At 63.4% G+C, this 57,671-nt stretch carries 49 protein-coding genes (2 of these 49 only partly in view); 19 read left to right on the forward strand and 30 right to left on the reverse strand.

Going from position 1 to position 57,671, the window contains the following annotated elements; translation table 11 throughout:
• From HU770_RS05700 to HU770_RS05740, 9 genes are all read left to right on the forward strand, one after another.
• On the forward strand, positions 1-1,034 hold the 3' portion of the coding sequence (locus HU770_RS05700; protein ID WP_033699217.1) for a microcin C ABC transporter permease YejB. 40 nt of this gene lie to the left of the window's left edge; only the last 1,034 of its 1,074 coding nucleotides appear in the window; the start codon falls outside the window, past its left edge; its stop codon occupies positions 1,032-1,034.
• Between the two features lies 1 nt (position 1,035).
• Positions 1,036-2,055, forward strand: a complete 1,020-nt coding sequence (locus HU770_RS05705) for an ABC transporter permease (protein ID WP_033699218.1) — start codon at positions 1,036-1,038, stop codon at positions 2,053-2,055.
• Between the two features lies 1 nt (position 2,056).
• Entirely contained in the window at positions 2,057-3,667 is a 1,611-nt protein-coding gene (locus tag HU770_RS05710; RefSeq protein WP_047581242.1) for an ABC transporter ATP-binding protein, read from the forward strand.
• 12 nt (positions 3,668-3,679) lie between these two features.
• Positions 3,680-3,808 carry a di-heme oxidoredictase family protein gene (locus HU770_RS05715; RefSeq protein WP_186663240.1) on the forward strand — a complete coding sequence of 43 codons (129 nt, stop codon included), beginning with the start codon at positions 3,680-3,682 and terminating at the stop codon, positions 3,806-3,808.
• A 117-nt stretch (positions 3,809-3,925) separates the two neighbouring features.
• Positions 3,926-4,441: a sigma-70 family RNA polymerase sigma factor gene (locus tag HU770_RS05720; protein WP_156310922.1), complete on the forward strand. Its 516-nt coding sequence runs from the start codon at positions 3,926-3,928 to the stop codon at positions 4,439-4,441.
• Positions 4,438-5,403, forward strand: a complete 966-nt coding sequence (locus tag HU770_RS05725; RefSeq protein WP_186663248.1) for a FecR domain-containing protein — start codon at positions 4,438-4,440, stop codon at positions 5,401-5,403. Before HU770_RS05720 ends, HU770_RS05725 begins: the two co-directional genes overlap by 4 nt.
• Before the next feature lie 96 nt (positions 5,404-5,499).
• On the forward strand, positions 5,500-7,977 hold the full coding sequence (locus HU770_RS05730; RefSeq protein WP_186663250.1) for a TonB-dependent siderophore receptor: 2,478 nt from the start codon (positions 5,500-5,502) through the stop codon (positions 7,975-7,977).
• A gap of 398 nt (positions 7,978-8,375) precedes the next feature.
• A complete protein-coding gene (locus HU770_RS05735) occupies positions 8,376-11,300 on the forward strand; it encodes an aminotransferase (RefSeq protein WP_186663252.1) in 2,925 nt (974 codons plus the stop codon).
• A 22-nt stretch (positions 11,301-11,322) separates the two neighbouring features.
• Positions 11,323-12,228, forward strand: coding sequence for a LysR family transcriptional regulator (locus HU770_RS05740; protein WP_033699229.1), 906 nt, complete (start codon positions 11,323-11,325; stop codon positions 12,226-12,228).
• 15 nt (positions 12,229-12,243) lie between these two features.
• On the opposite strand, the gene HU770_RS05745 is transcribed toward HU770_RS05740, so the two are convergent.
• The 6 genes from HU770_RS05745 to kdpF are packed head-to-tail and all read right to left on the reverse strand — an operon-like array spanning position 12,244 to position 20,065.
• Positions 12,244-12,939, reverse strand: coding sequence for a response regulator (locus tag HU770_RS05745; RefSeq protein ID WP_186657329.1), 696 nt, complete (start codon positions 12,937-12,939; stop codon positions 12,244-12,246).
• On the reverse strand, positions 12,936-15,590 hold the full coding sequence (locus HU770_RS05750; protein WP_186663254.1) for a sensor histidine kinase KdpD: 2,655 nt from the start codon (positions 15,588-15,590) through the stop codon (positions 12,936-12,938). Before HU770_RS05750 ends, HU770_RS05745 begins: the two co-directional genes overlap by 4 nt.
• Before the next feature lie 54 nt (positions 15,591-15,644).
• Positions 15,645-16,196, reverse strand: coding sequence for a potassium-transporting ATPase subunit KdpC (gene kdpC, locus HU770_RS05755; RefSeq protein ID WP_186657323.1), 552 nt, complete (start codon positions 16,194-16,196; stop codon positions 15,645-15,647).
• 10 nt (positions 16,197-16,206) lie between these two features.
• Positions 16,207-18,261 (reverse strand): potassium-transporting ATPase subunit KdpB, encoded by a 2,055-nt coding sequence (gene kdpB / locus HU770_RS05760; protein WP_033699236.1) that lies wholly within the window; start codon positions 18,259-18,261, stop codon positions 16,207-16,209.
• 10 nt (positions 18,262-18,271) lie between these two features.
• The gene (gene kdpA, locus HU770_RS05765; RefSeq protein ID WP_186657321.1) at positions 18,272-19,966 is read right to left on the reverse strand and encodes a potassium-transporting ATPase subunit KdpA; all 1,695 of its coding nucleotides are present in this window, start codon (positions 19,964-19,966) and stop codon (positions 18,272-18,274) included.
• A 9-nt stretch (positions 19,967-19,975) separates the two neighbouring features.
• Positions 19,976-20,065 (reverse strand): K(+)-transporting ATPase subunit F, encoded by a 90-nt coding sequence (kdpF, locus tag HU770_RS05770; protein ID WP_186663256.1) that lies wholly within the window; start codon positions 20,063-20,065, stop codon positions 19,976-19,978.
• A gap of 201 nt (positions 20,066-20,266) precedes the next feature.
• Here kdpF and HU770_RS05775 point away from each other — a divergent pair, with 201 nt between their 5' ends.
• The 3 genes from HU770_RS05775 (at position 20,267) to HU770_RS05785 (ending at position 24,239) form a co-directional block, all read left to right on the forward strand.
• The gene (locus HU770_RS05775; RefSeq protein ID WP_186657309.1) at positions 20,267-20,764 is read left to right on the forward strand and encodes an RNA polymerase sigma factor; all 498 of its coding nucleotides are present in this window, start codon (positions 20,267-20,269) and stop codon (positions 20,762-20,764) included.
• 11 nt (positions 20,765-20,775) lie between these two features.
• Entirely contained in the window at positions 20,776-21,723 is a 948-nt protein-coding gene (locus HU770_RS05780; protein WP_186663258.1) for a FecR domain-containing protein, read from the forward strand.
• A gap of 95 nt (positions 21,724-21,818) precedes the next feature.
• Positions 21,819-24,239 (forward strand): TonB-dependent receptor, encoded by a 2,421-nt coding sequence (locus HU770_RS05785; RefSeq protein ID WP_186663260.1) that lies wholly within the window; start codon positions 21,819-21,821, stop codon positions 24,237-24,239.
• 36 nt (positions 24,240-24,275) lie between these two features.
• Here HU770_RS05785 and HU770_RS05790 read toward each other — a convergent pair whose 3' ends face one another.
• From HU770_RS05790 to HU770_RS05825, 8 genes are all read right to left on the reverse strand, one after another.
• Positions 24,276-25,322 (reverse strand): AI-2E family transporter, encoded by a 1,047-nt coding sequence (locus HU770_RS05790; protein WP_186663262.1) that lies wholly within the window; start codon positions 25,320-25,322, stop codon positions 24,276-24,278.
• Positions 25,323-25,334: 12 nt separating this feature from the next.
• Positions 25,335-26,129, reverse strand: a complete 795-nt coding sequence (locus tag HU770_RS05795; protein ID WP_186663264.1) for a DUF4892 domain-containing protein — start codon at positions 26,127-26,129, stop codon at positions 25,335-25,337.
• A gap of 109 nt (positions 26,130-26,238) precedes the next feature.
• Positions 26,239-27,093, reverse strand: a complete 855-nt coding sequence (locus tag HU770_RS05800) for an alpha/beta hydrolase (RefSeq protein WP_186663266.1) — start codon at positions 27,091-27,093, stop codon at positions 26,239-26,241.
• Positions 27,090-27,878 (reverse strand): alpha/beta hydrolase, encoded by a 789-nt coding sequence (locus HU770_RS05805; protein WP_186657273.1) that lies wholly within the window; start codon positions 27,876-27,878, stop codon positions 27,090-27,092. Before HU770_RS05805 ends, HU770_RS05800 begins: the two co-directional genes overlap by 4 nt.
• Before the next feature lie 93 nt (positions 27,879-27,971).
• Complete coding sequence (locus HU770_RS05810; RefSeq protein ID WP_186657494.1) at positions 27,972-28,346, reverse strand: hypothetical protein; 375 nt, start codon at positions 28,344-28,346, stop codon at positions 27,972-27,974.
• 105 nt (positions 28,347-28,451) lie between these two features.
• On the reverse strand, positions 28,452-28,910 hold the full coding sequence (gene sixA / locus HU770_RS05815) for a phosphohistidine phosphatase SixA (protein ID WP_033699251.1): 459 nt from the start codon (positions 28,908-28,910) through the stop codon (positions 28,452-28,454).
• Positions 28,907-29,254 carry a DUF4389 domain-containing protein gene (locus HU770_RS05820; protein WP_027592856.1) on the reverse strand — a complete coding sequence of 116 codons (348 nt, stop codon included), beginning with the start codon at positions 29,252-29,254 and terminating at the stop codon, positions 28,907-28,909. Before HU770_RS05820 ends, sixA begins: the two co-directional genes overlap by 4 nt.
• A 35-nt stretch (positions 29,255-29,289) precedes the next feature.
• Positions 29,290-30,315, reverse strand: a complete 1,026-nt coding sequence (locus HU770_RS05825; RefSeq protein WP_186663268.1) for an NAD(P)H-dependent glycerol-3-phosphate dehydrogenase — start codon at positions 30,313-30,315, stop codon at positions 29,290-29,292.
• Between the two features lie 147 nt (positions 30,316-30,462).
• Here HU770_RS05825 and HU770_RS05830 point away from each other — a divergent pair, with 147 nt between their 5' ends.
• From HU770_RS05830 to fabB, 5 genes are all read left to right on the forward strand, one after another.
• Positions 30,463-32,610 (forward strand): TonB-dependent receptor, encoded by a 2,148-nt coding sequence (locus tag HU770_RS05830; protein WP_186663270.1) that lies wholly within the window; start codon positions 30,463-30,465, stop codon positions 32,608-32,610.
• Positions 32,610-33,500 (forward strand): ABC transporter substrate-binding protein, encoded by an 891-nt coding sequence (locus tag HU770_RS05835; protein ID WP_095063688.1) that lies wholly within the window; start codon positions 32,610-32,612, stop codon positions 33,498-33,500. Before HU770_RS05830 ends, HU770_RS05835 begins: the two co-directional genes overlap by 1 nt.
• Positions 33,497-35,428 (forward strand): response regulator, encoded by a 1,932-nt coding sequence (locus HU770_RS05840; protein ID WP_186663272.1) that lies wholly within the window; start codon positions 33,497-33,499, stop codon positions 35,426-35,428. The genes HU770_RS05835 and HU770_RS05840 overlap by 4 nt, the downstream gene beginning before the upstream one ends.
• A gap of 207 nt (positions 35,429-35,635) precedes the next feature.
• Complete coding sequence (gene fabA / locus HU770_RS05845; protein WP_033699257.1) at positions 35,636-36,151, forward strand: 3-hydroxyacyl-[acyl-carrier-protein] dehydratase FabA; 516 nt, start codon at positions 35,636-35,638, stop codon at positions 36,149-36,151.
• Between the two features lie 11 nt (positions 36,152-36,162).
• Positions 36,163-37,383, forward strand: coding sequence for a beta-ketoacyl-ACP synthase I (fabB, locus tag HU770_RS05850; RefSeq protein ID WP_033699258.1), 1,221 nt, complete (start codon positions 36,163-36,165; stop codon positions 37,381-37,383).
• Between the two features lie 71 nt (positions 37,384-37,454).
• Here fabB and HU770_RS05855 read toward each other — a convergent pair whose 3' ends face one another.
• Positions 37,455-38,459: an amidohydrolase family protein gene (locus HU770_RS05855; RefSeq protein WP_186663274.1), complete on the reverse strand. Its 1,005-nt coding sequence runs from the start codon at positions 38,457-38,459 to the stop codon at positions 37,455-37,457.
• Positions 38,460-38,574: 115 nt separating this feature from the next.
• Here HU770_RS05855 and HU770_RS05860 point away from each other — a divergent pair, with 115 nt between their 5' ends.
• Positions 38,575-39,438 (forward strand): pirin family protein, encoded by an 864-nt coding sequence (locus tag HU770_RS05860; RefSeq protein WP_186663276.1) that lies wholly within the window; start codon positions 38,575-38,577, stop codon positions 39,436-39,438.
• Between the two features lie 31 nt (positions 39,439-39,469).
• Here HU770_RS05860 and HU770_RS05865 read toward each other — a convergent pair whose 3' ends face one another.
• From HU770_RS05865 to HU770_RS05880, 4 genes are all read right to left on the reverse strand, one after another.
• Positions 39,470-40,195 carry a dienelactone hydrolase family protein gene (locus HU770_RS05865; RefSeq protein WP_186663278.1) on the reverse strand — a complete coding sequence of 242 codons (726 nt, stop codon included), beginning with the start codon at positions 40,193-40,195 and terminating at the stop codon, positions 39,470-39,472.
• Positions 40,196-40,257: 62 nt separating this feature from the next.
• Entirely contained in the window at positions 40,258-42,162 is a 1,905-nt protein-coding gene (gene htpG / locus HU770_RS05870; RefSeq protein ID WP_033699263.1) for a molecular chaperone HtpG, read from the reverse strand.
• A gap of 69 nt (positions 42,163-42,231) precedes the next feature.
• Positions 42,232-42,714, reverse strand: a complete 483-nt coding sequence (locus HU770_RS05875) for a PaaI family thioesterase (RefSeq protein ID WP_186663280.1) — start codon at positions 42,712-42,714, stop codon at positions 42,232-42,234.
• Complete coding sequence (locus HU770_RS05880) at positions 42,711-43,187, reverse strand: PaaI family thioesterase (protein WP_033699266.1); 477 nt, start codon at positions 43,185-43,187, stop codon at positions 42,711-42,713. Before HU770_RS05880 ends, HU770_RS05875 begins: the two co-directional genes overlap by 4 nt.
• Before the next feature lie 154 nt (positions 43,188-43,341).
• On the opposite strand from HU770_RS05880, the gene HU770_RS05885 reads away from it, so the two are divergent.
• Complete coding sequence (locus tag HU770_RS05885; protein ID WP_047581273.1) at positions 43,342-43,653, forward strand: hypothetical protein; 312 nt, start codon at positions 43,342-43,344, stop codon at positions 43,651-43,653.
• 67 nt (positions 43,654-43,720) lie between these two features.
• Here HU770_RS05885 and HU770_RS05890 read toward each other — a convergent pair whose 3' ends face one another.
• From HU770_RS05890 to sdhC, 11 genes are all read right to left on the reverse strand, one after another.
• Positions 43,721-44,470 carry a DUF599 family protein gene (locus tag HU770_RS05890; protein WP_186663282.1) on the reverse strand — a complete coding sequence of 250 codons (750 nt, stop codon included), beginning with the start codon at positions 44,468-44,470 and terminating at the stop codon, positions 43,721-43,723.
• A 232-nt stretch (positions 44,471-44,702) separates the two neighbouring features.
• Positions 44,703-46,016: a branched-chain amino acid transport system II carrier protein gene (gene brnQ, locus HU770_RS05895; RefSeq protein ID WP_186657255.1), complete on the reverse strand. Its 1,314-nt coding sequence runs from the start codon at positions 46,014-46,016 to the stop codon at positions 44,703-44,705.
• Between the two features lie 396 nt (positions 46,017-46,412).
• On the reverse strand, positions 46,413-47,297 hold the full coding sequence (sucD, locus tag HU770_RS05900) for a succinate--CoA ligase subunit alpha (protein WP_003254203.1): 885 nt from the start codon (positions 47,295-47,297) through the stop codon (positions 46,413-46,415).
• The gene (gene sucC / locus HU770_RS05905) at positions 47,297-48,463 is read right to left on the reverse strand and encodes an ADP-forming succinate--CoA ligase subunit beta (RefSeq protein ID WP_008091914.1); all 1,167 of its coding nucleotides are present in this window, start codon (positions 48,461-48,463) and stop codon (positions 47,297-47,299) included. The genes sucD and sucC overlap by 1 nt, the downstream gene beginning before the upstream one ends.
• Before the next feature lie 172 nt (positions 48,464-48,635).
• Entirely contained in the window at positions 48,636-50,072 is a 1,437-nt protein-coding gene (lpdA, locus tag HU770_RS05910) for a dihydrolipoyl dehydrogenase (protein ID WP_033699271.1), read from the reverse strand.
• 96 nt (positions 50,073-50,168) lie between these two features.
• Complete coding sequence (gene odhB, locus HU770_RS05915) at positions 50,169-51,383, reverse strand: 2-oxoglutarate dehydrogenase complex dihydrolipoyllysine-residue succinyltransferase (RefSeq protein WP_033699273.1); 1,215 nt, start codon at positions 51,381-51,383, stop codon at positions 50,169-50,171.
• 42 nt (positions 51,384-51,425) lie between these two features.
• Entirely contained in the window at positions 51,426-54,257 is a 2,832-nt protein-coding gene (locus tag HU770_RS05920) for a 2-oxoglutarate dehydrogenase E1 component (protein ID WP_033699274.1), read from the reverse strand.
• Positions 54,258-54,502: 245 nt separating this feature from the next.
• Entirely contained in the window at positions 54,503-55,207 is a 705-nt protein-coding gene (locus HU770_RS05925; RefSeq protein WP_033699275.1) for a succinate dehydrogenase iron-sulfur subunit, read from the reverse strand.
• A gap of 11 nt (positions 55,208-55,218) precedes the next feature.
• The gene (sdhA, locus tag HU770_RS05930; RefSeq protein ID WP_027592875.1) at positions 55,219-56,991 is read right to left on the reverse strand and encodes a succinate dehydrogenase flavoprotein subunit; all 1,773 of its coding nucleotides are present in this window, start codon (positions 56,989-56,991) and stop codon (positions 55,219-55,221) included.
• 3 nt (positions 56,992-56,994) lie between these two features.
• Complete coding sequence (sdhD, locus tag HU770_RS05935) at positions 56,995-57,363, reverse strand: succinate dehydrogenase, hydrophobic membrane anchor protein (RefSeq protein WP_027592876.1); 369 nt, start codon at positions 57,361-57,363, stop codon at positions 56,995-56,997.
• Positions 57,357-57,671, reverse strand: partial view of a succinate dehydrogenase, cytochrome b556 subunit gene (gene sdhC, locus HU770_RS05940; RefSeq protein ID WP_077068487.1) — the 3' portion only. It continues 72 nt past the right edge of the window; the window shows 315 of its 387 coding nt (coding positions 73-387); its start codon lies off the right edge, out of view — the gene reads right to left on this strand; its stop codon occupies positions 57,357-57,359. Before sdhC ends, sdhD begins: the two co-directional genes overlap by 7 nt.

Genomic DNA, 57,671 nt, shown 5'->3' on the forward strand with positions numbered 1-57,671 from the left:
CGACCCTGTTCGGCATCCTGGTCATCAACTTCATCATCGTCCAGGCCGCGCCTGGCGGCCCGGTCGAGCAGATGATCGCCAAGCTCGAAGGCTTCGAAGGCGCCACCAGCCGCATCGCCGGTGGCGGTGCCGAGGTCTCCGTGGCCGGCTCCAGCTACCGCGGCGCCCAGGGCCTGGACCCGGCATTGGTGGCCGAGATCGAGCGCATGTACGGCTTCGACAAATCGCCGCCCGAACGCCTGTGGATCATGGTCAAGAACTACGCCCAGCTGGACTTCGGCGACAGCTTCTTCCGCGATGCCAAGGTCATCGACCTGATCATCGAGAAGATGCCGGTGTCGATCTCGCTGGGGTTGTGGAGCACGCTGATCATGTACCTGGTGTCTATCCCCCTAGGCATCGCCAAAGCCGTGCGCCACGGCAGCCACTTCGATGTCTGGACCAGCTCGGCGATCATCGTCGGCTATGCCATCCCGGCGTTCCTGTTCGCCATCCTGCTGATCGTGCTGTTCGCCGGCGGCAGTTACTTCGATTGGTTCCCGCTGCGCGGACTGACCTCGAACAACTTCGACGAGCTGTCCACCACCGGCAAGGTGCTGGACTACTTCTGGCACCTGGTACTGCCCATCACCGCGCTGGTCATCGGCAACTTCGCCACCATGACCCTGCTGACCAAAAACAGCTTCCTCGACGAGATCAACAAGCAGTACGTGGTCACCGCCAAGGCCAAGGGCCTGAGCCGCTCCCGGGTGCTGTACGGGCATGTGTTCCGTAACGCCATGCTGCTGGTGATCGCCGGCTTCCCTTCGGCCTTCATCGGTATCTTCTTCACAGGCTCGCTGCTGATCGAGGTGATCTTCTCGCTCGACGGCCTGGGCCTGATGAGCTTCGAGGCGGCGATCAACCGCGACTACCCGGTGGTCTTCGGCACCCTGTTCATCTTCACCCTGCTCGGGCTGGTGGTGAAACTGATCGGCGACCTGACCTACACCCTGGTCGATCCACGTATCGACTTCGCCAGCCGGGAGCACTGACATGGCCTTGTCCCCTCTCAACCGCCGGCGCTTCGAGCGCTTCAAGGCCAACCGCCGAGGTTGGTGGTCGTTGTGGCTGTTCCTCATCCTGTTCGGCCTGAGCCTGGGTGCCGAGCTGATCGCCAACGACAAACCGATTGCCGTGCGCTACGACGGCGAGTGGTACTTCCCCGCCTTCAAGCGCTACCCAGAGACGACCTTCGGCGGCGAATTCCCGCTGGAAGCCAACTACAAAAGCCCGTACATCCGCGAGCTGCTGGCCAACAAGGACAGCTTCGTGCTGTGGGCGCCGATCCCGTTCAGCTACCAGAGCATCAACTACGACCTCAAGGTGCCGGCGCCGGCCCCACCTTCGGCGGACAACTGGCTGGGCACCGACGACCAGGGCCGCGACGTGATGGCGCGGGTGATCTACGGCTTCCGCGTTTCAGTGCTGTTCGCCCTGACGCTGACCATCCTCAGCTCCATCATCGGCGTCATCGCCGGCGCCCTGCAGGGGTTCTACGGGGGCTGGGTGGACCTTGCCGGCCAGCGCTTCCTGGAAATCTGGTCGGGGTTGCCGGTGCTGTACCTGCTGATCATCCTCGCCAGTTTCGTGCAGCCCAACTTCTGGTGGCTGCTGGGGATCATGCTGCTGTTCTCGTGGATGAGCCTGGTGGACGTGGTGCGCGCCGAGTTCCTGCGTGGCCGCAACCTCGAATACGTGCGCGCCGCCCGCGCCCTGGGCATGCGCAACGGCGCGATCATGTACCGGCACATCCTGCCCAACGCGATGATCTCGACCATGACCTTCATGCCGTTCATCCTCACGGGCGCCATCGGCACGCTGACCGCCCTGGACTTCCTCGGCTTCGGCCTGCCCGCCGGCTCGCCGTCGCTGGGCGAGCTGGTCGCCCAGGGCAAATCCAACCTGCAGGCGCCGTGGCTTGGCATCAGTGCTTTCGCCGTGCTGGCGGTGATGCTGAGCTTGCTGGTGTTCATCGGTGAATCCGCCCGCGATGCCTTCGACCCGAGGAAATGACATGAGCGAACACAACCTGATCGAAGTGCGTGATCTTGCGGTGGAGTTCGTCACCGGCGAGCAGGTCAACCGCGTGGTCGACGGCATCAGCTTCGACATCCGCAAGGGCGAGACCCTGGCCCTGGTCGGCGAGAGCGGCTCGGGCAAGTCGGTGACCGCCCACTCGATCCTGCGCCTGCTGCCCTACCCCCTCGCCCGCCACCCCAGCGGCAGCATCCACTACGAGGGCAAGGACCTGCTGCAGCAGAGCGAGAAGGCCCTGCGGCATATTCGTGGCAACCGCATTGCGATGATCTTCCAGGAGCCGATGACCTCGCTGAACCCCTTGCACTGCATCGAGAAGCAGATCAACGAGATCCTCTTGCTGCACAAGGGCCTGACCGGCAAGCAAGCCACCGCACGAACCCTGGAACTGCTCGAGCTGGTGGGTATTCCCGACCCCCACAAACGCCTCAAGGCACTGCCCCATGAACTGTCGGGCGGCCAGCGCCAGCGGGTGATGATCGCCATGGCGCTGGCCAACGAGCCGGAGCTGCTGATTGCCGATGAACCGACCACGGCACTGGATGTGACCGTGCAGTTGAAGATTCTCGACCTGCTCAAGGAACTGCAGGCGCGGCTGGGGATGGCGCTGCTGTTGATCAGCCATGACCTCAACCTGGTGCGGCGGATCGCCCACCGCGTGTGCGTGATGCAACGTGGGCAGATTGTCGAGCAGGCCGATTGCGCGACGCTGTTCAGTGCGCCGCAGCATCACTACACGCAGATGCTGATCAATGCCGAACCAAGCGGCCAGCCTGCCCACAACCCGGTCGGTGCGCCGTTGCTTGAAGTGGATGACCTCAAGGTCTGGTTCCCGATCAAGAAAGGCTTCTTGCGGCGCACGGTCGACCATGTGAAGGCGGTGGACGGCATCAACTTCAGCTTGCCCCAGGGGCAGACGCTGGGGATTGTCGGTGAGAGTGGCTCGGGCAAGTCGACACTCGGGCTGGCCATCTTGCGGTTGATTTCAAGCCAGGGCGGCATTCGCTTTCATGGCCAGCACCTCGAAGGGTTGAACCAGAAGGACGTGCGCCCGCTGCGGCGGCAGATGCAGGTGGTGTTCCAGGACCCGTTCGGCAGCCTGAGCCCACGTATGTGCGTGGCGGACATCGTGGGCGAAGGGCTACGGATTCACCGCATCGGTACGGCTGAAGAGCAAGAGGCGGCGATCATTGCGGCGCTGGAGGAAGTGGGGCTGGACCCGCGCACCCGGCACCGTTACCCGCACGAGTTCTCCGGCGGCCAGCGCCAGCGCATTGCGATTGCACGGGCGCTGGTGCTGAAGCCGGCGTTGATTCTGCTGGATGAACCGACGTCGGCGCTGGACCGGACGGTGCAGCGGCAGGTGGTGGAGTTGCTGCGCAGCCTGCAGCAGAAGTACAACCTGACCTACCTGTTCATCAGCCACGACCTGGCAGTGGTCAAGGCGTTGAGCCATCAGCTGATGGTGATCAAGCAGGGGCAGGTGGTGGAGCAAGGGGATGCGCAGGCCATCTTCCATGCGCCGCAGCATGCGTATACGCGGCAATTGCTGGAAGCGGCGTTTTTGGAAGTTGATACATCAGGCTGAGGTTTCGAGGCGGTGCTGTTCAAGCCTTTGGAGGAGGCCATTGTCTGGCATGGCGGTGAGGCCGAAATAGCCCGGCAACGCTACGTAGCGCTCGGTGCCCAGGCGCGCCAGGCGATTCGTGCGTTTCTTCAATCGCTGTAGGGCAGCGACCCGTTCGTGGAGGGCAAAGACACATTCGTCAGCGGCGCGGCGCTTGCAAAGCAACCACAGGCCGCACGACAATAAGATTCATTACCACTCGCGAACTATTCCATCACCATGTCCGCCAACGATCTATCCCTGCATAGCGCCGTCAACGACCTGTACTGCGAGCACCACGGCTGGCTCAATGGCTGGCTGCGCAAGCGCCTGGGCAATGCGTTCGATGCCGCCGACCTGACGCAAGACACCTTCGTGCGGGTGATCAAGGCACGCAGCGCGCTGGACATTCGCGAGCCGCGCCCCTACCTGTCGAGAATCGCCAAAGGCCTGTTGATCGATCTGATCCGCCGGCGTTCACTGGAGCAAGCCTACCTGGAGGCCTTGGCTACCCTGCCCGAAGCGCTGCAGCCTTCGCTGGAGGAACAGGCAATTTTGTTGCAGGCACTGGTGGAAATCGACCGCCTGCTGCAAGGGCTTGGCACCAAGGTCAAGCAAGTGTTCATGCTGTCGCAGTTCGATGGCCTGACCTACCCGCAGATTGCCGAGCAACTGAACATCAGCGTACGCAGCGTCAACAACTACATGGCCAAGGCCATGGAGCATTGCTGCTTGATGCAGTTGCAACAGGCATGAGCCTTTCGCCTGCCGAGTTGCAAGCCATCAGCGTCGCCGCCCGCTGGTACGCAAGGCTTCATTCGGGCATCGCAACCGATGCCGACCGCCGCGCCTGGAACGACTGGCTGGTTGCCGACCCGGTTCACCGCCAATCCTGGCAACGCATGGCCGCCGTGGGCGAGCAGATGACAAGCGTGCCCGGCGCCCTGGCGGCACCTGCCCTGCGCGGTGCCGAGCGCTCTCGGCGCCAGTTGCTGCGCAGTGTGGTCGTGCTAGTGCCGGCGACGTCGCTGGGCTGGCTGGGTTGGCGCAGCGACACTGCCCAGCAACAGTTTGCCGACTACCGCACCGCCGTCGGTGAACGCCGTACATTTCGCCTGGCCGATGGCAGCTCGCTGCTGCTCAACACCGACACATCGGTGAACCTCAAGTACGACGGCCAGCAACGGGTGCTGGAACTGCTGCGCGGTGAGATTCTGGTCACCACTGCTGTGGACCCCGCGCAACGGCCGTTCACGGTGCGCACCCGGCATGGCCAGGTACGCGCGCTGGGCACGCGCTTTATCGTGCGCGCCCAAGCGCTGGGCGGTGAAGTGGCGGTCCTCGAAAAAGCGGTGGAAGTCAGGGCGGCCAGCGGTGCTCTGGCCGTGCGTGTGGAGGCTGGGCAATCCATTGCCTTTTCTGACCGCTCGGTGGGGGCACTACGGCGCAACGACGCGTCTGTGGGGGCTTGGCAGCAAGGCAGCATCATTGCCCTCGATCGCCCCTTGGCCGAACTGCTTGCCGACCTGTCGCGCTATCGCACCGGGGTGCTGCGCTGCGACCCGCGCATTGCGCAATTGAAGGTCTCGGGCGCATTCCCCATCGATGACACCGACCGAGCGCTGGCGGCGCTGGAAAGCGGCTTTGCGCTGCGCGTCACGCGCTTCAGCCGTTTTTGGGTCAACGTGTCACCCCCTGACAGCCCACTGGCGCTGTGAGTTGAAAAAACTTCCGGCGCTTTTGCACTTTTTGTTCGCATCGTTCGGCTCATCCCCCAATGGGATTCATTGATCGTTTTCTGGGGGAGGATTGGCATGTCTGGAGTGTTCAAGCGTGGTCGTCTGGCGACGGCGGTAAAAATCGGGCTGTTGGCGGCAACCACTGCGGGTGCCTGGCCCATGATGACGTTCGCGGCACAGGTGCCGGTGCAGCAGAACGGCGTCAGGACGTTCGACATTGCCGGGGGCAGCCTGACCGAAGTGCTCAGCCGCTATGCCAGTGCAGCGGGGGCTGCGCTGTCGTTCGATGCCAAGCAGACCGACGGCTTGCACAGCGCAGGGCTCAAAGGGGCATTCGGTGTCAGCGAAGGCTTCACCCAGATTCTGGCAGGCAGCGGCATGCAGGCCGAGCCGCAGTCAAACGGTACCTATGTGCTGCGGGCCGTGCCGTCTTCGGGTTCGGCGATGGAGCTGGGGGCCACCAACATCACCAGCCAGGTGCTGGGCGCGACCACTGAAAACAGCGGCTCGTACACCACCGGCGCGGTGACCATCGGCAAGGGCGAGCACTCGCTGAAAGAGACGCCGCAATCGGTCACGGTGATGACGCGCAAGATGATGGACGACCAGAACCTGTACACCATCGACCAGGTCATGGAGAAGACGCCGGGCATTACCGTGTACGACTCGACCATGGGCGGCAAATACTTCTACTCGCGCGGGTTCCGCATGTCGGGCCAGTACCAGTACGACGGCGTGCCGTTGGACATGGGCAACCTGTATGTCCAGGCCGACAGCTTCAGCAGTGACATGGCGTATTACGACCGGGTCGAAGTGCTGCGCGGCGCTGCAGGCATGATGAAGGGCTCGGGCGGCACCGCAGGCGGGGTGAACTTCGTGCGCAAGCGTGGCCTTGCCGACGCGCATACCGACATCACCTTGTCCGGTGGCAGCTGGGACAACTACCGCGGGCAGATCGACACCGGCGGCCCGCTGAACGCGGCCGGCACCCTGCGTGGCCGGGCGGTGGTGGCCGAGCAGAGCCGGCACTATTTTGTAGACGACGCCAACCGCAAGGACCAGGTGTATTACGGCGCGCTCGACTTCGACCTGAGCCCCGACACGACCCTGGGGCTGGGCATTGCCTATGAAGATGTCGACGCCAACCCGTGCTGGGGTGGCCTGCCGCGCTACAAGGACCGCAGCGACCTCAACCTCAGCCGCTCGACCTGCCTCGACCCCTCGTGGAACACCTGGCGCAGCAAGCGCACGACCGTGTTCAGCGACCTCACCCACCAGGTCAATGAAGACTGGAAGCTCAAAGTTGCCAGTGTTTATACAAAGAACACCCAGGACATCAAGTACGCGTTCGCTTCGGGCGCGGTAACGCCCGGCATCGACACCACCGGCATGCTGGGCAGCATGTATGACTACGACCAGGTCGACTACGGCCTGGACGCCTACCTGGATGGCAAGTTCGACGCGTTCGGCCAGCAACATGAACTGGTGCTGGGCATGAACGCCAGCCGCTCGAACAAGGACGACTTTTACTCGGTGGCGTTTCTGCCGCAGCGCCAGAATGTGTTCAACCCCGACAAGTTCATCCCCGAGCCCGATGACAGTTACTTCATCGAAAACTCGTCGCGCGGCGGGCCGGTCAAGAGCAAGACCACGCAAAAGGGCCTCTACTCGACCCTGCGCTTGAAACTGGCCGACCCGTTGACCGTGGTGGTCGGTGGCCGGGTGAGCTGGTACGACTCCAAGACGGATTCCGTCTTCATCAGAAGCGGTGAATCGCAGCCCTCCAACACCCGTGAGACCGGGCAGGTCACACCATTTGCCGGCGTGCTGCTGGACCTGAACGAGAACCTGACGGCCTACGCCAGCTACTCGGACATCTTCACCCCGCAAGGCAACTACCGGGCAGAAGACGGCTCCACCCTCAAACCACTGGTGGGCCAGAGCTATGAGCTGGGGATCAAGGGTGCCTGGTACGACGGCCGTTTGAACGGCGCCTTCAACCTGTTCCGCACCATTCAGAAAGACCAGGCGCAAACCGACTTCAACTCGTCTTGCCCGTCATCCGATGGTTATTGCTACGTGAACGCCGGCCGGGTGCGTGCCCAAGGGTTCGAGGCCGAGCTCAGCGGTGAAGTGATCGAGCGGCTGCAGTTGCTGGCGGGGTACACCTATACCCAGACCAAGACGCTGGATGATATCGACAGCAGTTTGAATGGCGCAGCGTTCAACAGCTATGTGCCTCGCCATGTGTTGCGCTTGTGGGGTGAGTACACCTTGGGGGGGGCATTGGAGCGGGTCAGCATTGGCGCCGGGGTGAATGCGCAAAGTGACAACTTCCGGCTTTCGCCGGCCAGTGGCGAGAAGATCAGCCAGGCGGGCTATGCGGTGTGGAATGGGCGGATCGGGTACCGGATCGATGAGACCTGGTCGGTGGCGCTTAACGGCAACAACCTGTTCGACAAGCGCTATTACGCCAGCATCGGGACAGAGACCTTTGGCAACTACTATGGGGAACCGCGTAATTTCATGGTGTCGGTGAAGGCCAGCTTTTGAGGTGAGGTGAAGGCTACAAGGGCATGTCGTTAGATTAGCAGCGCCTATGAGATCGAGCGCCGCCCGCGCGGCGCTTCGCGGGGCCAGCCCGCTCCCACATCTGTTTCGGGCCAATGAGTCCTGTTAAATAGGCGCGCGACCCCTTGTTTGTACGACGCGATATCGAGGCGAGCACCAAAGGCGCCGCGCGCCAATGCTTCAGGCATAACTGGCCCGAAACAGATGGGGGAGCGGGCTGGCCCCGCGAAGCGCCGCGCGGGCGGCGCTCGATCTCATAGGCGCTGCAAATTTTTCGACATGCACCTCATCATCAAAAATTCTGACAACAATCGTCTTCCATCATCAACCAAAACGGGCATAAATTCCCTACCGCCTCCCAGCACCAACGGTAGCCCCCAATGCCCAGCCAAAACCCAGCCGCCCCTGCCCTGGCCACCCTGATCCAGCGCTCCGCCATGCCCAGCCCCTCGCTAAGCGAAGCCCAGGCGCACGCCTTGCTGCAGACCCATTACAACCTGGCTGGCAACCTGACGTCGCTGGGCAGCCAGCAGGACCTGAACTTCCGCCTGGATTCCCCCCAAGGCCGTTTCGTACTCAAGGCCTGCCACGGCAGCTACGCCCAGGTCGAACTGGAAGCCCAGCACGCCGCCTTGGCCTACCTGCGTGAACAGGGCTTGCCCGTACCCGCAGTACGCCCCGCACAAACCGGCCAAGCGCTGCTGGCACTGGACATCGCCGGCCAACCACTGCGCGTACGCCTGCTCGACTACATCGACGGCCAGCCGCTGACCCGCCTCAAACACATGCCACCACGCCTGATGGCTGAACTGGGCGGGCTCTGCGCACGGCTGGACAACGCCCTGGCCGACTTTGACCACCCAGGCCTGAGCCGCACCCTGCAGTGGGATCCGCAGCACGCCCAGGCACTCATCCAGCACCTGCTGCCCGTGCTACAGGACGCAGGCCAACGCGTCCGGGTCGAGCAAGCCACCCAACTGGCCGCTGCGCACCTGGCACCGCTGGCCGACCAACTGCCCTGCCAGGCCGTGCATCTGGACGTGACCGACGACAACGCCGTGTGGGCCCGCGATGGCGAGCGCCAGTGGCAATTGCAGGGCGTGATCGACTTCGGCGACCTGCTGCGCACCTGGCGCATCGCCGACCTGTCGGTGACCTGCGCTGCGCTGCTGCACCATGCCGAAGGCGACCCGCTGCGCATTCTGCCGGCGGTGCGTGCCTACCAGGCGCTCAACCCGCTTAGCGAGGCCGAACTGCGGGCCCTGTGGCCGTTGGTACTCAACCGCGCCGCGGTACTGGTGCTGAGCAGCGAGCAACAGCTCGCCGTAGCGCCGGGCAACCAGTACATCCGCAACAACATCGCGCATGAATGGGAAATTTTCGACACCGCTACCGCCGTGCCTTTCGCGTTGATGGAGGCGGCTATCCTGCAAGCGGCCAATCTTCAACCCGGCAAGCCCGAGCTGGCCGGTTGTGCACCCCTGTTGCCCGAACTGGTCGGCCAGCCGGTCGCACGCCTCGACCTGGGCGTGCTCAGCCCGCACTGCGAAGCGGGCAACTGGGAGCAGCCAGGTTTCGATCAGCACCTGCTGGCCGCACAACCGACCCCGGCGAGCACGCTGCATGGCCAGTATCGCCTGTCACAAACCCATATCGACCGCCCCGAAGAACCTGCCACCTGCGCGCTGGGTGTGGAGTTGCAGGTGCCGAACGGCACCCTGCTGCAGGCACCCGAGGCCGGCACTTGGCAGCGTCATGGCGATGGCCGCGGCTGCCTGCACACGCCGCATTGGGCCTTGTGGCTCACGGGTCTGGAAGATGCCCCGGTGGATGGCCAAGCCGTAGCAAAAGGTCAACCACTGGGTAGCAGCCATGGCGTGCTCAGCGTACAGCTGTGCCTGGATAACGCTACCCGCCCTCCCTTCTTCGCCACGCCCTCCCAGGCCGCAGCCTGGCTGGCGCTATGCCCGTCGCCTGCCGCGCTGCTAGGCGTTGACTGCGACGCCGAAGCGCTGCCCGACCCGCAGGCGCTGCTGGCACGCCGCGACGCAAGCTTCGCCCGCTCGCAGAAGCACTACTACGCGCAACCGCCGCATATCGAACGCGGCTGGCGCAACTACCTGGTCGACATGCAGGGCCGTTCGTACCTGGACATGCTCAACAACGTTGCCGTGCTTGGCCATGGCCACCCACGCATGGTGGCCGAGTCGGCGCGGCAGTGGTCGCTGCTCAACACCAACTCGCGCTTCCATTACGCCGCCATCGCCGAGTTCTCCGAACGCCTGCTCAAACTGGCGCCGGAAGGCTTCGACCGGGTGTTTCTGGTCAACAGCGGCACCGAGGCCAACGACCTGGCCATCCGCCTGGCCTGGGCCTACAGCGGCGGGCGCGACCTGCTCAGCGTGCTGGAGGCCTACCACGGCTGGTCGGTGGCCACCGACGCCATATCAACGTCCATCGCCGATAACCCGCAGGCACTGGAGACCCGGCCAGACTGGGTGCACCCGGTCGAGGCGCCGAACACCTTCCGTGGGCGTTTTCGCGGTGCCGACAGCGCCGCCGACTACCTGCGTGACGTCGATGCCAAGCTGGCCGAGCTCGATGGCCGAGGCCGTCAGCTGGCTGGCATCATTTGCGAGCCGGTGTACGGCAATGCCGGCGGCATCTCGCTGCCCGCGGGCTATCTGGCCGACGCCTATGCCAAGGTTCGCGCCCGGGGCGGCGTGTGCATCGCCGACGAAGTGCAGGTCGGTTATGGCCGGCTGGGCGAGTACTTCTGGGGCTTTGAGGAACAAGGCGTGGTGCCCGACATCATCACCATGGCCAAGGGCATGGGCAACGGCCAGCCGCTGGGCGTGGTGATCACCCGGCGTGAGATAGCCGAGGCGCTGGAGGCGCAGGGCTACTTCTTCTCGTCGGCGGGGGGTAGCCCGGTCAGTTGCCGCATCGGCATGGCGGTGCTGGACGTGATGCAGGAGGAAGGGCTGTGGGACAACGCCCGCGACACCGGGCGCTATTTCAAGGCACGCTTGCAGGCATTGGTCGACAAGCACCCGCTCGCCGGCGCAGCGCATGGCTCGGGCTTCTACCTGGGCCTGGAGCTGGTGCGCGACCGGCAGACGCTGGAGCCGGCGACCGAGGAGACCCTGCTGCTGTGCGATCGCCTGCGCGAGCTGGGCATCTTCATGCAACCGACCGGCGACTACCTGAACATCCTCAAGATCAAACCGCCGATGTGTACCACCCAGGCGAGCGTGGACTACTTTGTCGACAGCGTGGACCGTATCCTGTCGGAAGACTTGTAGCCCGCCAAGGAGGGTTCTGACGATGGCCTTTACCAGCGACTCTCTTGCAGTCTTTCTGGCGGTACTGGAGGCAGGGTCGTTTTCTGCAGCCGCACGCAAGCTGGGGCGCGTGCCTTCGGCCGTGAGCATGGCCATCGCCCAGCTGGAAGCAGAACTGGACCTGGCCCTGTTCGACCGTGCCACACGCAAAGCCTTGCCGACCAGCGCAGCACTGGCGCTCGAACCGCAGGCCAGGCAGGTGATCTGCCAGCTCAACTTGTTGGACGCCCAGGCCCTGCAACTGCACAAGGGGCTGGAAAAACGCCTGACCATCGCCATGGCGCCCGAGCTACAGACCGGCCGCTGGAGCCAGCCCCTGGAAACCCTCGCGCAGGAATTCCCCAGCCTTGAGATCGAAGTACGTTCGGCCACCCAAGCCGAAGCCATACGCTTGCTGCACGACGGCAGCGTGCAGTTGGCCCTGGTATTCGAACGGCCCGGGATCGATGAGCGCGAGTCGTTTCTTGAAGCCGGTAGCCAACTGCTGGTGGCCGTTGCTTCACCGCGCCACCCCGCCGGGCGCAACAACGGCACGCCGCTGCCGGAAGAGGCATTCGCCGAGCAACGGCAAATCATCGTGGCCTCCGGCAAAGCCACCGGCTCCGACCCGCGCATGGTGCTGTCGAGGCGGATCTGGCTGACCGACAGCTACCTGGCGACGCTGGACCTGGTGCAATCCGGCCTGGGTTGGGCCTACCTGCCGCAGCCGCTGGTTGAGCCGTTGATTGCCTCGGGCGCATTGGCCGAGGTGCGCTTCGACAACATGGCCAGCCGGTTACGCTTGTGGGTTGACATCATCTGGGTCAAACCGCGGCCCTTGGGCCTGGGCGCGCGGCGCTATCTGGAGGTCATGCGCCAGCTGTTCGAAAAAGAGCCGCCCAGGGCCTGATGCCACCCCGTCCGCTCACGGGCCTGGCGCTACCAGCCTGTAGCCTACCCCCGCCTCGGTGATGATGAACCGCGGCGCCATTGGGTCATCCCCGAGCTTCTGGCGCAGATGCCCGACCACGATGCGCAGGTAGTGGGTATCGTCGACATGGGTCGGCCCCCAGATGTCCTTGAGCAACTGCTGCTGGGTAATCACCCGGCCCGGGTGCCCGGCCAACTGGGCCAGCAGCGCATACTCCTTGCGCGTCAACGCGACCTCCACGCCCTCCAGGGTTACCCGGCGGAAGGCGAAGTCCACGGTCAACGGCCCGAAACTGGCGGCCACCTCACCGCCACCGGCCTGCGGCACCTGGCGCAACAGGGCACGCACCCGCGCCAGAAACTCCTGAATGCCAAACGGTTTGGTCACATAGTCATTGGCCCCGCCGTCCAGTGCATCGACCTTCTGCACCTCGCTGGCACGCACCGACAGCACCAGCACCGGCACCGCGCTCCATTCGCGCAACTCACGCAGTACCTGCTGGCCGTCCATGTCCGGCAGGCCGAGATCGAGCACCACCAAGTCGGGTTTACCCAATGCGGCTTGCGCCAGGCCCTCGCTGCCGGTGGCAGCTTCGAGCACCTTGTAGCCTTGGGACATCAGGCTGATACGCAAGAACTTGCGGATCTGCGGCTCGTCGTCGATAACCAAAAGGGTGGCGGGTTGGCTCATGGGGTTTCGCTTTCAGCTTCGGGTTGAGGGGGCAGCGGCAAGCATAGAGTGATGCCGGTGCCCTGGCCATCGATGCCGTCACCCACCAGGATCTGCCCGCCATGGGCGCCAATCATGCCCTGGCAGATGGCCAGGCCCAGGCCGGTGCCCTGCCCGCCTCGATCTCCACGGGCGGCGGTGTAGAACATGTCGAAAATCTTCTCCCGCTCCGCCAGGGGGATGCCGGGGCCCTGGTCGCGCACGGCCATGTGCAATTGCGCGTCCACCACCGACACCTGCAGCTCCAGCCGACCGTTGGCCGGGGAGAAGCGTGCGGCGTTCTCCAGCACATTGACCAGCGCCTGCTCGATCAATGCCGCATGGACAAACAGCAAGGGCAACTCGGTCGGCACCAAGGTGTGCACGCGTAATGGCGCCAGCACCACACGCAGGCGGTTGAGCGCGCTGCCGACGATGTCTACGGGGGCTACCCAGTCACGGGCAAGCTTGAGGCCGCCGTGGCCCAGGCGGGTCATGTCGAGCAAGTTCTGGATGTAGCGGTCCAGGCGCTCGGCCTCGTCACGCGTGCCTTCCAGCAGTTCGCGCCGGTCTTGTTCGGGGATCGCCTCGCCCAGCGCCAGCAAGCTGTCGATACTGCCGCGCATGGCGGTCAGCGGCGTGCGCAGGTCGTGGGACACCGACGCGAGCAAGGCGCTGCGCAGCTGTTCGGTTTCGCCGTGCAGGCGCGCGGCCTCCAGTTGTTCGGCCAGCCGCGCGCGGGCCAGCGCCTGGGCCAGCGGCTGGCCCAGGGCCGTGAGCAGGCGCCGGCGCGGGTCGCTGAGCGGGTCGCCAGTGCGCGAGCGCACGCCGAGCAGGGCCAGCGGCTGATCCTCCACCGCCAAGGGCCACCACCACCAGCGGCCATTGGGCAAGGTATCGCTGCCCTGGCCCGCTGCCTGACCGTGTTGCCAGGCCCAGTCGGCAGCGGCCCGTTCGTTGTCGCTCAGTGCGTGGGGTTCGCCACTGGCCACGCGCAACAGGCCCTCGGCATCACGTTCGAGCAGGCATACGTGCAGGTCCTGCCAACCGTCCAGGTGCTGGCCGGCGGCGTTGAACACTGCCTGGCGGTCGGTGGCGACGGTCAGCCGACGCGACAGGTCGAGCAGTTGGCTGGTTTGCGCCTGGGTTTCGCGCAGTGCCTGCAGCTGGCGGCGCTGACGGGCCGCCAGGTTACCCGTGAGGGCGGCCATGAGCAGAAAGAACACCAGGGTTAGCACGTCTTCTTCGCGCTGGATGCTGAAGGAGAAATTCGGCGGGATGAACAAGAAGTCGTACGTCAGGAACGACAACGCCGCACACGCCAGCGCCGGCCCCAGGCTGCTGCGCACCGCCACCAGCAACACTGCAGCAAGAAACACCAAGGAGATATTAGGCAGCGCCAGCACGCTCGACACCGCCCAGGCCAGGCCGGCCGCCATGACGGTGGCCAGCAGGGCCAGCAGATAATGCCGCCACACCCACACACGCTTGACCGCCGAGCGGGCCGGTTGCGGCTGGGCATCGCGGTCGAGCACGTTGATTTCCAGCCCATGGCTTTCGCGCAATAGCCGCGCCGCAACCCCCGCCCCCAACAGGCGTCGACGCAGGCGATCGCGCGACTGCCCCACCAGCACCAGGCTGGCCCGGCGTTCGAGCGCATGCTGAATCAACGTGCGCGCCACTTCGCCGGCCCGCAACAGCACCACTTCGCCCCCCAGGCGCTCGGCCAGTTGCTGCGCAGCCTGCAAGCGCTGACGCGCCGCCTCGTCACGCAGGCGACCGTTGTCCACGTGCACCAGGCTCCAGGGTAAGTGACGGCGCTGAGCCACCCGGCTGGCATGGCGCACCAGGCGTTCGGCCTGGTCGTCGCCATCGACGCCAACCAACAGCCGCCCGCGCAAGGCAGGGGCTTCCTGGCCGCGCTGGCGATAGCCGTGGGCCAGGTCGGCATCGACCTGGGCGGCGGCCGTCTGCATGGCCAGTTCACGCAGGGCGGTCAGGTTGGTCTGCGAGAAGTACGCATCGATGGCCGCCCGCGCCTGCTCCGGCACGTACACCTTGCCTTCGCGCAGGCGTTCGAGCAGCTCGCGGGGCGGCAGGTCGATCAGTACCAGTTCGAAAGCTTCCTGCAGCACCCAGTCCGGCAGGGTTTCACGCACCTGCACGCCGGTGATGTCGCGGACCTTGTCGTTGAGGCTCTCCAGGTGTTGCACGTTGACGGTGGTGTAGACGTCGATGCCGGCGGCGAGCAGTTCCTGCACGTCCTGCCAGCGCTTGGCATGGCGGCTGCCGGGTGCGTTGGTGTGCGCCAGCTCGTCGACCAGGGCCAGGGCTGGCGCCGCGCTGAGCAGGCCGTCCAGGTCCATTTCTTCAAGCGTGACGCCGCGGTAATCGCTGCGCAGCAGTGGCTGCTGGGGCATGCCGCCGAGCAGCGCTTCGGTTTCGGCGCGGCCGTGGGTCTCGACCACTCCGGCCAGCACCTGCACGCCCTGGCGTTGCTGGGTGTGGGCGGCTTGCAGCATGGCGTAGGTCTTGCCCACCCCGGGTGCGGCGCCGAGAAACACCTTCAGCCTGCCGCGCCCAGCGCGCGGCAGGTTGGCCAACAGCGCGTCTGCGCGGGCGGAATCACTCATGTGTCATCCTTCAATAATGCGGCGATCGTTGGGCCTGCGTTGCAGGCCCCCGTCTCAATGCCCCAACGTCTCCAAGGCCTGGTTCAGTGCCAGGACGTTGACCACAGGCGGCCCGATCAATGGGTGGAGGGTGGCCTCTTCAAGCAAGGCTTGCAAGCGCTCCTCCGGCACCTTGCGGGCCGCAGCCACACGCGGAATCTGGTAGGCCACGGCCTGCGGCGGCAAATGCGGGTCCAGGCCGCTGCCCGAGGTCGTCAGCAAGGCTTGAGGCACCGGGCCTTGTTGCGTTCGATACAGCGCGCCGGCATCACTGGCCACCCGCTCGGCCAAGGCCGGATTGCTCGGCGACAGGTTGCTGGCACTGCTGGCAACCGTGGCATAGGCCCCTGCCGAAGGCCGCGAATGGAACCAGCCATCGCCTTGGAAATCCTGGGCGATCAGGGCCGAACCGCGCACCTGGCCCTGGGCGTCGCGCACCAGGCTGCCGCTGGCCTGTTCAGGGAAGGCGACCTGGGCGATACCGGTCACCGCCAACGGATACAGTGCGCCAGTAAGCAACGTCATCAGCAAGGCCAGGCTCAAGGCCGGGCGTACATAAGTGTTCATGGCGGCCTCCTCAGACCAGGTGCAGGGCATTGAGCAGCATGTCGATCAGCTTGATCCCGGCAAACGGCACGATGATGCCGCCCAAGCCGTAGATGAGCAGGTTGCGCCGCAACAGGTGGGCCGCGCTCGCCGCCTGCACCCGCACACCGCGCAAGGCCAACGGAATCAGCGCGATGATGATCAGCGCGTTGAACACGATCGCCGACAAGATCGCGCTCTGCGGGCTGGCCAGGTGCATCAGGTTGAGCACGCCCAGCTGCGGGTAGATGGCGGCGAACAAGGCCGGCAGGATGGCGAAGTACTTGGCCACGTCGTTGGCAATCGAGAAGGTGGTCAAGGCGCCGCGGGTCACCAGCAATTCCTTGCCGACCTGAACCACATCCAGCAACTTGGTCGGGTCGCTGTCCAGGTCGACCATGTTGGCTGCCTCGCGGGCCGCCTGGGTGCCATCGTTCATGGCCATGCCGACGTCGGCCTGGGCCAGCGCCGGGGCGTCGTTGGCGCCGTCGCCGCACATGGCGACCAAGCGGCCGTCGTTCTGCTCCTGGCGGATCCGCGCCAGTTTCTTCTCTGGGGTGGCCTCGGCCAGGACGTCGTCGACCCCCGCCTCGGCGGCAATGGCAGCGGCGGTCAGCGGGTTGTCACCGGTCACCATCACGGTGCGGATGCCCAGCTTGCGCAGCTCGGCAAAGCGCTCGCGAATACCCGGTTTGACCACGTCCTTGAGATGGATTACCCCAAGCAGGCGTTTGTCGACACACACCAGCAGCGGTGTGCCGCCACTCTGGGCAATCCGCTCGACCTCGCGGGCCAGCGCGGCGGGCATTTCCAGGCGCTGCATGCCGACAAAGGCCAGCACCGCATCGACCGCGCCCTTGCGGTAGCGATGCTGCTGGAAATCGATGCCTGACAGGCGCGTCTCGGCGCTGAAGGCAATGGCCTCGAACTGCCCGGTGACCGGTTCGACAAAGTCGTGCAACTGACGCAGGTATTCGACGATCGACTTGCCTTCGGCGGTGTCATCGGCCAGCGAAGCGAGCAAGGCGCCCTCGCCCAGCTCTTTGGCGGTTACCCCGGTGGCGGCATGCAGGGCACTGCAACGGCGGTTGCCGAAGGTGATGGTGCCGGTCTTGTCGAGCATCAGTGTATGCACGTCGCCAGCGGCTTCCACCGCGCGGCCGGAGCGGGCGATGACATTGAGCCGGACCAGGCGGTCCATGCCGGCAATGCCAATGGCCGACAGCAAGCCGCCAATGGTGGTGGGGATCAACGTCACCAGCAGCGCGGCGAGGAAGATCAACGGCAGGCTACCGCCGGCGAAGTGGGCGAACGGCTGCAAGGTCACCACCACGACCAGGAAGATCAGGGTCAGGCCGATCAGCAGGATATCCAGGGCAATCTCGTTAGGCGTCTTCTGCCGCTTGGCCCCCTCGACCAAGGCGATCATGCGGTCCAGGGTCGACTCGCCCGGGTTGCTGGTGATGCGGATCAGCAGCCAGTCGGACACCAGCCGCGTGTTGCCGGTCACCGCCGAGCGGTCGCCGCCGGACTCGCGAATTACCGGGGCAGACTCGCCGGTGATGGCCGCCTCGTTGACGGCGGCGATGCCTTCGAGCACTTCGCCGTCGCCGGGGATCAGCTCACCGGCGACCACCTTGACCACATCGTCCTTGCGCAACGCGTTGGCGGCGACCGTCTGGAATACACCCGCGCTGTCGCGACGCTGGGCGGTGAGCCCCTGGCTCCCCGCCTTGAGGCTGTCGGCGCGGGCCTTGCCTCGGCCTTCGGCCAGGGCTTCGGCGAAGTTGGCGAACAGTACGGTGAACCACAGCCACAGGGCGATCTGCACCGCAACAGCCGTGCTCACGCCACTACCAGGGGCAACGCACAACACGGTGGTGAGCACAGCGGTCAGGGCAACCACCAGCATGACCGGTGAGCGCTTGAGCTGGCGCGGGTCCAACTTGACGAAGGCCTGGACCAGGGCCGGGCGCCAGAGCGCGGCGAAGCGGGTCTGGTCCTTGGCGTTGCGAGGGGCTTTTACATCAGCAATGGGCATGTTCATGGTCGGCTCCTCAGAAGCCCAGGCTCAGGTATTCGGCGATTGGCCCAAGGGCCAAGGTCGGCAGGAAGGTCAGGCCCCCCACCAGCAAGATGGTCACCAGCAACAGGCCGGTGAACAGCGGGCCGTGGGTGGGGAAGCTGTTCAGCCCCTGGGGCGCGCTCTTTTTCGCCGCCAGGCTGCCAGCCAGGGCCAGTATCGGCAGGATGTAACCGAAGCGGCCGATAAGCATGGCCAGGCCGATCATCAGGTTGTGGTACACCGTGTTGGCACCGAAACCAGCAAACGCCGAGCCGTTATTGGCGGTGCCCGAGGTGTAGGCGTACAGCAGTTGGCTGAAGCCATGGGCACCCGGGTTGCTCACCGCAGCCGCCGGGCCCGGCAGGCTGGCAGCGATGGCGCCCAGCACCAGCACGCCAACCGGCATCACCAGCAAGGTCGCCACCAGCAACTGCACTTCACGCGCCTGCAGCTTCTTGCCCAGGTACTCCGGCGTGCGGCCTATCATCAGGCCGGCCAGGAACACGGCGATCAGCACGAACAACAACATGCCGTAGAGCCCCGCGCCCACACCGCCGAAGATCACCTCTCCCACCATCATGTTGACCATCGCGACCATGCCGGTCAGCGGGTTGAGGCTGTCGTGCATGGCATTGACCGAGCCATTGGAGGCGGCGGTGGTGGTCACTGTCCACAACACCGAGCCGGTGGTACCGAAGCGGCTTTCCTTGCCCTCCATCGGCGCGCTCTGTTGAACCTGTGGGCTTTCAAGTGCCGGGTTGGGCTGGTGTTCGGACCACAACGCGGTAGCCCCACCGATGAGGAACAGGCTCAGCATGCAGGCCAGAATCGCCCGGCTCTGGCGCAGGTCCTTCACGTAGTGGCCGAAGGTGAACACCAGCGCCACCGGGATGAGGATGATCGAGGCCACCTCGAACAGGTTGCTCCAGGCGCTGGGGTTTTCGAACGGGTGCGCCGAGTTGACGCCGAAGAAGCCACCACCGTTGGTGCCCAGTTGCTTGATCGCAATCTGGCTGGCCGCCGGGCCAAGCGGGATAGTCTGCTCGCTGCCTTGCAAGGTCAGCGCGTGGGCGTAGTCGGCAAAAGTCTGCGGCACGCCCTGCCAGACCAGCAGCAGCGCCAGCACCAGGCACAGCGGTAGCAGGCCGTAGAGGGTGGCGCGGGTCATGTCGACCCAGAAATTGCCCAGGGTGGCGGTCGAACGACGGGCAATACCGCGGCACAGCGCCACGAGTACCGCCAGGCCAGTGGCGGCGCTGACGAAGTTCTGCACGGTCAGGCCGAGCATCTGGCTCAGGTAGCTGACCGACGCCTCGCCGCTGTAGCCCTGCCAGTTGGTGTTGGTAACGAAGCTCACGGCGGTGTTGAACGCCAGCGACCATTCCTGGCCGGGAAGGTGCTGTGGGTTGAGCGGCAGATACCCCTGCAGCAACAGCACGGCAAACAGCAGCAGGAACCCGACCAGGTTGAAGGCCAGCAAGGCCAGGGTGTATTGCTTCCAGCTCTGCTCCTGGTCGGCGCGAACGCCCGCCAACCGATAGCAGCCCTGCTCCACCGGTCCCAATACCGGTGACAGCCAGGTGCGCTGGCCTTCCATCACTTTGTAGTAGAACCGCCCGAGCCAAGGTGCCGGTAGTAGCACGATGAGGAAAAACGCCAATAACAAGGCAAAGTCGTAACTGTGCATGGCCACTCCCTAGCTGCGATCGGCGCGCAGCAGCGCCACCAGCAGGTAAATAGCCAATGCCACTGCCAGCAGCAGTGACAGCCCGTTGAGCATGTTCATGTGTGAAGCTCCCCGTGGTGCGGCTTGGGCCGCTTTGAGGGAATTGTCCGAGGGAGGGGCGTAAAGGGGCGAGATCGAGGGGTGAGGTAAGGCATAAAGAATGCGTAAAAACGCGAGGTGACGCGCGAAAAACACCAATCAAAACAATTCTCATTTGTGCTATTTTGCCGCCCTCGTTCACACGCCCGCTAAGGTGGCCCCATGTCCGGTTCAGATCTCAAGGCCCTCTACCTTGCCCATCGCGAGGAGATTCAGGAGTACCTGGACCGCCGCCTGCGTTGCAAGGAAACCGCCGCCGACCTGACCCAGGACGCATTCATCCGGCTTTCCGAGCAGATGGGCCGCAGCCGCATCGAGAACTTTCGCGCTTACCTGTTTTCCAGCGCACGCAACCTGTTCATCGACCACACCCGCCGTCAGCAACACCGCAAGAGCGAGCCGCTCGACTCGCAGGAAGTGCACGCGACGGCCCAGCCGAGCGCAACGCTGGAACAGGCCGCCATTGCCAATCAGCAACTGGCCGCGCTGAATACCGTGATCCAGAACATGCCTGCGCCCTGCCGCGAGGTTTTCCTGATGGTACGGGTCGAAGGCATGACCTATGCCGACATCGGTACACGGCTTGGCATCTCCCCCAAGACGGCGTACAGCCGTATGGTGAAGGCACTGGAATTGTTGAAACAGGGCATGTCCCAGTGAAGCCGGAGCCGATGGATCACACCGCTGCCGATGACATCAGCCACCAGGCAAACGCCTGGTTTGCGCTGTTCCACGGCGGTGCGCCCACACCTGAGCAACGGGCGGCATGGTCGGCGTGGATGGCCGCCGATGTGCGCCATGCCCAGGCCTATGCCGAACTCGAAAACCTGTGGGCCGCTTCGGCGCTGCTGCTGCAGCCCTCGCCCGCCGCCGCCCCTGTGGCCCCGGCGCGGCTTTCCCGGCGCCGCTTCGTCGGCCTGGGGCTGGCCGCCAGTGCTGCTGCGGTGACTGCAGGCGCCGGCACGTTGTGGCTGAACGGCGTGGACTCACCGTTCGCCGACCTGCGCACCGCCGTGGGCGAGCGCCGCATCGCGTACCTGCCCGACGGCTCGACGGTCGAGATGGCCGGCCACACGGCGATGAACCTGGACTTTTCAGCAACCCGCCGGGCAGTCGAACTGCTTCACGGCCAAGCGTTTTTCAGGGTTCGGCCGAGCGCTGCGGGTGAGTTCAGTATCAACACCCAAGCTGGGCGACTGCACACCCGCGAAGGCGAGTTTTGCGTGTCGTGCGAAAACGACGCGGGGCTGGTGGCGGTTAGCCAAGGGCGTGTGCAAGTGCTGACGGCCGGGCAGCAGACAGCGCTGGAAGAAGGCCTTTCGCTCAGTTTCAGCGCCCGTGCGACGGGTGACATACAACGTGCGGAGCTGGCGCAGATGCTGGCCTGGCGCAAGGGCCGGCTGGTGTTCTTCAATGAGCCGCTGCTGACCGTGGTCGATGCACTGCAGCGTTGGCGCAAGGGCCGGATTTTCATCATGGACAAGCAACTGGCCGCCCGACGCGTGAGCCTGATTCTCAACCTCGACCACCCCGACCAGATGCTCGATGTGCTGTCCCGGGCCCTCGCCGTACGCACCACGCGCTACACCGACCTGGTCACGCTGATCTACCCCGCCTGAAAAATTTCAAAGCGCCATCAGACATTCCGATGCCCCATGCGTCTTAACGGCACTGAGATTTATTCGCATATTCGCACTGCATGGGGCACGCCTGAATGGCCAACCGACACAAACTGCACACCACACTTCATCCTCACTGGCAGCGCAAAGCGCTGGGCGCAGCACTGGCCTGCACGCTGCTGGTCGGTAACCTCCCGGCGCAGGCCGCACCTGGGCAGGCCCCTGCGAGGTCGATGCAGCAACTGTCACTGAACATCCCGGCACAGCCGTTACGCCAGGCGTTGCTGGTGTTCAGCCAACAATCCGGGCAGAACGTGCTGCTCGACGGCAACGTCGATGCAACGCTGCGCAGCCCCGCCGTGGTAGGCCGTTTCTCGGCCGAAGAGGGCCTGGCCAGGTTGCTGCAAGGCAGTGGCTACAACTTCGCCCGCACCGACGCAGCGACGCTCTACCTGGTGCCCAGCGAGACGCAGAGCCAGGGCAACGAAGTGCTGCTGGCGCCCACCCAGGTCCAGTATCAACTGGCCCAGGCTGATGAGCAGCGCCGTGGCTATCAGGGCACACCCGCCTCCAGCACCACGCGCCTGGGCTTGAGCAACCGGGAAACCCCACAGGCGGTGTCGACCGTTACCCGCGAGCAGATCGACGATTTCAAGCTCAACAGTGTGAAAGATGCACTGCGCAACGCCCCCACGGTCACCGTCGAACAGTTCGAGACCGACCGCACCGCCTTCACCTCGCGCGGTTTCACCATCGACAACTTCGAGTACGACGGCATGGGCATGCCCTTCTCATCCGGTGTGCTGCTGGGTGACCAGGACTTGGCCGAATTCGAGCAGATCGATGTACTGCATGGCGCCAACGGTCTGATGAGCGGCGCAGGCAACCCGTCTGCCACGGTCAACTTCGTGCGCAAGCGCCCGACCGACAGCTTCCAGGCCAGGCTCAACACCAGTGTCGGGTCATGGGACAACCGCCGGGTGGACGTCGATGTCAGCGGCCCGCTGAGTGACAGCGGCAAGGTGCGCGGGCGCTTCATCTACGCCCATGACAAGGGCAATTCGTACCTTGATCGCTACAGCCACGAAATCAATGTAACAGCAGGCCTGCTGGCCTTCGACCTGTCAGACGCCGATACCCTGACCGTCGGTTTTTCCGAACAGAAGAGCGATTCCAACGGCAGCACCTGGGGTGCCCTGCCGATGGCCGACTACGCGGGCAATCCCATCCACTACAGCAGCCGCAGCGCCAGCATCGGCCAACCCTGGACCTACTGGAACATCCACACACAACGGGCGTTTGCCGAGCTGGCACACGATTTTGGCGCGGGGTGGAAAGGCAAGGTCACCTTGACCGGGACCAATCAGCATCAGGACACCCAGATGCTCTATGCCATCCCCGCCACCGCCGACGATGTGTTTGCCTACATCAACCGAACCACCAGCACCGAGCATCAGCTCACCGGCGAAGCACAGTTGTCTGGGCCTTTCGCGCTGCTGGGTCGCCAGCATGAACTGACCTTGGGCGCCAACTATGGCCGCAGCCGCCATGATGAGCGTGGCTACTACCGCAACGCCTCCGGCAATGAGATCGTCAGCCTTGCCGACGCACTTGCCGGGGCAGTCGTAAAACCGCCTTTGACGTACACCGACGAGCTCAATACCCAGCATTTCACCGACCGCCAGAAAAGCCTCTATGCCGGCGCGCGCTTCAGCCTGACCGACGACCTGCACTGGATCGCCGGTGCCCGCATGCTCAGCGCCGACGGTGAGGGTATGGGCTATGGTGCGGCGCACGACACCCGGGTGCACGGCAAAGTGACGCCCTATACCGGGCTGGTCTACGACTTGAATGATCAGTGGAGCCTGTATGCAAGCTGGGCCGAGATCTTCAAACCCCAGTACCTGCGCAGCTCGGCCGGGGGCGTGATCGAACCGCTGGAAGGCAAAAGCACTGAAGTGGGCGTGAAGGGCAGCCTGCTCGATCATCGGCTCACCGTCACTGCAGCAGTGTTCAAGACCGAGCAGCAAAACGTGGCGGTGACCACTGGAGAGATCATCAACGGCCAGTACGCTTACCGTGGCGAAGACAACAACAGCCGGGGTGTGGAGCTGGAAGCTTCCGGTGAGGCGATGCCAGGTGTGGAACTGACCGCAGGTTATACCTACGTGCACATCGAGGATGACGACGGCGAGAAAACCCGTCGATACGTGCCAAGCCACACGCTGCGCGGCAGTGTCACCTACCGCCTGCCCGGCATGCCGCAAGCGCGCGTAGGTAGCCGGGTGCAGTGGCAAAGCGCGACCGAGGCCGATGGTAACAGCCGCGTTCGGCAAAGCGCGTACGCCTTGGTCGATCTGATGGGCAGCTACACGTTTGACGAAAACTGGAGCGCTGCGCTGAACCTGAACAACGTCTTCGACAGGAAGTACCTGTTGTCGCTGTACCAGTCGGCGGGGTCCACCAACTTTGGCGCACCACGCAACCTGACGGCTTCGGTGACGTGGAAGTACTAGCAACTGCTGCAGGCGCGGCCCCTCGCAAGGCCGCGCCTACGACGTCTGCTGCTCGGCGTTGCGGCTCCAGTCCAGCAGCAGGCTGTATCCTACCGCCAGCAAGGTCGGCCCGATGAACAGGCCAATGAAGCCAAAGGCGATCAACCCGCCGAACACCCCGAGCAGCACGATCACCAGCGGCAGGTTGCCCCCCCGGCTGATCAGGTAGGGCTTGAGCACGTTGTCCACGCCGCTGATGACGAAGGTGCCCCAGATGCCCAGGAAGATCGCCATGCCGTAATCCCCCTTCCACACCAGCCAGGCCGTCGCCGGGATCCACGCAAGCGGCGGCCCCATCGGGATCAGGCTGAGCATGAAAGTCACCAGGCCAAGCACGATCGCCCCCGGCACACCGGCGATCAGGAAGCCGATCAGCGCCAGCACGGCCTGGGCCGCTGCGGTGCCGATCACACCGTTGACCACCCGCTGCACGGTGCCGGCGACCAGCTCCAGGTAATAATCGGCGCGGTCACCCGTCAAGCGCTGCAGCAGGCGCAGCACGAACGCCGACAAACGCGGGCCGTCACGGTAGAAGAAGAACACGAAGACCAGGCTCAGGGTGAGCTCCAGCACGCCGCTGCCGATCTGCGCGCTACGTGCCAGCAACCAGTTGCCCACCTGGCCCAGGTAGGGCTTGATCGACGCGATCAGCGCCGCGCCTTGCTGGTCGAGCGACTGCCACCAGTTGACCATGCGCTCCCCCACCAAGGGGACGCTGCCGAGCCAGGCCGGTGCATCGGGCAGGCCATCGACTTGCACATCACGGACAAACGCCGTGGCATCACGGATATGGTCGGCCAGGTTGAACCCCAGCCACACCAGCGGCAAGGCCACGATGAGGATCCAGGCCGTGGTCAGCAGGCTCGCCGCCAGGGTTTCGCGCCCACCTAGCACGCGCGTCAGCAAGCGCATCAGCGGCCAGCTGGCAAAGGCCAGAATGGCGCCCCACAGCAGTGCCGAGATAAACGGTGCCATGACCCACAGGGCAGCACCCAGTAGCGCCAGCAGCACGATCTGGACCAGCAGGCGATCATTATTGGCCATGGTGACGCTCATTCAACGGATCAGTTCCAGGTGCAGGCCTTCGGTGGCTGCGGTACCGACTTCAAGGCGGCTGCTGCGCACGCCTGCATTGACCAAGGCCTCGCGCCAGGCCTCGGCGTTGGCGCCACTGAGGCTGGCCCGCAGGGTGCTGTCCAGGTTCAAGCTGCGCCCAAGCAGGGCCACCCAGGCCGGTTGCGGCGTACTCAGGTCAGGGTAGTCGAGTTGGCCGGTGTCGCGCATTTCGCGCAGCACCGTGCCGGCGGTCGGCAGCAACTCGCCAAGCGGGCTGGCGGCGACGAACTCCTCGACATGCAGGTAGGCGCGGCGGTTGCCACGGGTGACGCTGTACAGTGCGACCAGGGTGTCGGCCTGTGCGGCCGAGCGACGCAACAGAATGAACGCTTGCTGCTCGTCACCGCCGTTCAAACGGGCATTGGCGAATACATCGTTGGCCCACAGGCTGGCCTCGCCGCAATCTCGGCCCTGGCACCAGAACAGCGGGTAGCCGCCATCGTGCTGCAACGCTTCACGAGCACTGGTGAACGCTTCGCGGGCGCTACGCTCGACCGGCAGTTCATAGGTGACCGAACTGACCTGACCACGGCTTTCGACCTTGTCATCGACCCGCAGGCGGCCGCTGATCTTGCGCAAGGGCCCCATGGGGTAGACGCGCTCCTGCTCCACTGCAGGGCGTTGATCGACCACCTTGGCGTCCACGGGGACGGGCTGGTTGTCGGCCCACAGCAACGGGCTGGCGAGCATCAGGCAGGCGGCGAAGGTGGTGCGGAGGGTTACGGGCGCGCTCATCGGCAGCCCAGTCGGTGCTTGGCACCGAAGTTATGGTCCAGCGTGTCTGGCATTTGCATGGTTGTCTCCCTGTTCAACCCGCCAAGCCTCGGCACTTGTCCGGTGCAAGTCAAGCAAAGCCAAAGAAGCGATTGATACAGTCTGCGACAAGGGCCGCGCCCTGTTCATCGTTCAGGTGCAGATGATGGCCACCAGGCAGCGTCACCTGCTCAAAGGGTAGCTGTTCCAGCAACTCGGTGTGGCGCGCCAGCATGCCATCGGCAGCCACCACCAGGCAGGCAGGGCAACTCACCCGCCTGACATAGGCCATGGCCTGGGCGTGGCTCAGGCGTGTAGGGGATGGCAAGGTCAGGCGGCTGTCACTGCGCCAGCTGTAACCACCCGGCACGGGCATCAGCCCACGCTGGGCCAACAGCTCGGCCGCTTCGCGACTGACCGCGACCATGCCCTTCATGCGCGCCTGCACGCCCTCCTCCAGCGCCGGGTAGACAGACTTACGCTTGCCGTCCAGGCGCAACTGCGCCTGCAATGCCATGCCCAGGCGCTCACCTGCGTCCTGCTCGGCGCCCGTGGGAGGGATGACCCCGTCGATCAGTGCCAGGTGGCTGATGCGCTCCGGCAAGGCGCCCGCCAGTTGCACCGAAATGATTGCCCCCAGCGAATGGCCCAGCAGGGCAAACCGCTGCCACCCCAACTGCTCGGCAACCCGCAGCACATCGTGGGCATAGTCGGCCAGGGCATAACTCGCCCCAGGCGGGCGATGCTCCGAGTAACCATGCCCGGCCAGGTCCAGGGCGACGATGCGCAGGCCCTGCAGCCGCGGCGCCAGGCGGGCGAAGCTGTTGGCGTTGTCCAGCCAGCCGTGCAGGGCGATCACCGGCAGGCCGTCCTCGGGGCCGAACAGGTGAGCAGCCAGCTCGATATGGCCCAGGCTCAGGCGGATTTCCTGCATGTGCGCGCTCATGCCTGGCTCCAGCGGTCGAACAGCCCCTTGATCAAGCTGGCGGTGTCGGTCGGGCGCTCCAGCGGGAACATGTGCCCGCCCGGCACGCTGTGGTACTCACCCTGTGCCATGCCGCGCACCGCCAGCGCGTGATGACGGCGGATCACGTTGCTGCGCTCACCGCAGACCATCGCCAGTGGCACCTGCAATTGCCGGGCAGGCGCAGGGCTTGCGTGGGGGATGCTGCGGTAGATACTGATCTCGGTAGCCGGGTCGAAACGCAGGCGCAAGCCCTCCTGGGCAGGCTCCAGGCCGTGCTCCAGATAGGCTTCGAGGCAATCGGGGTCAAAATGCCGAAACAAGCGCTTGCTGGCGAAGTAGTCCCGTGCGCTGTCGCGATCGGCGAACGCCTCGCGACGCCCCAGGGTGCGGCCTGCCGGGGTGATGCGGTCGATGAAGCCAAAACGCTTGGCGGTGCGCAGCACCCATTGATCGGCGCGGGTCAGCACCGGCGAGTCGAGCATGACCAGCCCGCGGTAGTACTCGGGGCAACGCAAGGCGGCATGCAGGTGCAGCACCCCGCCCAGCGAATGGCCCACCCCCCAAACCGGCGCGTCTTGTTGCGCCAGATGGTGCAGCAGCTCATCGACCAGGTTTTGCCAGTTTTCATTCACCGGGAAGCGCGGGTCGTGGGCATGCTGGGCCAGATGGCGGACCTGATAGTCCGGCGCCAGGGCGGCGAACAGCTTGCCGTAGGTGGCAGACGGGAAACCATTGGCATGGGCGAAGAAGATGTGCTGCGACATGGCGCCTGGTCCGGACGGGGGATGATGGCCCATTGTGTGCATCGCGAGGCTGCTCGGCAATGTTTGGAAAGGTCATCGGCGAGGGCTATCAGGTCATCTGCTGCGATCCAGACTGACCAGTGAACGCTGCAGGCAGGCCTGCATGTAGGCCAACTGGCTCTCGAGCACTTCGCGGGCCAGACGCTGGTCATGGTAATCGAGCTGCAGCCTGCGCAATGCCAGGCAACTGGTCTGCAGCAAGTGGGAAACCCGCAGGCAGGCCTCTTGCAGGGCACGCAGGTCTTCCTCGCCCTGTTGCCTGGCGCTGGCTTCCAGCCCGTGATGGCCACGCACCTTGCCCATCAGATGATAGAGCTTGGCGTCGGCCGAATCGCGCAGCAGGCTGTACTGGGCAAAGTCGAGCAACTCGCCTTCCTGCACCTTGTCCACGGTGGGCTGCAAGTCCACGGAGCGTAACAACGCCTGCATCTGCCCTTTCATCAATCGCTCCCTGCCATCCACTCGTCGGATAGGGGCAACGCTAGCAAGCTGCCAAGTGCAGCGGCAACTGACAATAATGCCAGTTGCCAGGCATCAGGACGGCGCGTTAAGCGCGCGCAAGCTCATCAGGCCGGCCAGCGGCCAGTCCCCCTCCAGCTCCGCCAGGCTGGCGGTACTCATGGCCGCCGGTTGCTGTAGATGACCATGTTCAAGGGCACCGACCAGCGTCCCCACCAGCGGTTGGTGGCTGACCAGCAGCACGTGTTCCAGGCCCAGCCGTTCGATTTCACCGATCACCTGCTGCACGTCGCTTTCCGGCGTCAGCCAGGGCACGGTGCGCACAGGTTCGGCAAAACCCAAGGTGTCGTGCACCAGGGCAGCCGTCTGCTGAGCACGCACGTATGGGCTGGCGATGATCGCCTGCAACGGCTGCCCGAGCAGGCGCGCGGCACTGTGCAGGACCTGCTCGCGGCCATGGCTGGTCAGGCGCCGCTCGGCGTCGGTGTTGGCCCGCGGCTCCGCCTCACCGTGGCGCAGCACCCAAAGCTTCACAGCTTGGGCTCTTCGTCACGCACCGGGTGCGGCGCCGGTGCCACGGCATGCGGTGCTTCGCCTTCTGGCGCACGGGGCGCTGGCCAGTCGGCGAATGGCCAAGGCTTCTGGTCGCTGTGGAAGCTGCCGAAGCGGCCGATCTGCGCCAGGTACTGGCTAAGGCTGTCGCCGAAGTTCATCAGGCTGGCGCTGGGCGCGCCGTACACCAGGCGGTAGATCAACTGCACCAGCACCAGGCCGCCCAGCAGCAGTTCGGCCAATTGCCAGACCACCAGGAACACCAGCATCCACAGTACCCGCAGGATGATCGACTCGCGCTGGGCGCGTTCGGGCGTATCGTTCATGACTCGCTCCTTGCTTTGTGAGGGCCGCGGACGGCTCAATTGAAACCGCTGATGGAAATGAAATCGACGTCGGTCTTCGGCTCGGCGCGCATCAGGTGCTCGATCACCTGGTTCAAGGTACAGCCCTCGAACAGGATGGCATGCAGGCCTGCCACCAGCGGCATGTACACCTGCACTTCCTGGGCCTTGGCCTTGAGCACCTTGAGGGTGTTCACCCCTTCGGCGACCTCGCCCAGCCGATTGACGGCCTGCTCCAAGCTCAAGCCTTGCCCCAGCGCGTGACCTACCTGGTAGTTGCGGCTCTTGGGCGATGAACAGGTGACGATCAGGTCACCGACCCCGGCCAGGCCAAGGAAGGTCATCGGGTTGGCCCCCTGGCTCACGGCAAAGCGGGTCATTTCGGCCAGGGCACGGGTGATCAGCATGCTCTTGGTGTTCTCGCCCATGCCCAGCGCCACGGCCATGCCGGCAATAATGGCGTAGACGTTCTTCAGCGCGCCACCCAGTTCGACGCCGAAGCGGTCGGCACTTGCGTAGACGCGGAAGGTGCGCCCATGCAGCACGGCCTGCACCCGCTGGCAGAGCGCTTCGTCTTCGCTCGCGACCACCGTGGCGGTGAGTGCGTGCTCGGCGATCTCGCGGGCCAGGTTTGGCCCCGACAGCACGCCGATGCGGGCCTCGGGGGCGATTTCTTCGAGGATCTGGCTCATCAGCTTGAAGCTTTGCGCCTCGATGCCCTTGGTCAGGCTGACCAGGCACTTGCCACGCAACAATGCAGCATGCGGCGCCAGCACGCTGCGTAAAGCGCTGGACGGCAAGGCGACGAAGACCAGGTCGCAGGCCTGCAAGGTTGCCAGCAGGTCATTGACCGGCTCGACCCCATCGTGCACGCGGATGCCTTTGAGGTAGCGTGGATTCTCGCGGTTCACGCGCATGGCCTCGGCCTGCTCCGGGTCGCGCATCCACTGGCGCACCGGCACACCGTTTTCCGCCAGCAGGTTCGCCACGGCGGTGCCGAAGCTGCCGCCGCCCAGAACTGCAACAGGTTGCTGTTCAGTCATATCCAATCCGTTAAAGCCAAAAGTTAAGTGGCGACCAGGGCATTATACGGCTCGCCTGCCATGCGCCAAGGCTAGCAACGCAGATTGCACAGACAGGGCAACCAGATCCCAGCCAGATCACTGGCAAAAGCCCCACGGTCGGTTAACATGCCTGTTTCATCTCTGAAACAAGGTCGTACCGTGTTGCCTGGCACGCCCCCCTACCCGCGTCTTCTACTATTGACCGCCTTGCTCGGCGGCCCGGCCATGGCCGACGATCTGTTCATCGACAACGCCGACCTGCCGCAGGTTCTGACCGCCACCCGGCTCAAACAATCCCCGGCGGCGGTGCCCGGCAGCATGACCGTGCTCGACAGCGAGCTGATCCGCGCCAGCGGTGCCCGCGACATCCCCGAACTGCTGCGCCTGGTGCCCGGCATGATGATCGGCTACGGCGCCGGCAACCAGCCGACCGTCAACTACCATGGCAGCAACGTCAATGACGCCCGGCGCATGCAGGTGTTGATCGACGGCCGCTCGGTGTACCGCGCAGGCCTGGCGACGGTGGACTGGAGCGACATCCCGCTGGCCATGGAGGACATCGAGCGCATCGAGGTATTCCGTGGCCCCAACACGGTCAGCTATGGCGCCAACGCGCTGATGGCCGTGGTCAATATCCTCACCCGCAACCCCGCCGACAGCCATGGCACGCGCCTCAAGGTCACCCGTGGCCAGGACGGCATCAACGATTTCTACGCCAGCCACGGCTTCGGCTGGGACGGCGGCGACATGCGCCTGTCGGTGTCGGGCCAGCAGGACGATGGTTTCGACAAGGACCAGTACGGCCAGGACTACCGCGACAGCCGCCGCCTCACCCGCTTCAACCTCAGTGCCAGCCACAGCCTGGCCCCCGACCAGACCCTGGAATGGCAACTGGCGGCCAAGGAAGGCAGCAACCAGCGGCCCTACACCTACCAGCCGGTGTTCCCCTATGTGACCGAGCGGGGCGACAGCGCCGACGTCAATGCCAAGGACTACGCAGGCTCGGTACGCTGGAACATCGACTTCAACCCCGATCACAGCCTGTACGTGCAGGGCTCGGCCCAGCACTTCGACCGCCAGCAGGTCTGGCGTGCCTGCGACGCGGCGCTGTCGTTCAGCCCGGAGCTGACCCGGCTGTGGCAGCTCAACCCGAACTTTGCCGAGCTGGTGGCGCGCGGCGCCAACAACCCCCCGCGCAGCAGCAACCCCGAAGAACAGGCCTTGGTCGAAGCCATCCAGGCCCAGTGGAACAGCGAGGGCGGGCGCAATGTGGTCTGCGGCGATGTCGACCAGAGCACCCGCGAAACCCGCTACGACCTGGAAATCCAGGACACCCTGAGCCTGACCGACAGCCTGCGCCTGCTCAGCGGCATGAACTTGCGCTATGACCGCGCCGACTCGCAGACCTATTTCAATGGCAGCCTGGACGACCAGACCTGGCGCCTGTTCGGGCAGTTGGAATGGCGCGCCGATGAGCACTGGATCATCCAGGGCGGCGCGATGTTCGAGGACTCGCGCCTGTCTGGCAGCTCGCTGACCCCACGCGTGGCGGTCAACTACCTGATCACCCCACGCCATGGCCTGCGTGCGGTGTATTCCGAGGCAGTGCGTTCACCCGACATGTTCGAGAACAACGTCAACTGGAGCTACACGGTCAAAAACCTCAGCCCCAATGCGTTTGGCCAGCAACACGGTGAGTATTTCGTCAAGACGCGCGGCCCGGGCGACCTCGACCAGGAGCGCATGCGCTCGCGCGAGCTGGGCTACAACGGCTACTTCAGCGACCTCGACCTGAGCATGGATGTGAAGGTGTTCTACGACGAAATCACCGGCATGATCAGCGAGCCGCTGAAGAACAACCAGTACATCGCCAGCAACGCCAACAAGGCCCGCTTCACCGGCAGCGAGGCGCAACTGGACTGGCGCCCTACCCTGCGCGACCGCCTGCGCGTGACCTACGCCTACGTCGATGCCTGGGCCAGCAACCCCGACGACCGACGCCTCAGCGCCCGCAACAGCGGCTCGGCTGGCTGGATGCGCGAATGGGGCGATGGTTGGTCGAGCGCGCTTTTCTACTACGGTGACGATGCCCTCAACCAGTACCGCTACGAGCGTTTGGACCTGCGCGTGGCCAAGCGTTTCCGGGTACAGGGCAGCAACCTGGAACTGGCAGCGCTGTGGCAGCAACGCCTGGACGATGAGCCGACTACCGCACTGCAAAACCGTTACGACAGCCGCCATCGCCTGAGCGTCAGTGCGGAGCTGGAATTCTGATGGCCCGCCTGCTGCGCCTGCTGCTGCTTTGCCTATGGCCCCTGGGGCCGCTGTGGGCCAGTGATATTCTGCTGGTCGGTGGCGAAGACCAGCCCGGCATTCGCAGCTTCGTCGCGGCAGTCGAAAGCCATCGCCCGCAGGATCGAGTGCGCTTCCAGACCACGGCCGATTTGCCGCGTCCAGGACGACTAAAGGCCGACCAGCGTCTGGTGCTGCTCGACAGTGCCGCACTGGAGTGGCGCCTGAGTGAAAGCGCCGGGCCGCCGGCACTGGCCATGCGGGTAAGCCGGGTACAGGCTGAACAGCGCCTGGGAAAGTCACGCCCCGCCTTCCTCACCCTGCTGTGGAGCGACCCGCCGCTGGCCCGCCAACTGCGCCTGGCGCGCTACCTGCTGCCACAAGCACAACGCATCGGCGTGCTTTACGGTAAGCACAGTGCCTTTCTGCTCGATGAGCTTCGCCATGCCGCCCGCCCCCTGGGCCTGGAGATCATTGCCCAGGACTGGCCCGACCCGCGTGACAGCCGGCCCCTGCAATACCTGCTGGGCAACAGCGACGTGCTGCTAGGCCTGGACGACCCCGCCCTGTACAACCCCAAGACCGCAAAAAACCTGCTGCTCAGCAGCTATGGGCGGCAAATGGCGTTGATCGGCCCGAACGCAGGCTTCGTCCGCGCAGGCGCCCTGGCCAGCACCTACAGCGACCAGGACGACTGGTTGGCGGTGCTCGACCACTTGCTCGACCAGCCTCCGGCACGCTGGCCGCGCAGCCTTTACCCCGCGCGCTACGGCGTCAGTGGCAACCAGCAAGTGGCACGCGCCCTGGGCCTTGAACCCATCGATCCGAACGCCGCCGCCAAGGCCCTGGCCGAAGGAGAATCCACCCCATGAGCAGACGCCTGAGCTGGGACATCCACACCCGCACCCAGATCATCAGCCTCGGCCCCGCCTTGCTGCTGACCTTGCTGCTGATCAGCTTCTTCACCTTCGTGCGAATCCAGGACTTGCGCCAGGAGCTCAACCACACCGGCCAGCTGATCGCCAACCAGTTGGCGCCGGCCTCCGAATACGGGGTGATCTCGGGCAACAACGAAGTGCTCGAAGGGCTCATGCGCGCCACCTTGAGCATTCCGCACGTACGTTTTCTGGAGGTGCAGGACAGCCGTAACCACATCCTGGTCTACGTCGAGCAGTCTGACGAAAGCGCCAACCGGGCGCAGCGGGTGGAAGTGTTCCAGGCCCCGATCCGCCTCCAGCAGATCCGCCTGGACACCGACTTCCTGCAGCCGGGCAAGGTTTCTTCCCCGGCCATCGGTGACGACTACCTGGGGCGGGTGATCGTGGGCATGTCCGACGATGCCTTCAGCCAGCGCCAGCAGGAAATCGTCATCAAGGCGGGCATCCTGGCCCTGTTCGCCCTGCTGTTCACCTTCCTGCTGGCACGGCGGCTGGCCGTCAGCCTGGCCAAACCCATCAGCGACATGGGCCATGCGGTCAAGGCTATTCAGCAAGGCGAATACAACACCCCGCTGCCGGTGGTCGATGACAGCGAGCTGGGCCATCTGGCGCGCCACATCAACAACCTGGCCAGCGCCCTTGAGCAAGCCAGTGACGAGCAAAAGCAAGCCATCGCCCAGTTGACCCAGGCACGTGAAGAGGCCGAACAGGCCAACCGCGCCAAGTCGGACTTCCTGGCGATGATGAGCCATGAGCTGCGCACCCCCATGAATGGCGTGCTGGGCATGCTGCAGCTGCTCGAAACCACCCCACTGACCAGCGAACAGGCCGACTACACCGCCGTTGCCACCGAGTCCACCGGGCATTTGCTCAAGGTCATCAACGACATTCTCGACTTCTCGCGCATCGAGCGCACGGCGCTGGAGCTGGAGCGCATCGACTTCAACCTCGGCGACCTGATCGCCAGCAGCGTCCAATCGTTCCAGCACAGCGCCCAGCAACGCGGCCTCGGCCTGCATCTGCACATGCCCGAAGGCATCGAACACTTGAGGGTGAACGGCGACCCGACGCGGATCCGGCAGATTTTGCTGAACCTGGTCGGCAATGCCCTGAAGTTCACCGAGCGAGGCCAGGTGCAGGTCGAGGCGCGTTGCCAGGTACTGGACCGACAACTGCTCTGGTTCACCTGCAGCGTGCGCGACACCGGCATCGGCATCGACAGCGACCGCCTGGAAATGATGTTCGTCGCCTTCCAGCAGGCCGACAGTTCGATTTCCCGGCGCTATGGCGGCACCGGCCTGGGCCTGTCGATCGCACGTACCCTGGCCGAACGCATGGGTGGCAAGCTGCGCGGTGAAAGCCGCGAGGGCCTGGGCTCGACCTTCACCCTGGAAATGCCCTTGGCCCTGGCCGCACCTGCCCCGGTGCAACTGCCCGCAGCGGTGCGCGAGCAGCGGCCGCTGGCCGGTAGCGAGCGGGTGCTGCTGGTGGAGGACAACCAGGTCAATCAGAATGTCATAGAAGCCATGTTGCGCAGCCTGGGGCTTGAAGTCAGCGTGGCGGCAGACGGCCTCCAGGCAGTCGAGCAGGTCAGCCAGCAACGCTTCGACGCCATTTTGATGGACTGCCGCCTGCCAAACCTGGATGGCTATGAAGCCACCCAGCGCATCCGCCTGCTGCCCAACGGCATGCACCTGCCGATCATCGCCTTGACCGCCAACGCCCTGGAGGGTGATCGTGAGCGCTGCATGGCCGCCGGCATGGACGATTACCTGAGCAAACCCTTGCGCCGCACCGAACTGCAACGCGTGCTGCAACGCTGGTTACCCGGTCAGACAACCGCGACTGGCGATAAATGCTAAAGTGCGGCAGTCTTAAGGACTGGACAGGACCTTCTTCGGGCCTGAAAATAGACGTTTCAGTGCACACCTGTACTTCTTTCGTCTGGTGCACTGTGACTTTCACCACAACGCAATAGTCTACCTGTAGGCTGCCGCCCCGGAGTCATCGCTTTTCGGGCCGGCCGGGAAGATTCATCCCCTGCCGCAGGGGGTTATTGAGGAGCTCGCATGACCAAACAACACGCCTTTACTCGGGAAGACCTGCTGCGCTGCAGTCGCGGTGAGCTGTTCGGCCCAGGTAATGCGCAACTGCCCGCGCCGAACATGCTGATGGTCGATCGCATCACCCATATCAGCGAAGAAGGCGGCAAGTACGGCAAAGGTGAATTGGTCGCCGAGCTGGATATCAATCCGGACCTGTGGTTCTTCGCTTGCCACTTCGAAGGCGATCCGGTCATGCCGGGCTGCCTGGGCCTGGACGCCATGTGGCAGCTGGTCGGCTTCTTCCTCGGCTGGCAAGGCCTGCCGGGCCGCGGCCGCGCGCTGGGTTCGGGCGAAGTGAAATTCTTCGGCCAGGTATTGCCTACCGCCAAGAAAGTCACCTACAACATTCAAATCAAGCGCGTCCTGAAGGGCAAGCTGAACATGGCCATCGCCGATGGCTCGGTCAGCGTCGACGGCCGCGAGATCTACACCGCCGAAGGCCTGCGGGTCGGCGTGTTCACCTCCACTGACAATTTCTAAGGGTTATTCGCATGCGCCGCGTCGTTATCACTGGTCTGGGCATCGTATCGTGCCTGGGCAATGACAAAGAGACCGTCACCGAAAACCTGCGTAACAGCCGTCCGGGTATCCGTTTCAACCCGGAATACAAGGAAATGGGGCTGCGCAGCCAGGTTTCCGGGTCCATCGACCTCAACCTCGAAGAACTGATCGACCGCAAGGTCTATCGCTTTGTCGGCCACGCCGCGGCCTACGCCTACCTGGCGATGCAGGACGCAATCAAGGACGCCGGCCTGACCGAAGAGCAGGTTTCCAACCCGCGCACCGGCCTGGTTGCCGGTTCCGGCGGCGCCTCGACCTTGAACCAGATGGAAGCGCTGGATACCCTGCGCGAGAAAGGCGTCAAGCGCGTCGGCCCGTACCGCGTCACCCGCACCATGGGCAGCACCGTTTCGGCGTGCCTGGCCACCCCGTTCAAGATCAAGGGCCTGAACTACTCGATCTCGTCGGCCTGCGCCACCTCGGCACACTGCATCGGCACTGCGCTGGAGCAGATCCAGTGGGGCAAGCAAGACATCGTCTTCGCCGGTGGCGGTGAAGAAGAGCACTGGAGCCAATCGTTCCTGTTCGATGCCATGGGCGCCCTGTCGACCAAGCGCAACGAAACCCCTGAACTGGCCTCGCGCGCCTACGACAACGACCGTGATGGCTTCGTCATCGCCGGCGGTGGCGGCATGGTGGTGGTCGAGGAACTGGAGCACGCACTGGCCCGTGGCGCCAAGATCTACGCCGAAATCGTCGGCTACGGCGCGACCTCCGATGGCTACGACATGGTCGCCCCAAGCGGCGAAGGCGCCATCCGCTGCATGCAGCAGGCGCTGGCCACCGTCGACACCCCGATCGACTACCTGAACACCCACGGCACCTCGACCCCGGTCGGTGACGTTGCCGAGATGAAGGGTGTTCGCGCAGTGTTCGGCGACAAGGCACCGAAGATCAGCTCGACCAAGAGCCTGTCGGGCCACTCGCTGGGCGCCGCAGGTGTGCACGAGGCGATCTACTGCCTGCTGATGATGGAAAACAACTTCATCGCCGGCTCCGCCAACATCGACGAGCTGGACCCGGAAGTCGCTGACCTGCCGATCCTGCGCAAGACCGAAGAAAACGCCAAGATCGATACGGTCATGAGCAACAGCTTCGGCTTCGGCGGCACCAACGCCACCCTGGTGCTCAAGCGCTGGGCTGGCAAGTAAGGCCGTGACGCAATAATGAAAACGCCCCGACTGGTTCGGGGCGTTTTCTTTTGTGTTGCCGGTACCGGCTGCTAGCGTGCCCTGGGCAACACCGCGAGGAAGTTATCCCGCGCCACCTGCTTGGCCACCGCTTCGGGCAAGGCATCCAGAAACGGCTTGAAGCCGTGCATCTCCTCCCCCAGGCTGCCAAACCGCCCCACCACATCCGACCCCAGCATGAAGCGCTCCGGGTAGCGCTTGACCAGTTCGACCCAGGCCTTGCGCGGCACGCCCTTGTCGTCCAGCAAATAGGGCTTTAGCACACTCCACGACAAATCCACATACAGGTTCGGGTAGTCCTTCAGCAAACGCGTCAGCACCGGCAACAGAAAGTCCATCTGCGTCTGATGCCGATGAATCTCCATGCTCGTGCCCGCATGCGCCCAGATAAACCGAGTATGCGGATGATTACGCAGCGGCTCTTCGATTTCGGCCAGGTACAGGGGGTTGCGCTCGCGCTTGGAGGTGATATTGGAGTGCAGCAGCACCGGCAGGTCGCGCTCTGCCGCCAGGTGATAGATACGCGTCATGGCTTCGTTGTTGGCACGCGGCGTATCGCCGCTGGTCAGGGCCGTGAGGTCATCATGACGGGTGAACACCTCGCCGATGCCTTGCCAGAGCCCGGGGTACAGCTCGAGCATGCGCTCGATGTGGCTGACAGCGTTCTTGTCCACCGGGTTGAAGCCCGTCAGAAACGGATGAAAGCGCCGCCGCTGCGCCTCTGGCAGCTTCTCAAGGGCTGCGGCGACGTAGGTATCGGTCGCGCTGTACCAATAGGCATCGGCGTCATCACCTGCGTAATAGCGCGGGCGCTTGGGTTCGTCCTCGTGCCATTTCTTGGCCACCGGGATGCCGGAGATCATCGACTGCTCGATGCCCGCCTCATCCATGGCCTTGATCAAGGCCGGCATGCCCTCTGTCTCCTGGAAAAAGTCGACGTAGTGCAGGTGGGCGTCACTGTAGCGGTAGTCGCGCGCCTGTGCCGGCAGGCACAAGCAGCCGGACAACAACGCACAAGCCAGCGCTCTGGCGATCATGGGCAGCTTCCTTCTCCAAGTACGAACAGGGTAGACCGACTGGCCCGCGCCGCAGTTCAGCAAACCCCGGCAAACCGCTATGCTTGGAGCACTTGCAACCTGCCCGGAGCCCACCATGAGCAGCCCCCTGGTCATCCGCCCACGTGCCGAGTCGGTCGAGGGCCAGCCGATCCTACGCCCGCTGCCATCTGCGCAGTGCCGCAGCGTCGGCCCGTTCGTGTTCTTCGACCATATGCTCGAAACGGACTACGCCCCAGGCCGTGGCATGGACATCCGTCAGCACCCGCATATCGGCCTGTCAACGCTGACCTACCTGTTCGAAGGCGAGATCCTGCACAAGGACAGCCTAGGGTCCGCGCAGCATGTGCGACCAGGCGATGTCAGCTGGATGACCGCTGGCAGTGGTGTGGCGCATGTCGAGCGCACACCGGCCGAGGCGCTTGCCCGTGGCTCGCGCCTGCACGGCCTGCAGGTCTGGCTGGCGTCGCCGCGCGCGCTCGAGGAGGGCGCGCCAAGCTATAGCCATCACCCGGCGGCAAGCCTGCCGGTCAGTGATAGCCTGGGGGTACGCATCTGCATGATTGCCGGCCACGGGTTCTGCCTTGAGTCGCCGGTACCGGTGCTCTCCCCTACCCTCTACGCCCATGTACACATGCAGCCGGCGACCACGCTGCAGGTAGCGGATGAACATGCGCAGCGGGCGCTGTATCTGCTTGACGGCGAGCTGGTACTGAACGATGAGGCGGTCGAGCCGTGCAGCCTGGTGGTGCTGCCGGAGGGCGAAGCGGTCACCTTGTACGCAGAGGGTGAATGCCAGCTGGTATTGATCGGCGGCGAACCGCTGGATGGGCCGCGACGGATGAACTGGAACTTCGTGGCAAGTGACCCGGCCTTGATCGAGCGGGCCAGGGTGAGATGGGCTGCGGGGGATTGGCCGACGGTGCCGGGGGAGACTTCGCGGATCGAGTTGCCACGGTGATGGGGGGCCGCTGTGCGGCCCCAGTGCACCCTCAGCGCTGAAACACTTCGCTCAGCAGGTTGTGCATCGAGCGGAACGCGCGCTCCGCGGTACGACGGTCGTACTGCATCTTGCCCGGCACGTTCGCATTCGGGTCGGTAAACGAATGCACCGCGCCGCCATAGCTGAGCAACTGCCAATCGACCTTGGCCGCATTCATCTCGTCTTCGAAGGCTGGCAATTGCTCCTTTGGCACCAGCGGATCGGACGCACCGTGCAGCACCAGCACCGAGCCCTTGATGTGCTTGGCATCTGCCGGGTTCGGCGTATCCAGGGTACCGTGGAAGGAGACCGCAGCCCTCAGGTCGGCACCCGCACGCGCCAGTTCCAGCGCACAGCAGCCGCCGAAACAGAAGCCGAAGGTGGCCACCTTGCCAGGCTCCAACAACGCCTTGGACTGCGCCAGCAGTTGCGAGAGTGCTTCCTGCATGCGCTTGCGCAGCTCTGCGCGGTCGTTCTTCAATGGCATCATCGCCGCCCCGGCCTCATCGGCATTGGACGGCCGCACCGACTGCCCATAGAGGTCGGCAATCAGCACCACATAGCCCTTCTCGGCCACTTCCCTGGCAATGCGCTCGGCACCTTCGCCAATACCCATCCAGTTCGGCGCCATCACCAGCCCCGGCCGCCGCAACGCACCAGGCTCGTAGACCAGGCGGCTTTCATAGGCCTTGCCAGACAGGTGATAGACCAATGATTCGACGATTACCTTGCTCATCAAGCACTCCTTAGCATTCACCATGAAAAAGCCCGCCGAAGCGGGCTTATCGATGCATCAACTCAAGCAGACAGCTCGACCAACAGCTTGTTCAGGCGACGAACGTAGGCCGCCGGGTCCTTGAGGCTGTCGCCGGCCGCCAGGGCCGCCTGATCGAAGAGGATGTGCGAGAGCTCAGCGAAGCGGTCTTCGCTCTGCTCGTGGTCCAGCTTCTCGATCAACGGGTGGCTCGGGTTGAATTCGAAGATCGGCTTGGAATCCGGCACCTTCTGCCCGCTGGCTTCGAGGATCTGGCGCATCTGCAGGCCCAGGTCCTGTTCGCCAATGGCGAGAATTGCCGGCGAGTCGGTCAGGCGGTGGGAAACACGCACCTCGGCAACGCTGTCACCCAGCGCGCCTTTCAGGCGCTCGACCAGGCCTTCTTTGTCTTTGGCGACTTCTTCCTGGGCCTTCTTGTCTTCCTCGGAATCCAGCTTGCCCAGGTCCAGGTCGCCACGGGCGACGTCGACGAAGCTCTTGCCGTCGAACTCGTTGAGGTAGCTCATCAGCCACTCATCGATACGGTCGGTCAGCAGCAGGACCTCGATGCCCTTCTTGCGGAAGACTTCCAGGTGCGGGCTGTTCTTGACCTGCGCATAGGTTTCGCCGGTGAGGTAGTAGATCTTGTCCTGGCCTTCCTTGGCGCGGGCCAGGTAATCGGCCAGGGCGACACTCTGCTCACCGCTGTCGTCATGGGTGGAAGCGAAGCGCAGCAGGCCTGCGATCTTCTCTTTGTTGGCGAAGTCCTCGGCCGGGCCTTCCTTCAGCACTTGGCCGAAGTTTTTCCAGAAGCCCTTGTACTGCTCTGGCTCGTTTTTCGCCAGCTTCTCCAGCATGTCCAGCACGCGCTTGGTCAGCGCGGTCTTCATCGAATCGATGATCGGGTCTTTTTGCAGGATTTCGCGAGAAACGTTCAGCGACAGGTCGTTGGAATCGACCACGCCCTTGATGAAGCGCAGGTACAGCGGCAGGAACGACTCGGCCTGGTCCATGATGAACACGCGCTGCACATACAGCTTCAGGCCACGCGGTGCTTCACGCTGGTACAGGTCGAACGGCGCGCGGGCCGGGACGTACAGCAGCGAGTTGTATTCAAGCTTGCCTTCGACCTTGTTGTGGCTCCAGGCCAGCGGGTTCTCGAAGTCATGGCCGATGTGCTTGTAGAACTCCTGGTATTCCTCGTCCTTGATCTCGGTACGCGGACGGGTCCACAGGGCACTGGCACGGTTGACGGTTTCCCACTCAACGGCTGGCTGCTCCTCGCCTTCTGCAGCTTCCTGCTCTTTAGGCAGTTGGATCGGCAGGGCAATGTGATCGGAGTACTTCTTGACCAGGTTGCGCAGGCGCCAGCCATCGGCGAACTCCTGCTCATCCTTCTTCAGGTGCAGCACGATGCGGGTGCCGCGCTCTGGCTTGTCTACGGTAGCAACTTCGAACTCGCCCTCGCCTTTGGACGACCAGTGCACGCCCTCGGCAGCCGGCTGGCCTGCGCGACGGCTGTAGACGTCGACCTTGTCGGCAACGATGAAGGCCGAATAGAAGCCCACGCCGAACTGACCGATCAGGTGCGAGTCCTTCTTCTGGTCACCGGTGAGGTTCTTCATGAAGTCGGCAGTACCGGACTTGGCGATGGTACCCAGGTGGGTGATGACGTCTTCGCGGCTCATGCCAATGCCGTTGTCGTCGAGCGTGATGGTGCCGGCGTCCTTGTCGAAGCTCAGACGAATGCGCAGATCCGCGTCGCCTTCGAGCAGCTCTGGCTTGGCCAGGGCTTCGAAACGCAGCTTGTCAGCCGCGTCAGAGGCGTTGGAAACCAGCTCACGCAGGAAGATTTCCTTGTTCGAGTACAGCGAATGAATCATGAGGTGCAGCAGCTGCTTTACCTCGGTCTGGAAGCCCAGGGTTTCCTTTTGTGTTTCCACACTCATGGTCTTCAAAACTCCGATCTGATGGCAGTGGGCGCCTGCAGCCGATTCGGCCTGCGTTAATGGCGGATGTCATGCAGATGGGGGCTGCCCAGGCGATTTCAAGGGCTTTTCCGGTTCGATCTTGAAATGTGCCCGGGCGGTGGCGATGGGCGACTGCCGATCACCTTGCCAGGCGGTGATGGCGACGTTGGTCACCCGTCGCCCTTGGCGCCACAGCTGGCAATGGGCGTAGGTGTCGCGAAAGTGCCCGGCGCGCAGGTAGTCGATGGAGAAGTCGATGACCTTGGGAATGCTCGCACTCTCGCTGTAGATCAGCAGGTACAACGCCGCAGACAACTCCATGAACCCTGCGATCACGCCACCATGAATCGCTGGCAGCAAAGGGTTACCAATGTTGTCCGGGTTGGCTGGCAGGCGAAAAAGCAGGTCCTCGCCCTGGCGCTCGCATTCGATGCCGATCAGACCGGCATAGGGGATCAATGCCAGCAACGGCCGGTAGTCGCCCACCGCGTGGGCGGCATTGAGTTGCTGGCGTACGTCTGGCGGGATCATGCGCCACCCTCCTTGAGGCTGTTGCCGAAGCGAATGCCGCCCTTGATCTGCGGCCCCAGGCGCATGAACGTTCCCACCACCTGGCAGATGGGCTGGCTGGGGTCGTCCTGGTAGGCGCTGCCTCGGGTGAAGATCACATCGCGCGTCACCCGGTAGCATTGGGCATGGCCATAGATGTCCTTGCCAGCCTCGGCTGTGTGCATGTAGTCGATGCGCAGGTCCAAGGTCGGGCACACTTCGAACTGTGGCAGCGCACACAGGGTGGCCATGCCGCAGGTAGTGTCCATCAGCGTGGTCAGCGCCCCACCATGCACCGCGCCGGTTTGCGGGTTGCCAACGATTGCCGGCGACCACGGCAAGATCAACGTCATGCCCTGCGTATCGGCATGCGCCACGCGCATCTGCAACAACTGACAATGCTTCAAGGCCGACAGAAAACGCTCGGCCATGGCCATCAAGGTTGAATCGCTCATCGGCAAGTTCCAGGGCTACGGACGCAACGGCATAAAACCGTTAAAAAGTCTATGTAGAACGGGGCGTTATATATCTGTAACCTGCGCGGAACTTATTCCGCGTAGTTGTACTCGAAGGAACAAGTCACTTATTCCACCAAGGAGATACACCCCCATGCGTAAACCTTTTGCTTTTGCTCTGATGCTGGCTGCTGCCATGGGCCTGGCCGCTTGCGATAAAGCGAGCGAAGACAAAGCCCAAGACGCACAGCAACACGCCGAGCAAGCCCAGGAAAAAATGGGCGAAGCTCAGGATAAGATGAACGAAGCCGCCAAGGAAAACGCTGAAGCTGCCAAAGATCAGGCCGAAGCGCAGCAGAAGGCCGCCGAAGAAGCCGCTCCGGCAACTCCGGCTCCGGAAGCCGCCCCGGCCACTCCAGCGCCAGAAACCGCGCCTGCTACTCCAGCCGAACCTGCCAAGCAGTAATCGGCTTGTACAAAAAAACCCGACACTGTCGGGTTTTTTTATGCCTGAAGTTTAACGATTAAACGTTTCAGTTGCCGGAAGCCGAGCCCTCCTTAGCGACATCCACCGGCGCACTTTCCGTGGGTGTGAACACCATCACATCCAGCACATCGGAATGGAACTCACGGCGATAGAGAATCAATACAACCCCGACACTCATCACCATGAACAACCAGGGGCTGATAAACCAGCTCAACAGGGCCATGCCAAAGTAATACGCGCGCAACCCCAAGTTGAACTGGTTGGCCGCCAGCGACAACACCCGCGCGGCGCGCGAGGCAAATGCCTTGCGCTCCAGCTCATTGACCAGGCGCTCGCCAATCATCGGCGCCGACCCTACCAGCACCGCCGCGAAGTTGTACTGACGCATGCACCAGCTGAAGGTGAAGAAGGCATAAACGAAGACCGTCGCCAGGCACAGCAACTTGATTTCCGACATACCTTGGGACGTCTGCTGCACCAAGGGCAGGTCGGCCAGCAGCGACAGCGCCCTGTCCGAGGCACCAAGTACAGTGAGAATACCCGCAAGAATGATCAAGGTACTTGAGGCGAAAAACGAAGCGTTGCGCTCCAGGTTGCCGATCACGCTGGCATCGGCGATGCGGTTGTCGCGCATCAACATGCGCCGCATCCAGTCTTCGCGGTACAGGTGCAGCACGCTGGCCAGGCAAGCGGTGTCGCGGCCCTTCCAGATGGCATAACGGGTGTAGCCGCCCCAGCAGGCTGCGAACCAGCAGATTGCCAGCAGGTTGTTGAAGTTGCTTTGAATGAAGTTCATGCAGGTTTCCCGAAAGCCAGGTGCACAAAGAATAGAGACCGGGTTTCGACGCCCGCAAGCAGCAAAAGGCACACCACCGCAACGAATAATGCCGCTTCGCGCAACCGTCTGCAAAAACGCCCCAGGCAAACAACAAAAAACCCCGCATCCATTCGGAGACGGGGTTTCAGGTGTAAACCGCTGGCTGGCACCCTGTGGCTTGTGGCCGGTGCAGCCCTCAGGCTTCAACCTATCAGGCCAGCGCCTCGCGCGGCTTGCCCAGCATGCGGTCGTAGATCACGGCCGCGGCCAGGGTCACCACCGACGGCACCAGCCAGGCCAGGCCCTGATCACCCAGCGGCAGGTGAGCGACGGCGTCCGGCAGTACATGCGCCAGGCTGCTGCCTTTGATCGCATCGACGACGCCGAACACCAGCGACACCAGCATGACCGGTGCGAGAATGCGCGTTGGCGAGTTCCACAGGTCTTTGACGAAGCTCAGGCCCACCACCACGATGCACGGCGGGTAGATCGCCGTCAGTACCGGGATCGAGAACATGATCAGCTTGGTCAGGCCCAGGTTGGAGATCAGCAACGAGAAGCCCGCCAAGATCACCACCAGTGCGCGATACGACAACGGCAGCATCTGGCTGAAGTACTCGGCACAGGCGCAGGTCAGGCCGACCGCGGTCACCAGGCACGCCAACGCGATCAGCACGGCCAGGAAGCCACTGCCGAGCGAGCCAAAGGTATGCTGCACATAGGCATGCAATACGGCCGCACCGTTGGTGGCGTCAGCCGCGATATCGTGGCTGCCCGCCCCCAGGCGGAACAGGCTGATGTACACCAGGGCCAGGCCGACACCGGCGATCAAGCCGGCGATGATGGCATAGCGGGTAATCAGCTTCGGCGATTCGACGCCTCGCGAGCGGATGGCATTGACGATGACAATACCGAACACCAGCGCGCCCAGGGTATCCATGGTCAGGTAGCCATCGGAGAAGCCCTTGGAGAACGCCGCAGCCGCATAGGCAGGTTGCGCTTCACCGATGGTGCCAGCCGGCAGCGCGAACGCCGCGATACCCAGCACCGCCAAAGCGATGATCTTCAGCGGCGCGAGGAAGCGCCCCACGGTATCGAGCAGCTTGCCCGGATACATGGACACCGCCAGCACCACGATGAAGTACACCAGGCTGTAGAGGAACAGCGCCAACGGGCTTTCGCCGGTCAACGGTGCCACACCGACCTCGAACGACACGGTCGCGGTACGCGGCGTCGCGAACAGCGGGCCGACCGACAAGTAGCACACGGCCGCCAACAGGCCACCGAAGAACTTGCCGATCGGGCTGCTCAGGGCATCCATGCCGCCACCGACCTTGGCCAGCGCGACCACGGTGATGACCGGTAGGCCCACGGCGGTCACCAGGAAGCCCAAGGCAGCCATCCACACGTGCGGGCCAGACTGCAGGCCGACGATAGGCGGGAAGATGATATTGCCGGCGCCTACGAAAAGCGCAAACGTCATAAAGCCAAGCGCCAGGATATCCTGGCCTTTTAAAACTTTCATTTGAGGTAGTACCACACTGCTGAAATCGGGATTCGAGAAGGGATTTCCCCATGGATGAGGGAAATGCTGCCCGGCTTGATGAGCCAGACCCGTTTAGCGTGTCGTTCCCTTTTGGGGGACGGGCACAGAGTGAACGCGTAGATTAACTGTTTTGACAGTCAAACGCACTGGCACAGTGCTGCTTGTCCGATGTGCGTATGTGTTTGTCGTCTGTGCGACCGGGGACGGTGCAATTATCTCAGGGATCGGAAAAACGTCTTTGTGAAAATTCCTATCATACCCATCGAAAATTCCTGGTTGTCTGTTCAGGCCTCTTCGCGGGGCCAAAAAACACAATGCTGATAACGACAAAGGCCACCCGAAGGTGGCCTTTGTGCGCGTGGGGGGTAAAGCGTATTACTTCTTGGCTTCCCAGCCAGTCAGCTCGGCCAGGGCCTTGCCGATGTCGGCCAGCGAACGCACGGTTTTAACACCTGCGTCCTGCAGCGCAGCGAACTTCTCGTCCGCAGTGCCTTTGCCGCCAGAGATGATGGCGCCAGCATGGCCCATGCGCTTGCCCGCAGGTGCGGTAACACCGGCGATGTAGGAAACGACAGGCTTGGTGACGTGGGCCTTGATGTAGGCCGCGGCTTCTTCTTCAGCCGAACCGCCGATCTCGCCGATCATGACGATCGCTTCGGTCTTCGGGTCTTCCTGGAACAGCTTCAGGATGTCGATGAAGTTGGAGCCTGGGATCGGGTCACCGCCGATGCCGACGCAGGTCGACTGGCCGAAGCCGGCGTCGGTGGTCTGCTTGACCGCTTCATAGGTCAGGGTGCCGGAACGCGAAACGATACCGACTTTGCCTGGCAGGTGGATGTGGCCTGGCATGATGCCGATCTTGCACTCGCCCGGGGTGATGACACCTGGGCAGTTAGGGCCGATCAGGGTAACGCCCAGCTCGTCGCACTTGACCTTGGCATCCAGCATGTCCAGGGTAGGAATGCCTTCGGTGATGCAGACGATCAGCTTGATGCCGCCGAAGGCAGCTTCCAGGATCGAGTCTTTGCAGAACGGAGCCGGAACGTAGATGACCGAAGCATCAGCGCCGGTCGCTTCCACGGCTTCCTTGACGGTGTTGAACACCGGCAGGCCCAGGTGGGTGGTGCCACCCTTGCCTGGGGTAACGCCGCCGACCATCTTGGTGCCGTAGGCGATGGCTTGTTCGGAGTGGAAAGTACCCTGCGAGCCGGTGAAGCCCTGGCAGATGACTTTGGTGTCTTTATTGATCAGGACGCTCATTACTTGCCCTCCGCAGCTTTGACAACTTGTTGAGCAGCGTCGGTCAGGCTGGTTGCCGCAATGATGTTCAAACCGCTTTCTGCCAGTACTTTAGCGCCCAGTTCGGCGTTGTTGCCTTCGAGGCGAACGACAACCGGAACTTTAACGCCGACTTCTTTCACTGCACCGATGATGCCTTCGGCAATCATGTCGCAGCGAACGATGCCGCCGAAGATGTTGACCAGAACGGCCGCGACATTGCTGTCGGACAGAATGATCTTGAACGCTTCGGTAACGCGCTCTTTGGTAGCACCGCCGCCAACGTCGAGGAAGTTGGCTGGCTTGCCACCATGCAGGTTGACGATGTCCATGGTACCCATGGCCAGGCCAGCACCGTTGACCATGCAGCCGATGTTGCCTTCCAGGGCCACGTAGTTCAGCTCGAAGCTGGCAGCGTGGGCTTCACGAGGATCGTCCTGCGACGGGTCGTGGAAGGTTTTCAGCTTAGGCTGGCGGTACATGGCGTTTGCGTCGATGTTGATCTTCGCATCCAGGCAGTGCAGGTCGCCGTCGGCCTTGATGACCAGCGGGTTGACTTCCAGCAGGGCCAGGTCGTGTTCTTTGAACAGCTTGGCCAGGCCTACGAAAATCTTGGCGAACTGTGCAACTTGCTTGCCTTCCAGACCCAGCTGGAATGCCAGTTCACGACCCTGGAACGGCTGTGCGCCGACCAGTGGATCGATAGTAGCCTTGATGATCTTCTCAGGAGTTTCGTGAGCAACTTTCTCGATGTCCACGCCACCTTCGGTGGAGGCCATGAACACGATGCGGCGGCTCGAGCGATCGACTACAGCGCCCAGGTACAGCTCTTTGGCGATGTCAGTGCAGGACTCGACCAGGATCTTGGTCACTGGCTGACCGTTGGCGTCGGTCTGGTAGGTTACCAGGCGCTTGCCCAACCATTGCGCAGCGAACGCCTTGGCGTCTTCCTTGCTGCGAACCAGCTTGACGCCGCCCGCTTTACCGCGACCACCTGCGTGAACCTGGGCTTTTACAACCCACTCGGAACCGCCGATCTTGTCGCAAGCTTCTGCTGCAGCTTCAGGGGTATCGACAGCGAAACCCTTGGATACTGGCAGGCCGTATTCAGCGAACAGCTGCTTACCCTGATACTCGTGAAGATTCATGCTTTTTACCGTCTTCGTTAGGTACTGCGCTTCGGCGCTGCGCCATTACTGGCGCCGCACCACCTGTGACCGTTGACCCCGGGTTATCCCGTGTAGTCCGATCCGGCGAACTTTCCGCGGTGAGTCATGCACGCAAGACTCACGACGGGCAGCCCGCCGTGGTTTCTTATAATTAACGCTTCTTACGGTTGGCTACGTGAATGGCGCCGCCATTCACTGCCAGCGCTGCTTCATGCAACGCTTCGGACAGGGTTGGATGGCTGAAGACCATCATGCCCAGATCCTCGGCACTGGTGCCGAATTCCATTGCGATTGCGCCCTGCTGTACCAGCTCGGCAGCGGATGGGCCAATCACGTGCACACCCAGTACGCGGTCGGTCTTGGCATCGGCGATGACCTTGACGAAACCACCGGTGTCGTTGGCCGCCATCGCACGGCCGCTGGCCGCGAACGGGAAGGTGCCTACGTTAACCTCAACACCCTCGGCCTTCAAGGACTGTTCGGTCTTGCCGACCCACGCGATTTCCGGATGGGTGTAGATAACCGATGGGATCAGGTCGTAGTTCATCTGGGCCTTGTGGCCTTTGATGCGCTCGACAACCATGATGCCCTCTTCCGAGGCCTTGTGCGCCAGCATCATGCCGCGAACCACGTCACCGATGGCGAACACGCCCGGAACGCTGGTAGCGCAGTGATCGTCAACGAAGATGTAGCCACGCTCGTCGATGGTCACGCCGCTGTCCGAAGCCAGCAGATCAGTGGTCACTGGACGGCGGCCGACCGCGACGATCAGCTTGTCGAAGGTGATCTTCTGCTCGCCGTTGGCATCGGTGTAGGTGACTTCGACTTCGTTGCCATTGACTTTCGAGCCAGTGACGCGCGCGCCCAGCTTGATGTCCAGGCCTTGCTTGGTCAGGGTCTTCTGGGCTTCTTTCGACACTGCGGTGTCGGCAGCCATCAGGAAGGTGTCCAGGGCTTCCAGGACGGTGACCTGGGCACCCAGGCGCGACCACACCGAACCCAGCTCCAGGCCGATGACGCCGGCGCCGATCACGCCCAGACGCTGTGGCACGGTCTGGAATTCCAGGGCGCCGGTGGAGTCGACGATGACGTTCTGGTCGACCGGAGCCGGCGGAATGTCGATCGGACGCGAACCGGAGGCCAGGATCACGTTCTCGGCTTCGATGATTTCGGTGGTGCCGTCAGCCTTGGTGACTTCGACTTTCTTGCCAGCCAGCAGTTTGCCGTGGCCCTGGATCGAAGTAACGCCATTGGCCTTGAACAGGGTGGCAACGCCGCCGGTCAGGTTCTTGACGATACCCGCTTTGCGGCCGACCATCGCGGCAACGTCCATCTTCACTTCGCCAGTGGAGATACCGTGGACGTTGAAGCTCTCTTTGGCTTCCTTGTACTTCCAGGAGCTGTCCAGCAGCGCCTTGGACGGAATGCAACCTACGTTCAGGCAGGTGCCGCCCAGGGCCAGTTTGCCCTCGGCGTCGGTGTATTTCTCGATACAGGCAGTCTTCAGACCAAGTTGGGCAGCCTTGATGGCAGCCACATAGCCGCCAGGACCTGCACCAATCACCACTACGTCGAATTTCTGGGTCATAAAAGATTCCTTTTTAGCTTCAAGCGGCAAGCTGCAAGCCGCAAGACCAGCAGGCTTCGGCTTGAAGCTTGCGGCTTGCAGCTTACAGCTGCGCGATTAGATGTCCAGCAGCAGGCGAGACGGATCTTCCAGCAGGTTCTTGATGGTGACCAGGAAGGTTACCGCTTCCTTGCCGTCGATCAGGCGGTGATCGTACGACAGCGCCAAGTACATCATTGGGCGGATGACCACTTGGCCGTTGATGGCCATCGGGCGCTGGATGATGTTGTGCATGCCGAGAATAGCAGCCTGCGGCGGGTTGACGATCGGGGTCGACATCATCGAACCGAAGGTGCCACCGTTGGTGATGGTGAAGGTGCCGCCGGTCATCTCTTCGATCGACAGCTTGCCGTCACGGGCCTTCTTGCCAAAGGTGGCGATGCCGTTCTCGATTTCAGCCAGGCTCATCGACTCGGCGTTACGCAGTACTGGAACCACCAGGCCACGGTCGCTGGAGACGGCAACGCCGACGTCGGCGAAGCCGTGGTAGACGATGTCGTTGCCGTCGATCGAGGCGTTGACAGCCGGGAAGCGCTTCAGGGCTTCGGTGGCGGCCTTGACGAAGAACGACATGAAGCCCAGGCGTACGCCGTTGTGGGTCTTCTCGAACAGGTCCTTGTACTTCGAACGCAGGGCCATGACTTCGGTCATGTCGACTTCGTTGAAGGTGGTCAGCATCGCCATGTTGGACTGGGCTTCGACCAGACGCTCGGCGATCTTGGCGCGCAGACGGGTCATCGGCACGCGCTTCTCGGTGCGATCACCAGCGGCGGTCACAACCGGGGCAGCAGCGGCAGGCTTGGCAGCCGGTGCTGCGGCAGGGGCCGACTTCTTGTTGGCGACTGCAGCAACCACGTCTTCCTTGGTAACGCGACCGCCTTTGCCGGTGCCGGCAACGGTAGCCAGGTCGATACCGTTTTCTTCGGCCAGCTTGCGCGCGGCAGGCGCGGCAACCGGGTCGTCTTCGCCAGCATCGGCGGCAGCGGCAGCCGGGGCAGCAGCGGCTGGGGCAGCGGCAGGCGCGGCAGCAGCGCCACCTTCAACGATCGAACCCAGCACTTCGTCGGACAGGACGGTGTCGCCCTCGCCCTTGACGATGTCACCCATCACGCCATCGGCGGTGGCCAGGACTTCCAGGACGACTTTGTCGGTCTCGATGTCGACGATCAGCTCGTCACGTTTGACGGCTTCGCCCGGCTTCTTGTGCCAGGTGGCAACGGTGCCATCGGCAACCGATTCCGGGAAGGTTGGGGCTTTGATCTCGATAGCCATTATCTGTGTTTCCTTAAATTCGGTTTCAGGTGCGCGAAGGCGTTAGACAGTGAAGGCGTCTTGCAGCAGTTTTTCCTGCTGTTCGGCGTGCTTCGAAGCGTAACCACAGGCTGGCGCGGCAGAAGCGTCGCGGCCGGCGTATTCCAGGACCAGTGCCTTGTTGTGGCGGCCCAGGATACGGCGCATGTGGTGCTGGCTGCTGTACCAGGCGCCCTGGTTCATCGGTTCTTCCTGACACCAGACGGCATGCTTGAGGTTGGTGTATGGCGCCAGGATTTCGACCAGGTCGTCTTCCGGGAACGGATACAGCTGCTCGATACGCACGATCGCGATGTCTTCACGGCCTTCGGCACGGCGTTTTTCCAGCAGGTCGTAGTAGACCTTGCCGCTGCACAGGACCAGGCGTTCGACCTTGGCCGGATCGAGGTTGTCGATTTCCGGGATCACGGTCTGGAACGAACCTTCTGCCAGGTCTTCCAGGGTCGAGATGGCCAGCTTGTGGCGCAGCAGCGACTTCGGCGTCAGGACGATCAGCGGCTTGCGCAGCGGACGGATGACCTGGCGACGCAGCAGGTGGTAGATCTGTGCCGGGGTAGTCGGTACGCACACCTGGATGTTGTGCTCGGCGCACAGCTGCAGGTAACGCTCCAGACGCGCGGAGGAGTGCTCCGGCCCCTGCCCTTCGTAGCCGTGCGGCAGCAGCATGGTCAGACCGCACAGGCGGCCCCACTTGTGCTCACCGCTGGTGATGAACTGGTCGATCACCACTTGCGCACCGTTGGCGAAGTCGCCGAACTGGGCTTCCCAGATCACCAGCGCGTTCGGCGTGGTGGTCGAGTAGCCGTATTCGAAGGCCAGTACCGCTTCTTCCGAAAGGAAGGAGTCGTACAGGTCGAAGCGCGGCTGGCCCGGGAACAGGTTCTGCAGCGGTACGTAGGTGCTGGCGTCCTTCTGGTTGTGCAACACCGCGTGGCGGTGCGAGAAGGTGCCACGGCCGATGTCCTGGCCGGTCATGCGGATCGGGTGACCTTCGAATTGCAGGGTGGCGTACGCCATGGTCTCTGCGTAACCCCAGTTGATCGGCAAGCCACCGGCCTGCATCTTCTGGCGATCTTCGTAGATCTTCGACACCTGACGCTGGACGACGAAGCCTTCCGGCAGCTCGAGCAGCTTGGCCGACAGGTCCTGCAGGGTCTTGAGGTCGAAACGGGTGTCGTGACGCGCGGTCCAGGCGTGGCCCAGGTACGGACGCCAGTCGACGAACAGCTCGCGGTTCGGCTCCTTGACCAGGCTCTTGACCACGTGCAGGCCGTTGTCCAGGGCGTTGCGGTACTCGTCGATCTTGGCCTGAGCACGCTCGGCGTCGATGCGACCGGCCTGGATCAGTGCCTCGGCATACAGCTCACGGGTGGTGCGCTGTTTGCTGATCTGCTGATACATCAGCGGCTGGGTACCGTTCGGCTCGTCGGCCTCGTTGTGGCCGCGACGGCGGTAGCAGACCAGGTCGACGACCACGTCACGCTTGAACTGCATGCGGTAATCGATGGCCAGCTGGGTCACGAACAGCACGGCTTCCGGGTCATCCCCGTTGACGTGCAGGATCGGCGCCTGAATCATCTTGGCAACGTCGGTGGCGTACTCGGTGGAGCGCGCATCCAGCGGGTTGCTGATGGTGAAGCCGACCTGGTTGTTGATCACGATGTGCACGGTACCGCCGGTCTTGAAACCGCGGGTCTGCGACATCTGGAAGGTTTCCAGGACCACGCCCTGGCCGGCGAATGCCGCATCACCGTGAATCGAGATCGGCAGTACCTTGTCGCCAACGGTGTCGTTGCGACGGTCCTGACGGGCGCGCACCGAACCCTCGACCACTGGCGAGACGATTTCCAGGTGGGACGGGTTGAACGCCATGGCCAGGTGAACTTCGCCACCGGTGGTCATCACGTTCGAAGAGAAGCCCTGGTGATACTTGACGTCACCGGAGCCCAGCTCGTTCATCTTCTTGCCTTCGAACTCGTCGAACAGCTCGCGCGGGTTCTTGCCGAAGGTGTTGACCAGCACGTTCAGACGGCCACGGTGGGCCATGCCGATCACGACTTCCTTGGTACCGTAGGAGCCGGAGCGCTGGATCATCTCGTCCAGCATCGGGATCAGGCTTTCGCCACCCTCCAGGCCGAAACGCTTGGTGCCCGGATACTTGGTGCCCAGGTACTTCTCAAGCCCTTCACCGGCGGTCACGCGCTCGAGCAGGTGGGCCTGCACGTCAGCGGAAAACTCCGGACGGCCGCGCACGCTTTCGAGACGCTGCTGGAACCAGCTGCGCTGCTCGGAATCGACGATATGGGTGAACTCGGCGCCAATGGTGCGACAATATGTCTTCTGGAGCGCCTCGAAGATCTCGCGTAGGCTCGCTTCCTCTTTGCCGATGAACAGGTCGCCGGCACGGAAGGTCGTATCAAGATCGGCATTGGTCAAGCCGTAGTGATTGATCGACAGGTCTACGGGCGCAGGGCGCTGCCACAACCCCAACGGGTCGAGCTTGGCAGCCTGATGACCGCGCATACGATAGGCCTGGATCAGTCGCAGAACTTCAACCTGCTTCTTCTCGTGTTCACTGCTCACGCTCCCGGCGGATACCGGTTGGGCGCGGCGCTGGTTCTTTGCCAGCAGTACGAAATGGTCGCGGATTGTAGAGTGCGATACATCGGTAGCGGTGCTGCCGTCGGCTGGCAACTTCTGGAAGTAAGTGCGCCACTCTTCTGGCACAGCGTTAGGGTCGTGCAGGTAGAGTTCGTAGAGCTCTTCCACATATGCAGCGTTACCACCTGAAAGGTGGGCGCTTTCCCACATGCGCTGCATCACGCTTTCTTGCATGCTTGGTCACCCTCGGTTAGGGGACGATCGGCGAGAGCCACAGCAAACCTGGAAAAGTCCGAACACAGCGACTGAACCACGCCACTTGGATCCTGCTGATTTTCCGGGTACCAGCCCGGAAAGCCCCTGCTGGTCTCATATCTTCATAGGTAATGAGCGCGGGCTTTGTGGGCCCTTGCTCGAGTTTTACCTCAGTGCGGGCTCACCACCCGCACCTCGGCTTACTGCAGGTACAACTCGATGAATCAGGTGCCGCTTTGCAGCAGCATGTTACGTACGTGACCGATTGCCTTGGTCGGGTTCAAACCTTTCGGGCAAACGTTTACGCAGTTCATGATCCCGCGGCAGCGGAATACGCTGAACGGGTCATCCAGGGACGCCAGGCGCTCCTGAGTCTTGGTGTCACGGCTGTCGGCCAGGAAGCGATAGGCCTGCAGCAAAGCAGCGGGGCCCAGGAACTTGTCCGGGTTCCACCAGAACGATGGGCAGGAAGTCGAGCAGCAAGCGCACAGGATGCACTCGTACAGGCCGTCCAGCTTGTCACGCTCTTCTGGCGACTGCAGACGCTCGATGGCCGGAGGCGGCGTATCGTTCTGCAGGAATGGCTTCACCTTCTCGTACTGCTTGTAGAAGATGCTCATGTCGACGACCAGGTCACGAATGACCGGCAGGCCCGGCAGCGGGCGCAGCACCAGCTTGTTGCCCTTGACCACGCCCGACAGCGGGGTGATGCAGGCCAGGCCGTTCTTGCCGTTCATGTTCATGCCATCGGAACCGCACACGCCTTCACGGCACGAGCGACGGTACGAGAAACCCTCGTCCTTTTCCTTGATCAGTGCCAGCACGTCCAGAACCATCAGGTCCTTGCCGCCGGTATCGACGTCGAACGACTCCATCTTGGGCGCCGAGTCGGTGTCGGGGTTGTAACGGTAAACTTCGACTTTCAACATAGCAGCCACCCTTAGTAAGTCCGGATTTTTGGCTCGAAGGCCGGTACGGTCTTCGGCGCAAAGTTGACGCCACGCTTGGCAACGCGCTTCTCACCCGGGTAGTACAGGGTGTGGCACAGCCAGTTCTCGTCGTCACGGTCTTCGAAGTCTTCACGGGCGTGAGCGCCGCGCGACTCTTTACGGGCTTCGGCCGCAATGGCGGTAGCTTCGGCAACTTCCAGCAGGTTCTGCAGCTCCAGCGCTTCGATACGCGCGGTGTTGAAGGCCTGGGACTTGTCGTTGATCTTCACGTTGGCGATGCGGTCACGCAGGCCCGCCAGCTGCTCGATACCTTTCTGCATGTATTCGCCAGTACGGAATACACCGAAGTAGTTCTGCATGCAGCTTTGCAGCTCGCGCTTGAGGCTTGCCACGTCTTCGCCAGTGGTACGCTCGTTGAGCTTGTTCAGGCGGTTCAGGGCAACGTCGACATCGGTATCGCTGGCATCGCGGTACTCGACGCCTTCGGTCAGCGCCTTCTCCAGGTGCAGGCCGGCAGCACGGCCGAACACTACCAGGTCGAGCAGCGAGTTGCCGCCCAGGCGGTTGGCACCGTGGACCGATACGCACGCCACTTCACCTACGGCGAACAGGCCCGGGATGATGTGGTCCTTGCCTTCGGCGTCCATGGTGATGGCCTGGCCATGAATGTTGGTGGCGACACCACCCATCATGTAGTGGCAGGTCGGTACGACCGGCACCGGCGCGACAACCGGGTCGACGTGGGCGAAGGTCTTGGACAGTTCGCAGATACCTGGCAGGCGGCTGTGCAGCACTTCCTCGCCCAGGTGGTCCAGCTTCAGCAGTACGTGGTCCTTGTTCGGGCCCACGCCGTTGCCGGCGATGATCTCTTTGACCATGGAACGGGCAACCACGTCGCGGCCGGCCAGGTCTTTCGCGTTCGGCGCGTAACGCTCCATGAAGCGCTCGCCGTGGGCGTTGATCAGGTAGCCACCTTCACCGCGGCAACCCTCGGTGACCAGTACACCGGCGCCGGCGATGCCGGTTGGATGGAACTGCCACATTTCGATGTCCTGCACCGGCACGCCGGCACGCAGGGCCATGCCGACACCGTCACCGGTGTTGATCAGGGCGTTGGTGGTCGAGGCGTAGATACGGCCCGCACCGCCAGTGGCCAGAACGGTGGCCTTGGACTTGATGTACAGGGTTTCGCCGGTTTCGATGCAGATCGCGATCACACCGACGAACGCGCCGTCCTGGTTCTTCACCAGGTCAACCGCGTAGTACTCGTTCAGGAAGGTGGTGCCCGCTTTCAGGTTGCCCTGATAGAGGGTATGCAGCAGTGCGTGACCGGTACGGTCGGACGCTGCGCAGGTACGAGCAGCCTGGCCGCCTTTGCCGAAGTCCTTGGACTGGCCACCGAACGGACGCTGGTAGATACGGCCGGTTTCGGTGCGCGAGAACGGCAGGCCCATGTGGTCCAGCTCGAAGACCGCAGCCGGGCCTTCCTGACACATGTATTCGATAGCGTCCTGGTCACCGATGTAGTCGGAACCTTTGACGGTATCGTACATGTGCCAGCGCCAGTCGTCGTTCGGGTCGGCCGAAGCGATGGCGCAGGTGATGCCGCCCTGGGCGGATACAGTGTGCGAACGGGTCGGGAAGACCTTGGTGACCACGGCAGTCTTGTGACCGCCCTGTGCCAGCTGCAGCGCTGCGCGCATGCCGGCGCCGCCGCCGCCAATGATGATGGCGTCGAAGGAAATAGTAGGAATGCTAGCCATGGATCAGATACCCCAGAGAATCTGCACACCCCAGACGAAGTAAGCGAACATCGCAACGCCGCATACCGCCTGGAACAGGAAACGAATCGCAGTTGCCGACTTGCCGAACGCCATCGGCGTCAGGTAGTCGGTGGCAATGGTCCACATGCCGACCCAGGCGTGAGCGCCCAGGGCAACGAGGGCCAGCAGACTGAAGATCCGCATCGCGTTGTTGGAGAACAGACCGTGCCACTGGGCATAGTCGATACCTGGGTGGGCTACGACGTAACCGATCAGGAAGAGGAAGTAAGCCGCGAGAACGACCGCAGAGACGCGCTGTGCCATCCAGTCATAGAGGCCCGAACGCGACAGGTTCGTGACATTGGTTACCATACCCAAACTCCCACCAGAACGATCACCACCACGGAGATGACAATCACGATTTTCGAGCCCAGCTTGCCGCCTTCCAGCGTCTCACCGATGCCCATGTCCATGATCAGGTGGCGTACACCTGCCACCAGGTGATACAGCAGGGCGGACAGCAGGGCCCAGGTCACCAGTTTGGCCAGCGGACTGGTCAGACACGCCTTCACCTCACCGAAGCCTTCCTCGGAACCCAGGGACTTGCCCAATGCATAAAGCATGATGGCCAGGCCGAGGAACAGGATGACGCCGGAGATACGGTGCAGAATGGACGTGTA

This window comes from Pseudomonas sp. SWRI68, from assembly GCF_014269165.1.
GTDB lineage: Bacteria > Pseudomonadota > Gammaproteobacteria > Pseudomonadales > Pseudomonadaceae > Aquipseudomonas > Aquipseudomonas capeferrum.

What these genes read in the sequence shown, in the direction of transcription:
- HU770_RS05725 (WP_186663248.1), top strand. Translation starts at nt 4,438, where the DNA reads ATGAGCCTTTCGCCTGCCGAGTTGCAAGCCATCAGCGTCGCCGCCCGC.
- HU770_RS05710 (WP_047581242.1), top strand. Translation starts at nt 2,057, where the DNA reads ATGAGCGAACACAACCTGATCGAAGTGCGTGATCTTGCGGTGGAGTTC.
- HU770_RS05730 (WP_186663250.1), top strand. Translation starts at nt 5,500, where the DNA reads ATGTCTGGAGTGTTCAAGCGTGGTCGTCTGGCGACGGCGGTAAAAATC.
- HU770_RS05820 (WP_027592856.1), bottom strand. Translation starts at nt 29,254, where the DNA reads ATGAACGATACGCCCGAACGCGCCCAGCGCGAGTCGATCATCCTGCGG.
- HU770_RS05795 (WP_186663264.1), bottom strand. Translation starts at nt 26,129, where the DNA reads ATGAGCGCGCCCGTAACCCTCCGCACCACCTTCGCCGCCTGCCTGATG.
- kdpF (WP_186663256.1), bottom strand. Translation starts at nt 20,065, where the DNA reads ATGAACATGCTCAACGGGCTGTCACTGCTGCTGGCAGTGGCATTGGCT.
- HU770_RS05835 (WP_095063688.1), top strand. Translation starts at nt 32,610, where the DNA reads ATGGCCCGCCTGCTGCGCCTGCTGCTGCTTTGCCTATGGCCCCTGGGG.
- fabB (WP_033699258.1), top strand. Translation starts at nt 36,163, where the DNA reads ATGCGCCGCGTCGTTATCACTGGTCTGGGCATCGTATCGTGCCTGGGC.
- sdhA (WP_027592875.1), bottom strand. Translation starts at nt 56,991, where the DNA reads ATGGCTAGCATTCCTACTATTTCCTTCGACGCCATCATCATTGGCGGC.
- htpG (WP_033699263.1), bottom strand. Translation starts at nt 42,162, where the DNA reads ATGAGTGTGGAAACACAAAAGGAAACCCTGGGCTTCCAGACCGAGGTA.
- HU770_RS05745 (WP_186657329.1), bottom strand. Translation starts at nt 12,939, where the DNA reads ATGAGCCAACCCGCCACCCTTTTGGTTATCGACGACGAGCCGCAGATC.
- sucD (WP_003254203.1), bottom strand. Translation starts at nt 47,297, where the DNA reads ATGAGCGTCCTGATCAATAAAGACACCAAAGTCATCTGCCAGGGCTTC.
- HU770_RS05805 (WP_186657273.1), bottom strand. Translation starts at nt 27,878, where the DNA reads ATGTCGCAGCACATCTTCTTCGCCCATGCCAATGGTTTCCCGTCTGCC.
- sucC (WP_008091914.1), bottom strand. Translation starts at nt 48,463, where the DNA reads ATGAATCTTCACGAGTATCAGGGTAAGCAGCTGTTCGCTGAATACGGC.
- HU770_RS05790 (WP_186663262.1), bottom strand. Translation starts at nt 25,322, where the DNA reads ATGGCCAATAATGATCGCCTGCTGGTCCAGATCGTGCTGCTGGCGCTA.
- kdpA (WP_186657321.1), bottom strand. Translation starts at nt 19,966, where the DNA reads ATGCACAGTTACGACTTTGCCTTGTTATTGGCGTTTTTCCTCATCGTG.
- HU770_RS05785 (WP_186663260.1), top strand. Translation starts at nt 21,819, where the DNA reads ATGGCCAACCGACACAAACTGCACACCACACTTCATCCTCACTGGCAG.
- HU770_RS05880 (WP_033699266.1), bottom strand. Translation starts at nt 43,187, where the DNA reads ATGAGCGATTCAACCTTGATGGCCATGGCCGAGCGTTTTCTGTCGGCC.
- HU770_RS05885 (WP_047581273.1), top strand. Translation starts at nt 43,342, where the DNA reads ATGCGTAAACCTTTTGCTTTTGCTCTGATGCTGGCTGCTGCCATGGGC.
- HU770_RS05825 (WP_186663268.1), bottom strand. Translation starts at nt 30,315, where the DNA reads ATGACTGAACAGCAACCTGTTGCAGTTCTGGGCGGCGGCAGCTTCGGC.
- HU770_RS05705 (WP_033699218.1), top strand. Translation starts at nt 1,036, where the DNA reads ATGGCCTTGTCCCCTCTCAACCGCCGGCGCTTCGAGCGCTTCAAGGCC.
- brnQ (WP_186657255.1), bottom strand. Translation starts at nt 46,016, where the DNA reads ATGAAAGTTTTAAAAGGCCAGGATATCCTGGCGCTTGGCTTTATGACG.
- HU770_RS05750 (WP_186663254.1), bottom strand. Translation starts at nt 15,590, where the DNA reads ATGAGTGATTCCGCCCGCGCAGACGCGCTGTTGGCCAACCTGCCGCGC.
- odhB (WP_033699273.1), bottom strand. Translation starts at nt 51,383, where the DNA reads ATGGCTATCGAGATCAAAGCCCCAACCTTCCCGGAATCGGTTGCCGAT.
- HU770_RS05875 (WP_186663280.1), bottom strand. Translation starts at nt 42,714, where the DNA reads ATGATCCCGCCAGACGTACGCCAGCAACTCAATGCCGCCCACGCGGTG.
- sdhD (WP_027592876.1), bottom strand. Translation starts at nt 57,363, where the DNA reads ATGGTAACCAATGTCACGAACCTGTCGCGTTCGGGCCTCTATGACTGG.
- HU770_RS05740 (WP_033699229.1), top strand. Translation starts at nt 11,323, where the DNA reads ATGGCCTTTACCAGCGACTCTCTTGCAGTCTTTCTGGCGGTACTGGAG.
- HU770_RS05920 (WP_033699274.1), bottom strand. Translation starts at nt 54,257, where the DNA reads ATGCAAGAAAGCGTGATGCAGCGCATGTGGGAAAGCGCCCACCTTTCA.
- HU770_RS05830 (WP_186663270.1), top strand. Translation starts at nt 30,463, where the DNA reads ATGCCTGTTTCATCTCTGAAACAAGGTCGTACCGTGTTGCCTGGCACG.
- lpdA (WP_033699271.1), bottom strand. Translation starts at nt 50,072, where the DNA reads ATGACCCAGAAATTCGACGTAGTGGTGATTGGTGCAGGTCCTGGCGGC.
- HU770_RS05925 (WP_033699275.1), bottom strand. Translation starts at nt 55,207, where the DNA reads ATGTTGAAAGTCGAAGTTTACCGTTACAACCCCGACACCGACTCGGCG.
- HU770_RS05865 (WP_186663278.1), bottom strand. Translation starts at nt 40,195, where the DNA reads ATGAGCAAGGTAATCGTCGAATCATTGGTCTATCACCTGTCTGGCAAG.
- HU770_RS05840 (WP_186663272.1), top strand. Translation starts at nt 33,497, where the DNA reads ATGAGCAGACGCCTGAGCTGGGACATCCACACCCGCACCCAGATCATC.
- HU770_RS05800 (WP_186663266.1), bottom strand. Translation starts at nt 27,093, where the DNA reads ATGAGCGCGCACATGCAGGAAATCCGCCTGAGCCTGGGCCATATCGAG.
- HU770_RS05720 (WP_156310922.1), top strand. Translation starts at nt 3,926, where the DNA reads ATGTCCGCCAACGATCTATCCCTGCATAGCGCCGTCAACGACCTGTAC.
- HU770_RS05810 (WP_186657494.1), bottom strand. Translation starts at nt 28,346, where the DNA reads ATGCAGGCGTTGTTACGCTCCGTGGACTTGCAGCCCACCGTGGACAAG.
- kdpB (WP_033699236.1), bottom strand. Translation starts at nt 18,261, where the DNA reads ATGAACATGCCCATTGCTGATGTAAAAGCCCCTCGCAACGCCAAGGAC.
- fabA (WP_033699257.1), top strand. Translation starts at nt 35,636, where the DNA reads ATGACCAAACAACACGCCTTTACTCGGGAAGACCTGCTGCGCTGCAGT.
- HU770_RS05775 (WP_186657309.1), top strand. Translation starts at nt 20,267, where the DNA reads ATGTCCGGTTCAGATCTCAAGGCCCTCTACCTTGCCCATCGCGAGGAG.
- HU770_RS05890 (WP_186663282.1), bottom strand. Translation starts at nt 44,470, where the DNA reads ATGAACTTCATTCAAAGCAACTTCAACAACCTGCTGGCAATCTGCTGG.
- HU770_RS05860 (WP_186663276.1), top strand. Translation starts at nt 38,575, where the DNA reads ATGAGCAGCCCCCTGGTCATCCGCCCACGTGCCGAGTCGGTCGAGGGC.
- HU770_RS05735 (WP_186663252.1), top strand. Translation starts at nt 8,376, where the DNA reads ATGCCCAGCCAAAACCCAGCCGCCCCTGCCCTGGCCACCCTGATCCAG.
- HU770_RS05855 (WP_186663274.1), bottom strand. Translation starts at nt 38,459, where the DNA reads ATGATCGCCAGAGCGCTGGCTTGTGCGTTGTTGTCCGGCTGCTTGTGC.
- kdpC (WP_186657323.1), bottom strand. Translation starts at nt 16,196, where the DNA reads ATGAACACTTATGTACGCCCGGCCTTGAGCCTGGCCTTGCTGATGACG.
- HU770_RS05780 (WP_186663258.1), top strand. Translation starts at nt 20,776, where the DNA reads ATGGATCACACCGCTGCCGATGACATCAGCCACCAGGCAAACGCCTGG.